The 56,380-nt window shown below is 37.8% G+C and carries 59 protein-coding genes; 36 read left to right on the top strand and 23 right to left on the bottom strand.

The window, feature by feature from the left end:
* Positions 1-148: 148 nt before the first annotated feature.
* The 11 genes from KKC91_06025 to pta form a co-directional block, all read right to left on the bottom strand.
* Positions 149-739 carry a hypothetical protein gene (locus tag KKC91_06025; GenBank protein ID MBU0478106.1) on the bottom strand — a complete coding sequence of 197 codons (591 nt, stop codon included), beginning with the start codon at positions 737-739 and terminating at the stop codon, positions 149-151.
* A gap of 76 nt (positions 740-815) precedes the next feature.
* The gene (proB, locus tag KKC91_06020; protein MBU0478105.1) at positions 816-1,934 is read right to left on the bottom strand and encodes a glutamate 5-kinase; all 1,119 of its coding nucleotides are present in this window, start codon (positions 1,932-1,934) and stop codon (positions 816-818) included.
* Positions 1,935-1,945: 11 nt separating this feature from the next.
* The gene (locus tag KKC91_06015) at positions 1,946-2,296 is read right to left on the bottom strand and encodes a DUF86 domain-containing protein (GenBank protein ID MBU0478104.1); all 351 of its coding nucleotides are present in this window, start codon (positions 2,294-2,296) and stop codon (positions 1,946-1,948) included.
* Positions 2,293-2,580, bottom strand: a complete 288-nt coding sequence (locus KKC91_06010) for a nucleotidyltransferase family protein (protein ID MBU0478103.1) — start codon at positions 2,578-2,580, stop codon at positions 2,293-2,295. Before KKC91_06010 ends, KKC91_06015 begins: the two co-directional genes overlap by 4 nt.
* 128 nt (positions 2,581-2,708) lie before the next feature.
* Positions 2,709-3,710 (bottom strand): GTPase ObgE, encoded by a 1,002-nt coding sequence (gene obgE / locus KKC91_06005; protein MBU0478102.1) that lies wholly within the window; start codon positions 3,708-3,710, stop codon positions 2,709-2,711.
* A gap of 1 nt (position 3,711) precedes the next feature.
* A complete protein-coding gene (gene rplI, locus KKC91_06000; GenBank protein MBU0478101.1) occupies positions 3,712-4,155 on the bottom strand; it encodes a 50S ribosomal protein L9 in 444 nt (147 codons plus the stop codon).
* A gap of 13 nt (positions 4,156-4,168) precedes the next feature.
* Positions 4,169-5,116 (bottom strand): ACP S-malonyltransferase, encoded by a 948-nt coding sequence (gene fabD, locus KKC91_05995; protein MBU0478100.1) that lies wholly within the window; start codon positions 5,114-5,116, stop codon positions 4,169-4,171.
* Position 5,117: 1 nt separating this feature from the next.
* Positions 5,118-6,098, bottom strand: coding sequence for a ketoacyl-ACP synthase III (locus KKC91_05990; protein MBU0478099.1), 981 nt, complete (start codon positions 6,096-6,098; stop codon positions 5,118-5,120).
* Positions 6,099-6,110: 12 nt separating this feature from the next.
* The gene (plsX, locus tag KKC91_05985; GenBank protein MBU0478098.1) at positions 6,111-7,097 is read right to left on the bottom strand and encodes a phosphate acyltransferase PlsX; all 987 of its coding nucleotides are present in this window, start codon (positions 7,095-7,097) and stop codon (positions 6,111-6,113) included.
* Position 7,098: 1 nt separating this feature from the next.
* Positions 7,099-7,284 carry a 50S ribosomal protein L32 gene (gene rpmF / locus KKC91_05980; GenBank protein MBU0478097.1) on the bottom strand — a complete coding sequence of 62 codons (186 nt, stop codon included), beginning with the start codon at positions 7,282-7,284 and terminating at the stop codon, positions 7,099-7,101.
* Between the two features lie 65 nt (positions 7,285-7,349).
* Positions 7,350-8,345: a phosphate acetyltransferase gene (gene pta, locus KKC91_05975; protein ID MBU0478096.1), complete on the bottom strand. Its 996-nt coding sequence runs from the start codon at positions 8,343-8,345 to the stop codon at positions 7,350-7,352.
* A gap of 458 nt (positions 8,346-8,803) precedes the next feature.
* Between pta and KKC91_05970 the strand changes: the two genes are divergently transcribed.
* Complete coding sequence (locus KKC91_05970) at positions 8,804-9,937, top strand: helix-turn-helix domain-containing protein (protein MBU0478095.1); 1,134 nt, start codon at positions 8,804-8,806, stop codon at positions 9,935-9,937.
* Here KKC91_05970 and KKC91_05965 read toward each other — a convergent pair.
* Positions 9,883-11,406: a glycosyltransferase family 39 protein gene (locus KKC91_05965; protein MBU0478094.1), complete on the bottom strand. Its 1,524-nt coding sequence runs from the start codon at positions 11,404-11,406 to the stop codon at positions 9,883-9,885. The two genes, KKC91_05970 and KKC91_05965, sit on opposite strands and share 55 nt — an antisense overlap.
* A 157-nt stretch (positions 11,407-11,563) precedes the next feature.
* On the opposite strand from KKC91_05965, the gene KKC91_05960 reads away from it, so the two are divergent.
* From KKC91_05960 to hisI, 18 genes are all read left to right on the top strand, one after another.
* Positions 11,564-12,361, top strand: coding sequence for a carbohydrate-binding family 9-like protein (locus KKC91_05960; GenBank protein MBU0478093.1), 798 nt, complete (start codon positions 11,564-11,566; stop codon positions 12,359-12,361).
* Positions 12,358-12,918, top strand: coding sequence for a bis(5'-nucleosyl)-tetraphosphatase (symmetrical) YqeK (gene yqeK, locus KKC91_05955; protein MBU0478092.1), 561 nt, complete (start codon positions 12,358-12,360; stop codon positions 12,916-12,918). The genes KKC91_05960 and yqeK overlap by 4 nt, the downstream gene beginning before the upstream one ends.
* Entirely contained in the window at positions 12,915-14,567 is a 1,653-nt protein-coding gene (locus KKC91_05950) for an arginine--tRNA ligase (protein ID MBU0478091.1), read from the top strand. The genes yqeK and KKC91_05950 overlap by 4 nt, the downstream gene beginning before the upstream one ends.
* A 15-nt stretch (positions 14,568-14,582) precedes the next feature.
* Complete coding sequence (gene lpdA / locus KKC91_05945) at positions 14,583-15,971, top strand: dihydrolipoyl dehydrogenase (protein ID MBU0478090.1); 1,389 nt, start codon at positions 14,583-14,585, stop codon at positions 15,969-15,971.
* Positions 15,972-16,040: 69 nt separating this feature from the next.
* Complete coding sequence (locus KKC91_05940; protein ID MBU0478089.1) at positions 16,041-16,283, top strand: AbrB/MazE/SpoVT family DNA-binding domain-containing protein; 243 nt, start codon at positions 16,041-16,043, stop codon at positions 16,281-16,283.
* Positions 16,283-16,621 carry an endoribonuclease MazF gene (mazF, locus tag KKC91_05935; GenBank protein MBU0478088.1) on the top strand — a complete coding sequence of 113 codons (339 nt, stop codon included), beginning with the start codon at positions 16,283-16,285 and terminating at the stop codon, positions 16,619-16,621. The genes KKC91_05940 and mazF overlap by 1 nt, the downstream gene beginning before the upstream one ends.
* Positions 16,622-16,768: 147 nt before the next feature.
* A complete protein-coding gene (locus KKC91_05930; protein ID MBU0478087.1) occupies positions 16,769-17,755 on the top strand; it encodes a uroporphyrinogen decarboxylase family protein in 987 nt (328 codons plus the stop codon).
* Between the two features lie 125 nt (positions 17,756-17,880).
* Positions 17,881-18,534 carry a lipoyl(octanoyl) transferase LipB gene (gene lipB / locus KKC91_05925; protein ID MBU0478086.1) on the top strand — a complete coding sequence of 218 codons (654 nt, stop codon included), beginning with the start codon at positions 17,881-17,883 and terminating at the stop codon, positions 18,532-18,534.
* On the top strand, positions 18,527-19,381 hold the full coding sequence (gene lipA, locus KKC91_05920) for a lipoyl synthase (protein MBU0478085.1): 855 nt from the start codon (positions 18,527-18,529) through the stop codon (positions 19,379-19,381). The genes lipB and lipA overlap by 8 nt, the downstream gene beginning before the upstream one ends.
* A gap of 87 nt (positions 19,382-19,468) precedes the next feature.
* Entirely contained in the window at positions 19,469-19,696 is a 228-nt protein-coding gene (locus tag KKC91_05915) for a biotin/lipoyl-binding protein (GenBank protein MBU0478084.1), read from the top strand.
* A 4-nt stretch (positions 19,697-19,700) separates the two neighbouring features.
* Positions 19,701-20,897 (top strand): pyridoxal phosphate-dependent aminotransferase, encoded by a 1,197-nt coding sequence (locus KKC91_05910; GenBank protein MBU0478083.1) that lies wholly within the window; start codon positions 19,701-19,703, stop codon positions 20,895-20,897.
* A 4-nt stretch (positions 20,898-20,901) separates the two neighbouring features.
* Positions 20,902-22,161 carry a homoserine dehydrogenase gene (locus KKC91_05905; GenBank protein MBU0478082.1) on the top strand — a complete coding sequence of 420 codons (1,260 nt, stop codon included), beginning with the start codon at positions 20,902-20,904 and terminating at the stop codon, positions 22,159-22,161.
* Complete coding sequence (locus KKC91_05900; protein ID MBU0478081.1) at positions 22,161-22,703, top strand: phosphatase PAP2 family protein; 543 nt, start codon at positions 22,161-22,163, stop codon at positions 22,701-22,703. The genes KKC91_05905 and KKC91_05900 overlap by 1 nt, the downstream gene beginning before the upstream one ends.
* Positions 22,704-22,706: 3 nt before the next feature.
* Complete coding sequence (locus KKC91_05895; protein MBU0478080.1) at positions 22,707-23,780, top strand: threonine synthase; 1,074 nt, start codon at positions 22,707-22,709, stop codon at positions 23,778-23,780.
* Between the two features lie 3 nt (positions 23,781-23,783).
* Positions 23,784-25,007, top strand: a complete 1,224-nt coding sequence (locus KKC91_05890; protein MBU0478079.1) for an aspartate kinase — start codon at positions 23,784-23,786, stop codon at positions 25,005-25,007.
* Positions 25,008-25,042: 35 nt separating this feature from the next.
* Positions 25,043-25,633, top strand: a complete 591-nt coding sequence (gene hisB, locus KKC91_05885) for an imidazoleglycerol-phosphate dehydratase HisB (GenBank protein ID MBU0478078.1) — start codon at positions 25,043-25,045, stop codon at positions 25,631-25,633.
* A complete protein-coding gene (gene hisA, locus KKC91_05880) occupies positions 25,633-26,352 on the top strand; it encodes a 1-(5-phosphoribosyl)-5-[(5-phosphoribosylamino)methylideneamino]imidazole-4-carboxamide isomerase (protein MBU0478077.1) in 720 nt (239 codons plus the stop codon). The genes hisB and hisA overlap by 1 nt, the downstream gene beginning before the upstream one ends.
* A complete protein-coding gene (gene hisI, locus KKC91_05875; GenBank protein ID MBU0478076.1) occupies positions 26,303-26,707 on the top strand; it encodes a phosphoribosyl-AMP cyclohydrolase in 405 nt (134 codons plus the stop codon). The genes hisA and hisI overlap by 50 nt, the downstream gene beginning before the upstream one ends.
* Here the strand turns inward: hisI and KKC91_05870 are convergent.
* The 6 genes from KKC91_05870 to KKC91_05845 are packed head-to-tail and all read right to left on the bottom strand — an operon-like array spanning position 26,704 to position 31,871.
* Entirely contained in the window at positions 26,704-27,990 is a 1,287-nt protein-coding gene (locus KKC91_05870; protein MBU0478075.1) for an amidohydrolase family protein, read from the bottom strand. The genes hisI and KKC91_05870 overlap by 4 nt on opposite strands.
* 2 nt (positions 27,991-27,992) lie before the next feature.
* On the bottom strand, positions 27,993-28,562 hold the full coding sequence (folE, locus tag KKC91_05865) for a GTP cyclohydrolase I FolE (GenBank protein ID MBU0478074.1): 570 nt from the start codon (positions 28,560-28,562) through the stop codon (positions 27,993-27,995).
* Between the two features lie 10 nt (positions 28,563-28,572).
* Positions 28,573-29,244: a TrkA family potassium uptake protein gene (locus tag KKC91_05860; protein ID MBU0478073.1), complete on the bottom strand. Its 672-nt coding sequence runs from the start codon at positions 29,242-29,244 to the stop codon at positions 28,573-28,575.
* Positions 29,245-29,260: 16 nt separating this feature from the next.
* Positions 29,261-30,622, bottom strand: coding sequence for a TrkH family potassium uptake protein (locus KKC91_05855; protein MBU0478072.1), 1,362 nt, complete (start codon positions 30,620-30,622; stop codon positions 29,261-29,263).
* A 12-nt stretch (positions 30,623-30,634) separates the two neighbouring features.
* On the bottom strand, positions 30,635-31,069 hold the full coding sequence (locus KKC91_05850) for a hypothetical protein (protein MBU0478071.1): 435 nt from the start codon (positions 31,067-31,069) through the stop codon (positions 30,635-30,637).
* 19 nt (positions 31,070-31,088) lie between these two features.
* A complete protein-coding gene (locus KKC91_05845; protein ID MBU0478070.1) occupies positions 31,089-31,871 on the bottom strand; it encodes a hypothetical protein in 783 nt (260 codons plus the stop codon).
* A 171-nt stretch (positions 31,872-32,042) separates the two neighbouring features.
* On the opposite strand from KKC91_05845, the gene mgtE reads away from it, so the two are divergent.
* From mgtE to KKC91_05760, 17 genes are all read left to right on the top strand, one after another.
* The gene (gene mgtE, locus KKC91_05840) at positions 32,043-33,395 is read left to right on the top strand and encodes a magnesium transporter (protein ID MBU0478069.1); all 1,353 of its coding nucleotides are present in this window, start codon (positions 32,043-32,045) and stop codon (positions 33,393-33,395) included.
* Between the two features lie 19 nt (positions 33,396-33,414).
* Entirely contained in the window at positions 33,415-34,713 is a 1,299-nt protein-coding gene (gene leuC / locus KKC91_05835) for a 3-isopropylmalate dehydratase large subunit (GenBank protein ID MBU0478068.1), read from the top strand.
* A complete protein-coding gene (gene leuD / locus KKC91_05830) occupies positions 34,710-35,198 on the top strand; it encodes a 3-isopropylmalate dehydratase small subunit (GenBank protein ID MBU0478067.1) in 489 nt (162 codons plus the stop codon). The genes leuC and leuD overlap by 4 nt, the downstream gene beginning before the upstream one ends.
* A 75-nt stretch (positions 35,199-35,273) precedes the next feature.
* Positions 35,274-35,579: a nucleotidyltransferase domain-containing protein gene (locus KKC91_05825; GenBank protein MBU0478066.1), complete on the top strand. Its 306-nt coding sequence runs from the start codon at positions 35,274-35,276 to the stop codon at positions 35,577-35,579.
* On the top strand, positions 35,566-35,901 hold the full coding sequence (locus KKC91_05820) for a DUF86 domain-containing protein (GenBank protein MBU0478065.1): 336 nt from the start codon (positions 35,566-35,568) through the stop codon (positions 35,899-35,901). The genes KKC91_05825 and KKC91_05820 overlap by 14 nt, the downstream gene beginning before the upstream one ends.
* A gap of 30 nt (positions 35,902-35,931) precedes the next feature.
* The gene (locus KKC91_05815) at positions 35,932-37,827 is read left to right on the top strand and encodes a site-specific DNA-methyltransferase (GenBank protein MBU0478064.1); all 1,896 of its coding nucleotides are present in this window, start codon (positions 35,932-35,934) and stop codon (positions 37,825-37,827) included.
* Positions 37,828-37,829: 2 nt separating this feature from the next.
* Positions 37,830-38,945 (top strand): Fic family protein, encoded by a 1,116-nt coding sequence (locus tag KKC91_05810; GenBank protein MBU0478063.1) that lies wholly within the window; start codon positions 37,830-37,832, stop codon positions 38,943-38,945.
* A gap of 121 nt (positions 38,946-39,066) precedes the next feature.
* Entirely contained in the window at positions 39,067-41,691 is a 2,625-nt protein-coding gene (locus tag KKC91_05805; GenBank protein ID MBU0478062.1) for a DEAD/DEAH box helicase family protein, read from the top strand.
* A 71-nt stretch (positions 41,692-41,762) separates the two neighbouring features.
* On the top strand, positions 41,763-42,296 hold the full coding sequence (locus KKC91_05800; GenBank protein ID MBU0478061.1) for a YkgJ family cysteine cluster protein: 534 nt from the start codon (positions 41,763-41,765) through the stop codon (positions 42,294-42,296).
* Between the two features lie 46 nt (positions 42,297-42,342).
* Complete coding sequence (locus KKC91_05795; protein ID MBU0478060.1) at positions 42,343-43,107, top strand: tetratricopeptide repeat protein; 765 nt, start codon at positions 42,343-42,345, stop codon at positions 43,105-43,107.
* Between the two features lie 6 nt (positions 43,108-43,113).
* A complete protein-coding gene (gene cobU, locus KKC91_05790) occupies positions 43,114-43,641 on the top strand; it encodes a bifunctional adenosylcobinamide kinase/adenosylcobinamide-phosphate guanylyltransferase (protein ID MBU0478059.1) in 528 nt (175 codons plus the stop codon).
* Between the two features lie 3 nt (positions 43,642-43,644).
* Positions 43,645-44,742, top strand: a complete 1,098-nt coding sequence (locus tag KKC91_05785) for a glycosyltransferase family 4 protein (protein ID MBU0478058.1) — start codon at positions 43,645-43,647, stop codon at positions 44,740-44,742.
* Positions 44,723-45,589 (top strand): carboxylating nicotinate-nucleotide diphosphorylase, encoded by an 867-nt coding sequence (gene nadC / locus KKC91_05780; GenBank protein MBU0478057.1) that lies wholly within the window; start codon positions 44,723-44,725, stop codon positions 45,587-45,589. Before KKC91_05785 ends, nadC begins: the two co-directional genes overlap by 20 nt.
* A 27-nt stretch (positions 45,590-45,616) precedes the next feature.
* A complete protein-coding gene (locus tag KKC91_05775) occupies positions 45,617-46,408 on the top strand; it encodes a biotin--[acetyl-CoA-carboxylase] ligase (GenBank protein ID MBU0478056.1) in 792 nt (263 codons plus the stop codon).
* Positions 46,386-47,156 carry a type III pantothenate kinase gene (locus tag KKC91_05770; protein ID MBU0478055.1) on the top strand — a complete coding sequence of 257 codons (771 nt, stop codon included), beginning with the start codon at positions 46,386-46,388 and terminating at the stop codon, positions 47,154-47,156. The genes KKC91_05775 and KKC91_05770 overlap by 23 nt, the downstream gene beginning before the upstream one ends.
* 118 nt (positions 47,157-47,274) lie before the next feature.
* Positions 47,275-48,333 carry a 3-isopropylmalate dehydrogenase gene (locus KKC91_05765; protein MBU0478054.1) on the top strand — a complete coding sequence of 353 codons (1,059 nt, stop codon included), beginning with the start codon at positions 47,275-47,277 and terminating at the stop codon, positions 48,331-48,333.
* Between the two features lie 2 nt (positions 48,334-48,335).
* Positions 48,336-49,352 (top strand): aspartate-semialdehyde dehydrogenase, encoded by a 1,017-nt coding sequence (locus tag KKC91_05760; GenBank protein ID MBU0478053.1) that lies wholly within the window; start codon positions 48,336-48,338, stop codon positions 49,350-49,352.
* A 3-nt stretch (positions 49,353-49,355) separates the two neighbouring features.
* Here the strand turns inward: KKC91_05760 and KKC91_05755 are convergent, their stop codons facing one another.
* The 5 genes from KKC91_05755 to KKC91_05735 all read right to left on the bottom strand — a co-directional run.
* Positions 49,356-49,697: a DUF4404 family protein gene (locus KKC91_05755; GenBank protein MBU0478052.1), complete on the bottom strand. Its 342-nt coding sequence runs from the start codon at positions 49,695-49,697 to the stop codon at positions 49,356-49,358.
* Positions 49,698-49,857: 160 nt separating this feature from the next.
* Complete coding sequence (locus KKC91_05750; GenBank protein ID MBU0478051.1) at positions 49,858-50,565, bottom strand: hypothetical protein; 708 nt, start codon at positions 50,563-50,565, stop codon at positions 49,858-49,860.
* A 262-nt stretch (positions 50,566-50,827) separates the two neighbouring features.
* Entirely contained in the window at positions 50,828-52,765 is a 1,938-nt protein-coding gene (locus tag KKC91_05745; protein MBU0478050.1) for an alpha-galactosidase, read from the bottom strand.
* Positions 52,766-52,917: 152 nt separating this feature from the next.
* Positions 52,918-56,034 (bottom strand): LamG domain-containing protein, encoded by a 3,117-nt coding sequence (locus tag KKC91_05740; protein MBU0478049.1) that lies wholly within the window; start codon positions 56,032-56,034, stop codon positions 52,918-52,920.
* Between the two features lie 74 nt (positions 56,035-56,108).
* Positions 56,109-56,380: hypothetical protein (locus KKC91_05735; protein ID MBU0478048.1), on the bottom strand; the 272-nt coding region annotated here is incomplete at its 5' end.

Here is a 56,380-nt window from a genome sequence, read left to right as displayed (position 1 = left end):
GTTATACACAGAACGGCAGTATCCACAAGGTGAAGAGAAGTAGCATAAACAATTTAGGAGATGACTGATAATTTACAGTCCTTAGGAGAGATTGATAGTATGAATTTGCATAAAACTTCTTGCATTACCAATCCAGTGCAGCGATTTGTTATGTTCTCGTTTCCTTCCTTTTATCTCTATCGAGTGAATATTTAAGATACATTGGATAGTGTGCAAGTGGCACAGCGATAACGATAATGAGTAGTGTGGTAATCCTTTGTGCCATACGAACATTATGAATCCCGACTAAGCCAAGAACATCCAGAAAGGATGGACCGCCGACGAGGGCCGATGTGATGATGATCCCTGCAAGACAATGCGCTGCTGTTGGAAGCCACAAGGCGAGCATGCCCGCCCAAACCAATTCATTCTTCATATGGTCACGACTGAAATTGAAGGCAAAGCCTTCTTTCAGGCGATCGGCAACAAAAGGGAAAAATGTTCTGTTTTGTTCTGGCCATATGGCTTTCTGTTTGCGCCATGCAAAGATAAACGAGATGATGAAGATGGTATGCGATATGACCATGAACATAAGAACTTGATTCCAATTCATGCCTCGAACCAAAGGATTACCATCTCGCGATAGATTGTGCCCCAGAGTCAGACAGGTACCCCCTGCATCCCAAAAGGTGCTTAGTATCAGCATGACAATCGCGAATGTTCGTGATGTAATGATTTTTTTTATTTTAAAACCTAACAATTAATATATGGAATCCATATATCCTGACTGTTTTGGACTGTTAGGGACAAAAATTATGAATTTGTGCCTGACACTATTATAATATTACCAGATTATCCCTGTGTACTACTTCATCATAGGACTTATAACCGAGTATATCTTCAATCTGGGAAGTCTTATTCCCTTTAATTTTTTCTACATCTTTGTCTGAATAGTTGACCAGCCCTCTTGCAAATTCCTTACCTCCGGCATCAGCAATTCCGACTACGTCTCCTATGTTATATTTTCCTTTTGAGGCAATAATGCCTGTGGATAAAAGGCTCTTGCCTTTGTTTATTAAAACTTGTTTTGCTCCTTTATCAACAATAATTGTCCCTCTTATATAATGAGCAAATGCTATCCATTTTTTTCGGCCTGTTTTTCTTTTATCAATTTTTGGAAGAAAGATTGTACCGACTTTTTCTCCATTCATTATTCTAGAGACAATATTTTTTTTAAGCCCATTAGCTATTATTACAGTCACTCCTGACTGTGTTCCCATTTTGGCTGCAGTTATTTTTGTCAACATGCCTCCAACCCCTGTTTTTGAGTCAGAAGCATACGACTCTATTTTAGATCGGATTTTATCGACTTCAGATATAAGAAAAGCTTGCTTACTTTTTTGGGGATCAACAGTAAACAGTCCATCAATATTAGAAAGCATAATTAAAAGGTCTGCATCTAAGAGATTAGCAACAAGTGCAGAAAGAGTATCATTATCTCCAAACTTAATTTCCTCAGTTGCAACAGTGTCGTTTTCGTTAACAATAGGAATAACATTCTCTTTAAATAGTTCCATTATTGTATTGCGTATATTGAGGTATCTAAGTCTGGACTTAAAGTCATCCCTTGTGAGCAGAATCTGCGCAGTATGATATCCTCTTTTTTTGAAGATCTCTTTATAAGTATGCATTAGCTCATTCTGCCCTACAGCAGCAACAGCTTGTTTTTTTGATATTGTCAATGAATGCTTCCTAATGCCCAAAGCCTTCATACCTGCGCCTATAGCACCTGAGGACACAATAATTATTTTAATATTTTGTTTTCGCAATTCCACTATTTCCTCGGCAATATTGGATATTCTTGTTCTATTTAACCCAGTGTCTGAGGTCAGTACATATGTGCCTATCTTAATAACAATGCACTTAGCGCTCTTGATTAGCTCTTTTCTATTCATAGTGATTCTATTTAAAAATTATTCTCCAAATCTTTTTTTACTTTCAATACCCTTTTTTTTAATTCAGTGACATCTTGTTTAGCAACTTTCCATGTTAGTTCTAAATCCACACCAAAATAATCATGTATAAGAATATCTCTCATTCCTGCTATCTCTTTCCAAGCAATATCGAGGTATCTATCCTTTATTTCAATAGGTATATTTTTAACAGCTCCTCCAATAATTTCAATTCTTCTAACAACAGCGTCTTGTAGTTGTACTGACTTGGAAAATTTATCTTTTGTTATTCCTTTTACGTATTCCTCAATTCGTTCTATACATTCCAATATATGCTCAATGAAAACTTTCGGATCTTTTTTCATAAAATCACCTCTTGTTCATTCAAAATTCTATCTCTAAGAAGAGGATGTAAGGAATTATAGGTAAGTACATCCACTCCTATTTTTAGCAATTCTTCCAATGTTATCTTAAGCCCTGAAAGGTCCAGAAGACTTTTATCTCCATTGAACTCTACCAAAACATCTATATCACTGCCTTCTTTATTTTCTCCTCTTGCAAAAGAGCCGAATATTGCTGCTTTCCTCACATCGTAACGTTGTAGAACAGGAAGAATCTTTCCCTTTATTTCCTCAATCTGTCTTCTCATATCGTTACCTTTACATCGTTTAACTTATTAAAACTATTCACATTATAACGAAATCTTGTATTTATTGCTATGTTTTTGTAAATGAAGTTCCTCAGGATTTTATCTTTTGCAATGACAGAAAGCGGATTTTAGGAGGTAAAATCCTGAATTGTATCTTTTTCAGTTTCAGTGTGTAATAGCTTATCAACATAGTAGATCAACTCTTTCACCCCTTCTCCATAGAGTGCAGAAATAGCAAATATCTCCTTTGAATGCAACTTTTTTTTAAAATCTTTAAGGTTGGTTTGTGCAGTAATTATGTCCATCTTATTAGCAACTATTATTTGGGCTCGATCGCCTAAATTATATAGAGATAACTCTTTATTAATAGCATTAAATTTTGAATACGAGTCTTCATCAGACATATCGATAAGATGCAGAATGATTTTTGTTCTGCTTATATGAGCCAAAAACTTATTTCCCATGCCTTTTCCCTTGTGTGCACCTTCTATTAATCCCGGGATATCAGCAGCTACAAAGGATGAGTCATGTACTTTTATAACTCCTAAAAGTGGCTCTATAGTGGTAAAGGGATAATCAGCTATTTTAGGCCTGGCATGTGATATACGGGAAAGCAAAGTGGATTTTCCTGAATTTGGATATCCAACCAGCCCAATATCAGCGATTAGGCGCAGCTCTAATCTAATATCCTTTTCTTCACCTTTTACCCCTTGTTCTGCGATTCGCGGAGCACGTTTAGTAGATGTGGCAAATTTGGCATTTCCCTTTCCTCCTCTTCCACCACGCGCAACTATGACCCTATCAGCATGATGACATAAATCTACAATAGTTCTGTTATGCTCTTTTATAATTGTTCCAACAGGTACCTCTAATATGATGTCAGGACTGTTTCTACCAAACATTTTTTTGCCTTTGCCATGTTGGCCATGTTTGGCTTTGATATGTTTTTTATGAAGAAAACTGATAAGAGTTCTTTGATGGGGGACAGCTTCAATAATGATGTCTCCGCCTTTTCCTCCGTCTCCTCCGTCAGGACCGCCTTTGGGAACATATTTTTCTCTGCGAAAGCTTACACATCCATTACCACCGTCTCCTGCTTTTACATGTATGACAACATTATCGATAAACAAATTATGCCTTTACTACCCATATTTTTACTTCTGCTGTCACTTCTGGATGAAGTTTGATCTGAATATTGAAAATACCCAGCTTTTTAATTGGCTCTTTTAATGAGATATTCTTCTTATCAATTTCTACTCCTTCTTGCTTTAGCATGTTTGCAATATCAATAGAAGTGACTGAGCCATACATTTTTTCGTCTTCTCCAACTTGAACAGGAATTGTTAAAGATAAACTAGAAAGTTTTTTTGCTATCTCTTCAAATCCTGCTTTTTCCTCCTGCGTTTTTCTCCCTTTAGCTTTTTTAATCTGTTCTGCAATTTTCTCAGCACCTGGAGTTGCTTTAAGGGCTAATCCGTGTGGTAATAGATAGTTTCTGCCATAGCCGTCTGCTACTATCACTATATCTCCTGTGCTTCCTAACTTGTCAATATCTTGTTTTAAAACAACCTTCATTTTTGTTCTCCTCTCACGTCATACTATTTAGGATGGTTTTTGTCTTATTCAGACTTTTCTCATCTTCTATATTGAGTATCTGAATGCTTTTATCAATCCTTGAGATAAGTCCTGATAATACTCTCTTTGGTCCTATTTCGATAAATGTACTAATTCCTGCTGATATCATATTTTTAATTGAGTCTTCCCATAGTACAGAACCTGTTATCTGTTTAGTCAATGCCTCTTTTATATCAGAGGGCTGTGTTATCGGTTTTGCAGAAACATTTGCATATATAGGAAGATTTGCATTTTTAATATTGTAATTTTGCAGTTCATCACATAATTTCTCCTCTGCGGATTGCATTAGACAGGAATGAAATGGACCGCTCACCGCTAGTTTGATTGTTTTTCGAGCTCCTGTAGAAATGGCTTCCTCTATTGCTTTATCAACAGCTTTATGTTCACCTGATATGACAATTTGTCCTGGACAATTGTAATTGGCAATCTGTACAATTCCATATTTATAGGAGATCTTGCAAATATTTTTTACTTGTTTTGCATCTAATCCGATAATCGCTGCCATTGTTCCCGGATATTGCTGAGATGCTTCCTGTATAAAAAGCCCTCTCTTTTTGACAAGCAGTAATGCGGATTCCAGATCCAATGCGTTTGCAGCTACCAAAGCAGAGTATTCCCCCAAACTGTGGCCTGCAACAGAAGAAACAGATTCTCTTTTAAGAAGTTCATCAAGCACAACCAAACAGGCAATACTCGCTGCAAGTATTGCTGGTTGACAATTCTCTGTAGCGCTCAGGTTTTCTATAGGGCCTTCAAAACATAATTCTGCAATATCATATTTGAGAATTTTATTTGCGCATTGGAAAATATTTCTGGCACACGAATAATTATGATAGAAGTCTTTTGCCATTCCAACATATTGGGAGCCTTGTCCGGGAAATACATATGCGATTTTCTTCATTCTACCACCTTATAATAGCTGATGCCCATGTAAGACCAGCGCCAAAAGCATCCATGAGTATTATCTGTCCATCTTTTAATTTTCCCGAAGCAGCTGCTTCAGCCATTGCTATTGGTACAGAAGCGCCTGAGACGTTTCCATATCTTGTAACATTTATCCATACTTTTTCCAGAGGAGCATTTAGCCTTTGTGCCAGAGCGTTTATAATTCTTAAGTTTGCCTGATGGGGAATAACAAGATCTACGTCCTCATTTTTTAGACTACATTTAGCAAGTACTGTTTCTGCAGCGTTTGTCATTGCTCTAACAGCAAGTTTAAAAACGGAATTTCCGTTCATTTTTAGAAAATGCAGTCTTTCATCTATCGTTTTATGCGTTGCAGGAAATTGTGCGCCTCCACCGGGCATATTCAATAAATCCCATGCTGAACCATCCGCTCCGAGATATGAGTCCAGAATAACTCTTTTATTATCTATAGCACGTCCAATAACAGCAGCACCTGCCCCGTCTCCAAATAACACACAGGTTGTACGATCTGTCCAATCTGTGATTCTAGAAAGTGTGTCTGCTGCAACAACTAAAACTTTTTTAAATGTATTATTTTCAACGAAATTTTTTGCCATTGTTAAGGCATAAATAAAACCACAGCATGCTGCATTCACATCAAATGCGCATACAGTTTTAGCTCCTATTTTATCCTGAAGAATGCATGCAGTGGAAGGAAATGGCATATCAGGGGTTATAGTGGCAACAATAATACAATCTATTTGTTTAACATCTAATCCTGCATTTTTAAGAGCTTCCTGAGAGGCAAACATAGCCAGGTCAGAGGTAGTGTGTTTATCATCAATTATATGCCTTTCTTTTATACCTGTTCTTGTTGTAATCCACTCATCAGACGTATCTACCATTTTTTCAAGGTCTGCATTCGTAAGAATTTTTTCTGGCACATAAAAACCGGTTCCCAAAATACCTGCTTTAATATTCTCCATTTTTTAGTTCTTTAACCTCTCTTTTATATGTTCATTAACACGGTTGTTTACGAATTTCTCAGCTACCAAAATGCTGTTTTTGATGGCCAGAGAAGAAGAGTTACCATGTGCTTTTATACATACACCGTTAATTCCAAGAAAAGGAGCCCCGCCATATTCCGCATAGTTCAGACTTTTTTTGAAGTTTTTATAAGCTCCTCTGCTTAACATAGCTCCAATTTTAGAGAGAAAACTACTTTTCAGCTCATTGCGTAGTTTAAGACATATATTTTCTCCTAGTCCTTCGGCAGCCTTAAGGATTATATTGCCAATAAAACCATCACAAACAATAACATCCACTTTACCATTAAAAATATCCCTTCCTTCTATATTGCCAACAAAGTTAATTGGTGCTTTTTTTAGTTCTTCATATGCTTTTTTTGTTAAGTCATTTCCCTTGTATTCCTCTTCTCCAATGTTTAGAAGGCCTACTTTCGGATTTCTTTTTTTAAAGATATACTTGCTGTATTCATTTCCCATTATTGCAAATTGGTAAAGATTCAAAGGACTACAGTCCACATTTGCACCTACATCAAGCAGTAGGGAAGCTTCACTTAGAGTAGGCATCAAGATAGCAATTGCCGGGCGCTCTATGCTTTCTATTGTCCTTATATAGATTGTAGCGGATGCCATGTATGCTCCTGTATTGCCAGCTGATACTACAGCATCTGCTTCTTTATTCTTAACCAAGGCTACAGCTTTGATCATAGATGAATCTTTCTTTCTCCTGATAGCTTGAGAAGGAGGTTCATGCATTGCTATGATTTCAGATGCATGTTTGATCTGGATACTAGAACCCGTATATCCATGCTGTATTAACTCTCTTTTTATTATTTTCTCGTCTCCAACCAGTATAAGGTCAAAGGTCTGTTTTTTAGCAGCATCTAACGCTCCTTGTATAACTACAGAAGGCCCTTTATCAGAGCCCATAACATCTACTGCTATTTTCATATTATGAAGCCTTCTTAATTTCGACTACTTTTTTACCATTATAGTACCCACAATGAGGACAAACTCTGTGTGGAGATTTGGTCTGACTGCAATGTGAACATGTAGCCATTGCAGGTAATGATAACTTTTTATGCGTGCGTTTTTTATCCCGTCTCGACTTTGAAAATTTCCTTTTTGGAAGTGCCACTGTTAATCTCCTTTTTTTCTAAGTTTCGGGTCGGATTTATCCGACCCCTACATTTATTCTTAATCCTAGGCAGAGTGGGCTTGTATAGCTGCAATGGCAGATATGTTAACAATATCTGCTACACTACATCCTCTAGATAAATCGTGTGCTGGTTTCTGAAGTCCCTGTAGCAGAGGACCTAATGCTTGTGCTTTTGCTAAGTACTGAGTTAATTTGTACGATATATTACCTGCTTCTAAATTTGGAAATATTAGTACATTTGCTTTTCCTGCAACATTGCTTTGAGAAGACTTTCTTTTTGCAATTTCAGGAACAATAGCAGCATCTGCTTGTAGCTCTCCGTCAATTTGCAAATCAGGACACATTTTTTTTGCAAGCTCAGTAGCTTTTATTACTTTATCAATAAGCTCATGAGATGCGCTTCCCTTTGTTGAGAATGAGAGCATAGCAACCTTTGGCTCAGATTTTATGAACATGCGGGCTGTTTTTGCAGATGCTATGGCAATACTAGCAAGCTCTTCAGATGTTGGATTTGGCACAATACCTGCATCAGCGTATATAAAAACACCATGCTCTCCATAAACGCAGTCCGGAACAATCATAACAAAGCAGCTTGAGACTACTTTTATACCATTTGCAGGGCCTATTAGCCATATTGCAGCGCGCAGTGTATTTGCAGTAGTATTTACTGCCCCTGCTACTGAACCATCAGCCATGTCTTTTCTCACCATCAAAGCAGCGTATAATAGAGGCTGCTTAATTAGTGTACAGGCATCTTCCTTACTTATGCCTTTATGTTTCCTCATATCATAAAACAATTCAATGTCTTCATCTGTTACTTTTTGTTCTGGATCAATTACTTTCACGTTTTCTATATTTATACCGGCATGTTTTGCTGCTTTAATTATATTCTCTCTTTTTCCTAATAGTATAGGGTCAGCAATCTTCTCCTTTTCCAGTATGGATGCAGCTTGTATTACTCTTATATCCTGTGACTCAGGCAAGACTATCCTTTTCCTGTCAGACTTTGCTTTATTTCTGATTTCTTCTATTAAATTCATATCAGATTTTCCTGTTTTAAGAGGCCTCATACTATACCAACTCACTCTAGTTTTGTCAAAAGGATTTGGGCAAAAGAATAGAAATGGTAAGATACATCCTTACCCCCTAGGTGGAGGATACAAGGGACCCCATCCCGAAAGCTTTCGGGATGGGGTCAGGAAAATATTAATAATATCTACGAGAATATTTAAGGAGATAAAGAAAGAAGCATCATGTTTCAAACGATTGTTTGACGGATTGGGGACAAGATTCTCGCTATCCAAACTAACGAAACCGAGCAATACGTTCCGGTTACTGTTTGGTCTGAGCGGGACAGTCTCTCCCAGAAATGGCGGAGGGTTAGAGAATGGGATGACTACATTAACGATCCTATGGATAAAATGGTAATAAAAAAGGGCACATAATATATTAAGATACCTTCCTTAAATTTTCCCCAAATAAAGAGGAGGATATCATTATGTGCCCAGTGCGATACTATCAAATTATGAGAAATTGTAAAGACAAAAGGGCTCACCGTTACCAGATGGTTCAGTTCGCCTTAAAGCATGGCCGTAAACCTGCTGCCAGAGCATACAATACAAGTCCCTGTGTCGTGCGTAAGTGGATAACACGCCTTACTGAAGAGAGTTATGCAGGTTTAGCAGACCGTTCGAGAAGACCCCATACTTCTCCAAGAGAAACACCGCAGGAAATTAAACAGCATGCTATAAAATTAAAAAAGAAATACAAACGGCTGGGGGCTGAACAAATAAAGGCGTTGGAAGATATCAGTCTGTCTCCTAAAACTATGCGTAAGATCTGGCGGGAAGCCAACGTCCATTCAAGAAGAAGGATTAAGAAGTATAAGACCAAGAATAACCTTCGCGAAGTTAAGAAACAGTTCGCTTTGTTTGGACACGCCATGGAAGATACTAAAGATTTAAACGATATCCCTGAATACTGGACTCGAATGACTCAGCTTAAACTGCCTAGAGTTCAGTATACTTATAGAGAAGTAAGCTGTGGTATCCAATTTTTAGGGTTTGCCGACGAAAGAAGCTTAACCCATTCCACCATATTCGCTAACTACATAAACTACTGGTTACGTAAATTTAACGTACTGCCTGCTAATTCCATAAGACAAACAGACAATGGATCGGAGTACTGCGGCAGCTGGCAGTCCAAATCTCCTTCTGCTTATACCTTGGCCATAGAATCTATGCCGGGACAAGTACACAGAACCATATTCCCCGGCGCTCATAGAATGCAGGCTGATGTTGAAACTGTCCATAATCTCATTGAAATAGAATTCTATGAGATAGAACCTGCCAAAAATCGGTTAAACTTTATGCAAAAAGCTTACTCTTACCAGCTATTCTTTAATCTCCATAGACCCAATACTTACAAAGAGAATAAAACGCCATGGCAGTTGGCTAGAGAGAAAGTGCCTGATTTGGATAAGCGCTTGCTTATGATTCCGCCTATTGACCTTGATGTAGCCATCAGATTAGATCAGTCCTTTTCTGCCCAGGGGGGTAATGATGTGTTGACCGTTCCCTATTTGGGCAAAAGAACATCTCTTTTGTATATCTTTAAGAAAGGTACTCCTTGATAAGACACTTCATATATTGGCTTCCCATGTTTATATATTTCCCACAGTTTGTCATTAAACATTCCCTGTCTTGATAAAAGAATCAGATAATCAAAATTCTCATCATTGATATCAGCTATTTCTATGTCTTTTCTCAACAGACCTGTTTCTTTATAGTATCTTGGTACAAAACTGCCAACCGGACAAAATATAACGCGTCCGTTTTTCGGAGTATTATTATTTATAAATTTTATGGTTTTCCCTGTAATGCAGTCTCCCCAGTAAGTAGTTTCCATTCCCAGTTTATGTGCTCCTCTAATTCCACCAATAAACATGTTGTAATAGGATGTTTGATACGGATGCATGCATGCCAGACTTATTAATGCAGGAAGCAATAATATGTAAAGTCCATTTGCTAAGAATTTATATGTTTTAGTAAATGTGCTTATTCTCTTATATAGTTCAAAGAATCCTACGCCTGCAAGCACAGCTAAAAAAGGGAATATAGGCATAAAAAGTCTTATACCGTCATATTTTTGAGCTATTGGTAATGACATTAGTATTAATAAAAATAGAATATTTATAATGACAATGCCTAAAATTTCATCTTTAAGATGTTTTTTGATATATGCGTGGATTCCGTATATTGATAATAAGAGCGTTGCAGAGGGAACGGTTGTTAGCAAAAGGAGGACTGGATAGTGCCAGGGAGCAGGTTGTGTGCCATAAATTTTTCCAAGATAAAAAACATTAACAGGATTATGTTTCACATGATACATATAAAACTTAATAATGTTAGAAAAAGGGTCGTACCATAGTCTTGGCCAAAGTGCTATAAGAACTAGTGGAGAGAGAAAAAAAATAAAGAACACATTGCTTGCATAGGATTTTCTTCTATATATTTGTCCCCACAATAAAAGAGGGATTATTAAAAATACTGCGTTCTCCTTTGTTAATAAAGCAAGTCCACATAGTAGGCCGACGAATACGCTCCATTTTGTAGAACTAGTTCCTTTGATAAATGCCCAGGTCACAATAAACCAGACTAGAGCAATAGGGACATCATATACTGCAAAATGTCCATGCGCAAAAACACGAGGCATTAAGAATAGTGATAAAGAGGAAAAAAGAGCAGTATGAATATTGTAGTATCTTAAACTAAAGAAATAAACAGAGGTTATAAGAAGAGAAAATAATAGGCACATAGGGATTCTACAAGCGTATAGAATGCCAATAAATTTGTGTAGCAACAATAAACCTCCACCCATAATATATTTTACAAGAGGTGGATGTGGTTCAAACTGCCAGAATTTTTCTATTGTGCTTTCTAAGAAAGGATGCGGGGAAATTAGCCAATCAATTTGATGAAGAATGTAGGAAATATAGATTGGTTCATCCCAGGTTATGCCATAATCAACAACAGTAAGCACACTTAAAATGAAGGTAAGAAGAAAGATACAAAGACCTATGTATATATAAGCTTTTTTCATTTCGATTATATTAACAGACTGTTAGTTCTATTTCAATGTAGAATGAGATATTTCAGAACATGTTATGCATTAAGGGATTATAAAATAATTGTTGCAAAGATAGACTTAATAATTTATTCTGAAATTGAATTATCAGTAAATAACAAGGGGAGTCGATATGGGAAATGCAAGCAAAAAAAATGTTTTTAAATTCGCATCTATTGTTACATCTGTTCTTATTCTTGCTTTAGGGCTTCTAGGGTTTTCGTGGAATTTTGGCAAATGGGATAAAAAAGCGCCTAAAGAGTATATATGCCAATATACGGAGGAAAAAGTAGCAATTGATGGTGTCTTTGATGAGCCCTGCTGGCAGAAAGCAAAAAAAATCACATTTTACCGTCTTGAGCGCTGGGTTACCAAGCAGCCTCATCGCAAGGCAATCTCAAAGACTACCGCTAGACTTCTCTGGGATAAAGATTATCTCTACATTGCCATGGAAGCAGAGGACAAAGATATATGGGCTACAATAGAAGAACATGACGCTGTTTTGTGCAGGGAGGACGTTCTTGAAATATTCCTAAAACCGAGAAAAAGCAAATGTTCATATTACGAGTTTGAGATAAGCCCTAAGAATGTAACATGGGATATATTTTATTCAAGCCGTGGAGTAAGTGATAATGATAAACATTGCACAGCTTATGAATCAAACCTGAAAAGTGCAACAAAGGTGTATGGCACACTGAATAACTGGAAAGATGAAGATGGGAAATGGACACTTGAGGTAGCAATACCTTTTTCTTCATTAAAAGACACTATTGACAGGACTCCTCAAAATGGTGAACAGTGGCGTTTTGCATTATGCAGATATGATTTTTCTTCTTATTTAGAGGACGTTGAACTCTCGAGCAGCGCATGTCTAGGACAGAGATGGTTTCACTTATACGAAGATTATGACATCTTGAAATTTCAAAGGTGATCAAAGAAAAACTCAAAAGAATGCTTAATGACCAAATATATGCTCATTCTCTTTCAACATGTGAAACTGCACTTGACTTAGCAAGAAGATTTGGTGCTTCAGAGAAGAAGGTCGAGCTTGCAGCTCTTCTTCACGATTGCGCAAAATCAATGCCGTATGATGAACTGATATATAGCGTTGGAAAATATAAGATTTCGGTTGATAAGCTTGAACTGGAGACAGAGTCCCTGCTTCATGCTCCAGTTGGCAGTAAGCTCGCTAATGAGTTTTTTGGAATAACAGACCCTCAAATATTAAACGCAATACGATATCATACAACAGCAGCTCCTGCGATGTCTGGTATCGCAAAGATTGTATATGTAGCAGATTTTATTGAATTAGCCAGAGGGCATAAAGGAGTAGTAGATGCAAGAAAAGCAGCAGAGAAAGATATAGATAGAGCAATGCTTTTTATTCTAAGAAAGAAGATTCCATATTTAGTAAAGAAAAAGGTGCTAATTCATCCAAGGTCAGTTAAGGCATTAAACTGGTTTCTGGAAAAAGAGAAAAAAAAGTGATTAATAAAGCTAAAGAACACATAGTAAAAATAGTTCAAGAAAGCATTAAAGAAATATATTCTATTAGAGGTCTATATATTTCAGTGGAAAGAACAAAAGATGAAAAATTTGGTGATTTTTCAACAAACGCAGCAATGATGCACTCGCATAAATTAAAAGAATCTCCAATTAGTATAGGTGAAAAGTTATGTAAAAATATTCAGCAGTCCTTGTCTAAAGATTTATTAATAGATAAAGTTCTGCTGGTTAAACCTGGATTTATAAATTTTTACATCAGCAAAAAGTTCTGGATAGATGTCTTTAAAGAAGTTGTTTTGGCAGGAGAGAATTATGGCAGAAGTAATACGGGAGAGGGTAAAAAGATCCTTGTGGAATTTGTAGGGTCAAATCCCACCGGGCCCCTTAATGTAGTGAGCGCAAGAGCTGCATCTATTGGCGATAGTTTGTGCAATATTCTCTCGTTTAATGGATACGATGTAAAAAGAGAATTCTATGTAAACGATGCAGGAGAACAGGTTTCAAGGTTTGTTGAATCACTTATTGCAAGATATAAACAGATATACGATCCCGATTTTCCATTTCCAGAAGAAGGCTATCATGGTGACTATGTAAAGGATATGGTGAAAGAGCTAGATAAAATATATGGCAGGAGTTTGCTGGATAAGATAGATGGTGATGTGTGGAATAGATGTAGATACTTTTATCTTTCAAGGATATTAGGCGACCAAAAGCGCGATGTGGAGGATTTTGGAGTTAAGTTTGATGTGTGGTTCAGCGAGAAAACACTTCATGATTCAGGCAAAGTTTCTAATACTTTGGAAGAATTAAAAAAGAACGATTTTGCGTATCCGAAGGATGGAGCGACGTGGTTTCGGTCCAAAGAGTTTGGTGACGACGAGGACAGAGTTCTGAGAAAGGCTAATGGAGCGCCAACTTATTTTCTGGCAGACATTGCATATCATCTTGATAAGTTTAAGAGGGGATTTGATAAAGCCATTGATTTTATGGGTCCTGACCACCACGGGCATATAAAAAGATTGAAAATGGCTATGAAAGCGTTAGGTATTGATGAGAAATGGCTGGATGTTTTTATAGTTCAGCAGGTTAATCTTATGCGTAGTGGAGAGAAAATTAAAATGTCTAAAAGAGCTGGCAGGTTTGAGACAATGAGAGATTTATTAGCGGAGGTCGGCAAGGATGCTGCAAGGTTTTTCTTTCTTATGCGCTCACAGAGCAGCCATCTTGACTTTGACCTGAATTTAGCAAGGGAGGAGTCTTCCAAAAACCCTGTTTATTATGTTCAGTATGCGTACGCAAGGATATGTAATATATTAAAACATGCCGGAGAGGAGAAAGTTGATAATCCCAATACAGAGCTTATAAATAAGCCAGAGGATATTGAATTAGCAAAGACATTGGCTGGATTTAAAGATATATGCGAAATTAGCGCTCTAACTTATGCGCCTCACAGAATAGCAGGATATTTACTAAAACTTGCTGGAATATTTCATAACTTTTACAATAAAAACCGTGTTGTTACCAAAAATAAAGAATTGACAGCTGCAAGACTATTGGTTATTAAATCTACCAGAATTGTGCTGGCAAATGGACTCAGACTTCTTGGTATATCTGCGCCTGAGAAAATGTGAAAGGGGAGAAGAACAATGGCGAAATATGATATTGGAATAATTGGTGGAGGCCCAGGCGGCTATGTAGCGGCGATAAGAGCAGCGCAGTTAGGAGCTAGGGTTTGTGTTGTTGAAAAGGATGGCGTGCTTGGAGGAACATGTCTTAACAGAGGATGTATTCCCACAAAGGCTATTCTTCATTCAGCAAAAATGTATAGAAATCTCATTAGCGCGGGAAAGTTTGGTATAAATACTTCTGGCATATCTCTGGATTATGGGAAAGTCATAAATAGGAAAAATCAGATCGTTAACAGGCTGACAAAGGGTATAGAATTTTTGTTCAAAAGCAACGGTATTGAAACAGTAAAAGGGAAAGCAGAGATTATGTCTCCCGGAGTAATAAGAATAACAAATAATTCCCAACAATCTGAAGTGGATGCAAGCAATGTAATAATAGCAACTGGTTCAGAACCTATGAAATTGGCTAATATTCCAACGGATGGAGAAATAATCCAGACAAGCAGAGAGGTTCTTTCTTGTGATAATCTACCTGGAAGTATTTTAATAATAGGGGCAGGCGCTATTGGTTGTGAATTTGCAGATATTTTCAATTCTTTTGGAGTCAAAGTAAGACTAGTTGAGATGATGGATCATATACTGCCAGAAGAGGATAATGAAATTGCAAGTCAGCTTGAGAACATTTTTAAAAAGAGAGGTATTGAAATTTTTACTCAAGCAAAAGTTGCTAGAGTCGAAAAGAGGAACTCTTCAGCAAATGTATATTTGTCAGAAGATAAGACATTTGAAGTGGATAGAGTGCTTGTTGCTGTTGGAAGGAATTCAAATATTTCTGGAATTGGATTAGAAGAGAATCAAATAAAACTGTATAAAAATAGAATTCTTGTAAATGAGTATATGCAGACAAATATTCCACATATTTATGCGGTAGGAGATATTACGCTAGGCCCTATGCTTGCGCATGTTGCTTCAAAGGAGGGAATTGTGGCTGTGGAGCATATAATGGGTATGGATTCAAAAATGGATTATAAGGCTATACCATCCTGTGTTTATACAGATCCTGAAGTAGCAGGAGTTGGTTTAACTGAGCAAAAAGCAAAAGAAACTCATGAGATAAAGATAGGCAGATTCCCTCTAATGGCAAGTGGGAAGGCAATGTGTATAGGAGAGACAGAAGGCTTGGTTAAAATTATAGCTGACAAGGATACGGATGAGATTTTGGGAGTGAGAATGATTGCTCCTCATGCAACAGAACTGATCGCTGAGTGTGTGCTAGCAATAAAGGCCGAATGTACATACAAGGAACTTGCGGAAACAATTCATGCACATCCGACCATATCTGAAGCAATTATGGAAGCAGCAGAGGATGTTGATAGTATTGCTATAAGTTTGCCTAAAAAAGCTTAAATTTATTTTTTTGTTGCAAAATATCCACAATTGTGTATACTCATTGTAGATACAAAAAGAGAGGTAATTATGAATATAAAAATTCAAAAGTGGGGAAATAGTTTGGCATTGCGAATTCCGCGAGTTTTTGCGATTGATACTCACTTAAAGCAGGGGACTATCGTGGATTTAACGACAATTGATGGTAAGCTGATTGTCAAGCCTGCTGATGAACGGAAGTATACTTTAGAATTTCTTCTTAAGGGTGTTTCAAAGAATAATCTCCATTCAGAGATTGATACGGGGCATTCTGTTGGTTTGGAGACATGGTAATGTCTCAGAGCTACTGTCCTGACTGTGGCGATGTGGTCTGGATTAGTTTTAGCCCTCAAGCAGGACATGAGCAGATGGGACGCAGGCCAGCTCTTGTTTTATCTCCAAAGTCTTATAATCAAAAGGTTGGGCTTGCTATCTTTTGCCCCATTACAAGCCAAGCAAAAGGCTATCCATTTGAAGTATCCATTCCAAAGGGATTGAAACTATCAGGAGTTATTCTATCTGATCAGGTGAAAAGTCTGGATTGGAAGGTCAGAAATGCTGAGTTTTGCTGCAAGGTTTCGTCATCCACACTTCATGGGGTGACAAGCAAGTTGAGCACGCTTTTATTTTAGTAATACAAATGACGATAAAAATGTCATTGCGAATGATAAAATCCTGAGGCAATCTCGTTTCCATTTTTTATTGAGGTTCTAAGTCGTTTTTAAGTATAGTAATTCTAAAGTAACAGCAAATTTCAACGATTAATATTGGGGGGCATAATGACATCAAGAGAGAGAGTAATTGCAGTTATTGAGCACCTGAAACCGGATCGGATTCCCATATATGCATGGGTTCGAGCGAATCTGGAGGAACAGATCTCTGCCACATTTGGGTCGGTAGATGCCTTTGAGGACCGATATGAATTCGATTTTGCCCATCTTTTCGGCGGTCCATCACCCTATGCCAAGGAAGACCTCAAGCGTCTTCGCGTACAAAATGGTGGTATCATCGAACCTTCAATCCTTCTCGAAATTCCATTGTCCGATTCTGACCGGAACGACACCTATGACACGCTCCGTGCGGACATTGATCACCACAAGTCCCAGCGAGGCCGATTCGTGTACGTCCAGACCCCCGGCATTTTTGAATGTCTCAATGGGCCGTTCGGAATCGAGAATCATCTCATGTATCTGGCGCTGTACGAATCCGACCTCCGACAGGTCTACCGGCGACAAGCCGAGTGGAACAGGAAGTTTGCAATGAACTGCCTTGATCTTGGTGTGGACATGATCCATGTATCCGACGATTGGGGATCTCAGCATACGCTCATGTTCAATCCAAAGACTTGGTGGAATTTGATATATCCATATCACAAATTCACCTGTGATGCCGTGAAGCAGCGGGGCGCATACCTCAGTCTTCACAGCGATGGAAACGTATCCCAAGTCTTGGACGGTATTGTCAAACTCGGATACAATGTGCTGCACCCCTACCAGGAATCAGCCGGGATGGACATACAGCGCTATATGGCAGAATACAAAGAGCATTTCGTCATCATGGGTGGGCTTGACGTTCAGACCACTATTGGATTCGGGAACCTCGACAGACTGAAACGTAACATTGAACGAATCGTCCGCATATTCAGAGACGGAGGTCTGCTTCTTTGTACAAGCCACTTTGTTCAAGATCATTGCTCAATTGAAGAACTTACATTCGCTTATGATTTAATATACGAACTGGTACGCACACAAAAGAGAGGGAAATAGATAGAAATAGGACTCTCAAACATTACGATTGGAGAGCGACCTTGAAAGCTGCCTCAATCATAACGTTATAAAAAAATAATTAAAATTTATGAATAGATTTTGTGGCAATGGAGAAAGGCATTTAGATGAAAGCGGTATGTAACGTTTTGGACGTTGGGCTTAAGGATTATATGGAAGCCTATAGTCTTCAGAAAAAAATACTGTCTGAAAGGATTAAGAATGAGATTCCAGACACACTTATATTAACAGAACATCCTCCAACATTTACAATAGGCAGAAAAGGCGGCAGGGAAAACATCCTTGTCAGTAATGAGGTTCTGGGAAAAAATGGAATAAAAGTTTACGAGGTAGATAGGGGAGGGGATATAACCTATCATGGGCCTGGTCAGATAGTAGGTTATCCAATTATAAATCTCGCGGAATGGAACAAGGATATACATCTTTATCTGAGGAGCTTAGAAGAAGTAATAATTAGATTCCTGTCGCGTTTCAAAATAACGGCTGGCAGAATAAATGATTACACTGGCGTTTGGATAGGAAATGAAAAGATTGCGGCAATAGGTATTGGAGTGAGTAAATGGACGACTTTTCACGGATTCTGTATAAACATTAATCCGAACAAGGAACATTTTAGGATGATAACTCCATGTGGTATAAAGGATAAAGCAGTAACATCTCTGGATGAATTAGCAGAAAAACAAACTGACGTGCAGAAAGCAAAACAGGTTCTTATAACTGAATTTGGGGATTGTTTCAGTAGAGATATGAGATATGCATAAAAAATTACCTGATTGGCTCAAAAAAAGAATACCGGATATAAAGGCTACGGAAGAAACAAGGCATATCCTTAAAAAACTAAGCTTAAATACAGTATGTGAAAGTGCAAAGTGTCCTAATATAGGAGAATGCTTTTCTCGTCATACTGCGACTTTTATGATACTCGGGGATGTTTGCACGCGAAACTGTAGGTTTTGTGCAGTAAAGCATGGCATTCCATTGTCAGTCGATAAAAATGAGCCGAAAAGATTGAGCAAGGCAGTTTCTGAATTAGAATTAAAATATGTTGTTATAACTTCGGTAACAAGAGATGATCTCAAAGATTATGGAGCGGGCCAATTTGTAAATGTTGTAACAGAGATTAGAAACAATATTCCAGATATTGTGATAGAGATTCTTACCCCTGACTTTAAAGGCAAAGAGTATTGTGTAGAACAGGTTGCGCGGAGCAAACCTGATGTATTTGGTCATAATCTCGAGACTGTTCCCAGTTTATATGAGAATGTGCGGCAGGAAGCAGATTATAGAACATCTCTTAATTTGCTTGGAATGATAAAAAAGTTTGATTCAAACATAGTTACTAAATCAGGTATAATGCTGGGGCTTGGAGAAACAAAAAAAGAGGTTTTAAAAGTTATGGACGATTTAAGCAGCGTTGGCTGTAATTTATTAACGCTCGGTCAATATTTATCTCCATCACAAAATCACTTTCCTGTTAAAGAATTTATTACGCCTGAAATGTTTGAGGAATATAAAAAACTTGCCGAAGATAAAGGGTTTTTTATTGCTTCAGGTCCTTTTGTTAGAAGTTCATATAAAGCAGATGAGCTGTTTGCATCTGCAAGCTGAGACGTTATTGTTATTGATTGGGGGAGTAGTTATGTTATATAATCCGTAGCAAGAAAATTTGGAATAATTTAAAGGATAAATAATAACGTGGATTTTATTTTACCGGAACTTGGAGAGGGGATTGAAGAAGCAACAGTTTCCTTTTGGATGTGCGAAAAAGGGGACGAAGTAAATGAAGGGGACGATGTAATTGAGATGCTTACGGATAAGGCTACGTTTAATGTTCCTGCACCAGTATCCGGTGTTTTGAAGGATATTCTTGTCAAAGAGGGAGATATGGTCAAGGTTGGACAGAAGATGGCAGAGATAGGATAATAAAATGCAAAAATTATCTGATAGAATAATAAATATAAAGCCATCGGCTACATTAGCTATAACTGCCAAAATAAAGACATTGCGTTCGCAAGGGATAGATGTAATTGGTTTTGGTGCTGGAGAGCCAGATTTTGATACTCCTGAATATATTAAGAATGCTGCTATCTCTTCAATAAAGAGTGGCTTCACAAAATATACACCTGCATCAGGAATCTTGGAACTTAAGAAGGCAGTTTGCGATAAGTTTAGAGATGATAATGGGCTGGATTATACGCCGGAACAAATTATTATTTCATGCGGAGCAAAGCATTCTCTTTATAACCTTATTCAGGTTATGTGTAATCCGGATGATGAGGTTATTATTCCAATACCTTATTGGGTTAGTTATCCTGATATGGCAAAGCTTGCTGGAGCAAAACCTGTTTTCATACAAGGTGTTGAAAAGAATGCCTTTAAAATCTCGCCTAGTGAATTGGAAAATGCTATAACAGGAAGAACAAAAATTCTAATTATTAACAGCCCTTCAAATCCATGTGGAACCGTATACTCAAGGGATGAGTTGACAGAGGTTGCAGATATTGCCTGCAAACAAGATATTTTTGTAATTTCAGATGAAATCTATGAGGAAATAATCTATGACGGCCTGCAACACATTAGTATAGCGTCTTTGAATAGTGATATTAAAAAGCGTACTATAGTAGTAAATGGAGTTTCAAAAACCTATTCCATGACAGGGTGGAGAATCGGATATGCGGCTGGAGATATAGATATAATAAAAGCAGCAGGCAAGCTTCAGAGCCAGAGCACATCCAATCCGACATCCATTTCTCAAAAAGCGGCTTTAACCGCTATACAGAAAAAAACAAATGATGTCGTTAAAATGGTAAGTGAGTTCAGTAAAAGACGTGATTATATCGTAGGAAGATTAAATGATATAGACAATGTCTCATGTCAGAAGCCAAAAGGGGCTTTTTATGTATTTCCGAATATATCTGCATATTACGGAAAAAAATATAACGACAAGAAGATAAATACAGATATTGATTTATGTAATTTCCTGTTGGACATTGCCAAAGTCGGCGTTATTCCCGGATCTGCCTTTGGCTCTGGAGAGCATATCAGGATGTCATACGCTACATCAATGGAGAACATAAAAGAAGGCATGAACAGAATGAAATCTGCACTGAAAAAATTGAGGTAAATAAATGAAAAAGGTTGGAGTTGGACTTATAGGGTTTGGGACAATAGGCACAGGTCTTATAAAAATAATTCAGCAGGAGAAACAGGTAGAGTTAAAACATATAGCGGATTTAGATATCACAACGCCTAGATCTGTGAAGGTTAATAAAGCTTTACTTACTACTGACGTGAACAGAGTGTTGAATGCCCCCTCAGTTGATATAATTGTAGAATTAATAGGAGGCATACAACCTGCAAAGAAGTTTATACTTGATGCATTGAAAAATAAAAAGCATGTTGTAACAGCTAATAAAGCTCTTCTTGCGACTCATGGCGATGAGATTTTTCAAACAGCAAAAGATAATAATGTGCATATAAATTTCGAAGCAAGTGTTGGCGGAAGCATTCCTATTATAAAAGCTATTAGAGATAGCTTCCGTTCATCAGATATAAGATCGGTTTTGGGAATAATTAATGGAACCTCTAATTTCATACTTAGCAGAATGTCTCTGGATGGGCAGACTTTTTGCTCTTCCTTAAAGGAGGCTCAAAGCTCCGGGTATGCAGAAGCTGATGCTTCTCTTGATATAGATGGTATTGATTCTGCTCATAAAATTGCGATTCTCAGCTCTATTATTTATGGAACAAGAGTTAATCTGGATCATATTTATGTGGAAGGGATTAAACATATAACGTTGGATGATATTCAATATGCTGAGGAATTAGGGTATGTAATTAAACCTCTGGCCATAGCAAACAGGGATGGAAACAGATTAGATGTTCGTGTGCATCCAGCATTGATTTCCAAGGAACATTTACTTTCTTCTGTATCTGATGTGTATAATGCAATATATCTACGTGGCGACAGTATTGGAGAAATGATGTTCTATGGACTTGGAGCAGGACAAATGCCAACAGCTAATGCTGTTTACTCAGATATTATTGATATTGTTGCAAAGACAAAGATCGAGAGCAAAATAACTGATAATTATTCTTTTGATAAACGTTTAAGCATGAAGAAAATAACAGAGAACAAGTTAAGGTGTTATATTAGATTTTCAGCAGTAGATGAGCCTGGAGTTCTTGCAAAAATTTCTGGCATATTGGGTAAGTGTAAGATCAGTATAACTTCAGTAATTCAGAAGGATAGAAAACAAAGAGGTGCTGTTCCAATTATCATGATGACTCACGAGGCAAAGGAAAAAGATATTTACTCAGCAATAAGAGAGATTGATAAATTGGATATTATTAAAAGTAAAAGCGTGATCATACGAGTTGAAGATTGATGCTTGACTATATTATATCAATAGACCAGTCAATTTTCCTATTTATTAATCAGCATCTCTGGAATTCATGTATGGGACTCGTAATGTTCGCATTGACGCAACTGGGAAATGGATTTTTCCTAATCCCGTTTATAGTAGTAAGCCTATTAATCTTTGACAGAAGAAATGCTTTATTAATACTCGTCATATCAATAATTGCTATTCTTTTTGGAGGGATAATCGTTCATATTCTAAAGGAGCTTATTCAGAGACCAAGGCCATTGTCTCAATTTATGAATATAAATATATGTGGACAAAAATTGTATGTGGGCTCATTTCCATCAGGTCATTCCCAGACTGCTTTTTCAACAGCGGCAGTGTTGTCTAGCTATTATAAAAAATGGCTATTATTTTATTTATTGGCTTTTCTAGTTGCCTTCTCCAGAGTCTATATAGGAGTGCATTATCCATTTGATGTAATTGCAGGCAGCATGATTGGTTATCTATCAGCAAAACTGGTTTTAGTAATAAGTCAAAGATTAGATTTTAAGAAAGCGAGTTAGCTTATGTGGAACGGTCTTATAAATAAATACAGAAAATATCTTCCTGTGTCTCAGGCTACTCCGATAGTAACACTTAATGAAGGCAATACTCCTTTGATCTTTTCTGAGAAGCTCTCAAATATAACAGAAACAAGAGTATTCCTAAAATTTGAAGGAGCAAATCCAACAGGTTCTTTTAAGGACCGTGGAATGACAATGGCAATTTCAAAAGCGTTAGAGGAGAAATCAAGAGCAGTAATGTGCGCATCAACAGGCAATACTTCAGCATCAGCCGCAGCATATTCTGCTAGAGCAGGGCTGAATTGCATTGTGCTAATTCCAGAAGGCGCAATTGCAATGGGCAAGCTTGCTCAAGCGCTTATCCATGGTGCAAAGGTTATTGCCATTAAAGGGAACTTTGACAATGCTCTCAAACTAGTCAGAGAGATAACAGATAATTATCCTATCACTCTGGTAAATTCAATAAATCCATACAGAATCGAAGGACAGAAGACAGGGGCTTTTGAAGTTTGTGACCAGCTTGATGGAAGAGCGCCGGACTTTCATGCAATTCCAGTCGGTAACGCGGGGAACATTACAGCGTACTGGATGGGATATAAGGAATATAAAAAAGCGGGTAAGATTGGAAATCTTCCTAGAATGCTGGGTTTCCAAGCAGCAGGAGCAGCACCCATTGTAAGAGGGGGGATTGTTCGTAATCCTGAGACTATTGCAACTGCAATAAGAATTGGTAATCCGGCAAGCTGGAAAAAGGCTGAGGAAGCAAGGGATGAGTCATCAGGACTAATATATGCAGTTACAGATGATGAGATTCTCGAAGCCTATAAATTACTAGCAAAGGAGGATGGGGTTTTTGTTGAACCAGCATCAGCAGCGAGTGTGGCAGGGGTAATTAAATTGGCAAAAGATGATTATTTTAAAAAACAGCAGAATTCAGCTAATCATTCAGAAAAGATAACGGTTTGTGTTCTTACTGGTCATGGTTTAAAGGATCCGGATCGCGCAATAGAGAGTGTTGAGAAACCTGTTGTAGCAGAAGCCAAAGTGGATAAAATACTAAAAATTATAGGAATGTGAGTTATGAGTCTTATTGTACAGAAGTATGGTGGAACGTCAGTAGCAAATGCAGAGAGAATCAAGCATGTAGCAAAACTGATTGTTAAAGCCAGAGGCAGGTATGACAATGTCGTCGTCGTCGTTTCTGCTATGGGTAAAACTACTGACAATTTGATAAAAATGGCAGCAGAAATAACAGATTCTCCATCAACACGTGAAATGGATATGCTTCTTTCTACAGGAGAACGAATCTCAATAGCATTAATCGCAATGGCTATACACTCTTTAGGATATGATGCAATATCTTTTACAGGGTCTCAAGTAGAAATAATTACGGACACATCCCATACAAAAGCTCGTATCCTGAGTATTGGAGCAAAGAGAGTAAGGGAAGAACTTAAAAGAGGGAAGATTGTAGTTATTGCAGGATTTCAGGGAATAAGCACTAATAACGATGTAACAACATTGGGGCGCGGAGCTTCAGACACGAGCGCTATTGCAATTGCTGCGGCTCTGGGCGCAGATGAGTGTGAGATATATACTGATGTAGAGGGAATTTTTACATCAGATCCAAGGGTAATTCCAGAGGCAAAGAAAATTAAAATCATCACCTATGAAGAAATGCTGGAAATGGCAAGTCTTGGAGCAAAGGTAATGGCGCCGCGTTCAATGCAGATAGCTCAGCGATTTAAAGTCCCGCTGCATATACGGTCCAGCTTTATTAACAAAACGGGTACGGTGGTTATATCAAAAGAGAGGGGGAAAATGGAAGAGGCATTGGTTAGAAGTGTTATATTAAACGAGGATGAGGCAAAGATATCAATTATTGGTATTCCGGATAAGCCGGGAATTGCAGGAACAATTTTCAGCAGGATAGCAGATGAAAATATAAACGTAGATATGATTATTCAGAATATAAGCGCAAAAGGAGTGGCTGACATATCTTTTACTGTTGCAAAAGAAGATATAAAGAGAACTCTGAATGTTACAGATAAATTAAAAAGAATTGTTGAGCCTAAGAAAATAGAGTGTGATGAAAATATAGCCAAGATTTCAATAGTAGGTATTGGTATGAGAACTAATGCAGGTGTTGCAGCAAAGATGTTTCAATCGCTTGGTGAAAATAAAATAAATATCAGAACAATAAGCACATCTGAAATAAAGATTTCATGTTTAGTAGATATGGAAGAAGGCAAAAAGGCCGCACGAGTCCTTCATAAAGCGTTTGGATTGGATAAGCCAAGGTAAATCTTGTTGTAGTGGATAAAAATATGGAGAAGAAGATGAAAAGAACAGGAGTTGTAAAACGTGATACAAAAGAGACCAATATTGATCTAAAACTTGTTCTAGACGGTAAAGGAAATGCAAACATAAGAACGAAGATCCCTTTTTTCGATCATATGCTTACATTAATGACAAAGCATGGTTTGTTTGATTTGAATCTAAAGGCACGTGGGGATATTGAAGTGGATGACCACCATACAGTTGAAGACATAGGAATATGCCTTGGTGAGGCGCTCAGAAAGGCTCTTGGAGACAAGAGGGGCATGAAACGCTTTGGATATGCAAAACTTCCAATGGATGAGGCACTTGGAGAAGTTAGTATCGATATTAGCGGCAGAGCTTTTTTGGTTTTTAATGTAAGCACTCCAGCAAAAAAGATAAAAAGGTTTGAGGTTCAGCTTGTAGAGGAGTTTATGCGTGCATTTGTGAACACTGCTTTGATTACGCTACATGTAAATCTTATATACGGGAAGAACACTCATCACATATATGAATCTATTTTTAAGGCACTGGGAAAAGCACTGGATGAGGCAACAGCAATAGATACCAGACAGAGTAGAGCTATCCCATCGACAAAAGGTATTCTTTAATGATTGTAATTCCTGCTATAGATATATATCAAGGAAAAGTAGTTCGTCTAAAGCAGGGGAATTTCGGCGATTTAAAGATTTATGGGAATAGTCCTCTGGAATATGCTCTCAAGTGGGAAAAAGAAGGGGCAGAGAGAATCCATATTGTTGATTTGGAAGGCGCAAAAACTGGCAGCATTAAGAATCTGGATATAATTGCCTCTATATGTAAAGCATTGAAAATCCCTGTTGAAGTAGGAGGGGGGATAAGGGATATTTCTACTGTAGATACATTGCTAAAAAATGGAGTAAGATGGGTAATTATTGGCACTCAGGCATGTGCTTCTTCTGATTTTTTAAAACAAGTTTACTCAAAATTTGGCGAAAGAATAATTGTTAGTATAGATGCAAAGGACGATAAGGTCGCAGTCCAAGGTTGGCAGAAGGCATCTGAGTTTACAGTTAAAGATATAATTGAAAAAGTTGAAGATATAGGAATTAAAACAATTGTTTATACAGACATAAGTAGAGACGGTATGTTAACAGGACCTAATTTGGAAAGGCTCAAACAGTTGGTTAATAGAAAAACGGTAAAAATTATAGCATCCGGAGGAATTTCCTGTCTGGATGACATTGAAAAACTAGCTTCCATAAAAGATTTGATGGGAGTAATAGTTGGGAAGGCACTATATGAAAAGAGATTTGATTTTAAAGAAGCTTGCAGAGCAAGTGAAGTTTGATAAAAAAGGATTGATTCCTGCAATAGTTCAGGATTTTAAGACCTCAAAGGTTTTAATGATGGGATATATGAATAAAGAGTCTCTGGAAACGACACTTAAAACAGGAAGAACATGTTTCTGGAGCAGGTCAAGAGAGAAGTTGTGGATAAAAGGGGAGACTTCAGGACATATTCAAAAAGTAAAAGATATCCTTATAGACTGCGATAATGACACACTTCTTATAAAAGTTGAGCAGATAGGTGGCGCGTGTCATACGGGCTATAGAACATGTTTTTATAGAAAGTACGGTAAAGATGGTTTTACAGTTGTAGAAAAGAGGCTTTTTGATCCAGAAAAGATCTATAAGAAGACTTAATCAGTTGAGAAAACGATTCTTCCGTTTACTAAGGTATGTTCTACTTTGAAGTCATAATCCCCTTGTTCTCCGGAAATAGATCCAATAGTCAAATCTGCCTGTTTGTTCTTCTCAATAACACCTCTGGAATCTAGCCCAAGCATATTGCAGTTATTTGTAGAAAAGATTTTAGCCATAGATACGAGAGCTCTTTCAAGGTCTAATGCAGGGTGCCTTCTTATCCATATCCCTTCCATTTTTCGTGTTAGCCATGACAATAAATTAGAGAATGCCTTATCTGTTGTGAGTACACTTCCGAAAAGAGTATTTTTTTCCCCCTTAACAGCCAAGTAATCTCTATTATCACTCACTGTGCCTTTAACTCCAAAAAATTCAAATTCTTTAACTTTGTTTTTACCGGTCAGAAACATAGAGTCTGTCACAGCAATAATTTTTGTATCAGTTTTTCTGCTTATTGCGTCTCTAATATAGGCCGGGCTAACATGATAGCCATCCAAAATAAGTTCTGCATAAATTTCATCATTTTTCAGAACGGCTTCGGCTGCTCCTCCTCCATTAAACGGTTTATAGGAAGTGTTTGTAGGGCCATTCATAAAGTGTACAAAGTATTTCAATCCTGCTTTTATAGCTTCTTCAATCTGGAGGCAAGTCGCTCTTGTATGACCTGTCCCAACAACAATGTTGTTGTTTACAAGGTGTTTTATAAGGTTAATAGAATCTTCTCCATATTCAGATACAACGTTTGCCAATTTAATTGCGCCTGATTCATTTATTTGGTTAAATATTTTTTTATTTGGTTTAAACACATAAGTAGGGGACTGAGCGCCTAAAAAATCAGAGCTTATAAAGGTGCCTTCAAGAAAAGATCCATACAAAAAAGCTCCATGCAATCCATTGCTTTTTCTCTCCATAAATTTTTTTAGGTATGCAAAGCAGGTTTGTAGATTTTTTATCGGAGCTGCAGCTGTTGTAGGAAATGCGTAAGTTACTCCTTGCTTTGCCTTTTCCATTGCAAGCATAGCAATGCCTTCGGAAAAAGCTTTCTCTGAGTCATCGAATGATCTTGTTTCAGGATTGTATTTGCCCAATGTAAAATCAAACAGATTACAGCCGTGAAAATGGATATCAAAGAAACCCGGGAATATATATTTTCCTTCAGCATCGATTATCCTATCAGGAGACTGATTTTGGGATTCAAAATATATCTTGCCATCTTGTATATATAAATCAGCCTTTTCTATTCTGTTTTTAAGAATTACACTTCCATTTTTTATCTTTATCATATTTAGTTGCTTTTAATAAGACTTAGAGCTTCTGCGCGTGTTTTGCTATTTTTCCTAAATATTCCTCTCACAGCAGAAGTAACTGCGATTGCACCATGTTTTTTAACGCCTCTCATTGTCATGCATAAATGCTCTGCTTCTATTAGAACAATAACACCTTGAGGCTTTAGCACTTCCATGAGCGCATCAGCAATATTTGTGGTTAATCTTTCCTGTAGTTGAGGCTTCTTGGCAAACAGATCAACAGCATGGACTAATGTATTGAGGCCTATAACTCTGTTACCTTTTGGAATATATGCAACGTGAGCTTTACCTGTGAAAGGGAGAAAATGATGTTCGCACATTGAAGCAAAGTAGATATCTTTCACAAGAACAATCTCATCATGGTCTTCTTGAATAGAGACTTTTAATTCTTTTTTGGGGTCTTTACGCAGTCCTGCAAATATTTCTTCATACATTTCTGCAATACGTTGTGGTGTTCTAATGAGTCCTTTTCTTTTTGGATCTTCTCCAACAGCTTCAAGGATCGCTTTTACTGCTTCAATAATCTTTCCATGATTTATTTTCACAATTAAGGGTTCCTTATTTTGCTATTTTTTCAATATCACGGTTACTTCCTACTACAACAAGCACATCATTTTCTACAAAGATATGATTTGGGTCTGGCACACTGTGAATTTCTTCTATAGTTTTTCCATCATGGTCTACACCCTGCTCTTTGATTGCTACAACATTTACTTTGTATTGGTCTCTTAGATGTAGATCACGCAACTTTTTATGTAGAAAACTTGGTGGGGTTTTGATTTGAACCAGGCTATGACCGTTTGTGAGAGGAATGTAATCCAGGATACTTGACATAAGCAGATTTTGTGCAATTTTTTTCCCCATGTCATCTTCAGGTGAGACAATTCTATCAGCCCCAACCAGTTTTAATATTTGGAATTGTATATCGTTCGCAGCTCTGGATATTATTTGCTTTACTCCGATCTTTTTTAATAGGACAGTTGTAAGTAGATTTGCCTCAAAATTCTCACCGATACAGACTAATACACTATCAACTCTATCTATTCCCTGTGAAACTAAGTTTTCTTCAATTGAGGAATCCATTCTTACAGCTAATGTCACTTTATCCTTTATAGCTTCTATCTTTCTAGGATCTTTATCAACAGCAATCACCTCTGCATTCCCCTCAGCAAGTGTAACTGCAACTCTATAGCCAAACATCCCAAGTCCTATTACTGCGAATTTTGTCATTGTTTTTCTCCTCTAATTATCCAATAATTACTTCTTCCTCTGGGTATGCATATATAGCCTTTCTTCTCTTTCTTGTAAGCGCCAGAGCTATAGCCAGAGGACCAATCCTACCAGTGAGCATTGTGATTGTAATTACTAATTTGCCTGATGTAGTTAAGTTAGGCGTTATTCCCCTTGAAAGACCTACTGTGCCGAAAGCAGATATTTCCTCAAACAAGATGTCCATAAAACTTGCTCTTTCTGTAAGTAGTAATATTACAATACATGTCGTAATAAATATAGCAGAAACAAAGATAATTCCGAATACTTTGTTTAAAGAATGCTTGGGTAGACTTCTCCCAAATATCTCTACCCTTTGTTGCCCTTGAATAAATGATCGCAAACTTACTACTGCGATTCCAAGTGTGCTTGTTTTAATTCCACCGCCTGTAGAGCCTGGAGAAGCCCCTATGAACATAAAAATCATGAGGACAAGACAAGACGCATTCGCTAACCCACAAACATTTATAGTATTAAATCCTGCAGTTCTTGCTGTTATAGATTGGAAATAGGATATCATCAACTTCTCCTTAATTGAATATGAACATAACAAATTCCTGTTTTCAATTAAGAAGAGAATAAGTGTGCCACTAATTATTAAGATAATACTGGTAATTAGAACTAATTTTGTATGGACTTTTAATCTGGCTGGTTTTTTTCTCAATTTAAGGTTAATAACTTTAATGATATCAGTAATTACTATAAAACCGAGTCCGCCTAGTATAATTAAAGAGGTGATTATAAGATTAAAAGCACTAGACTTACTATAATTTGCGAAACTATTCTGGAACAGTGAGAATCCAGCATTGCAAAATGCAGAAATTGCGTGAAATACAGAGAAATAAAGAGTTTTTTTAATGCTTATAAAATCTCCTATCCAAAATAGATATAGAGATATTGACCCTATAATCTCTATTGTGAATGTGATAAGGAGAATGGATACGAGCATATGACCTATTTTGTCAAGAGTTTCATAATTGAGAGCATCTCGCATAACTAAGCTTTCATTTAGACTCATATTTCTTAGAATAATAGAAAAGAAACCAACCATAGTCATAAGACCAAGTCCACCGATTTGAATGAGAGAGAGAATAATGAGTTGTCCAAAAAGTGTAAAAGTGTTTGATATATTAACCACAGTAAGTCCTGTAACACATGTTGCTGAAGCAGCTGTAAATAAAGTGTTCATAATACTGAGGTCTATGCCTGGCTTCCTGGATTGGGGCAGCAGTAATAAAAGCGTTCCCATGGCAATGATTGTGATAAAGCTTAAAGCAATTATTTGTACGGGTTTTAGACCAAGTTTGGCTATAGCTTTAAAGAGATTTTCTTTAACCACTGTTGGTTAATTTCACAGGTAATTTTGCGCAATTTTGTATAAGTAATCAATCGCTGGTTGAATAAACCGTGGTATTGCAGTGTCCTTTATGCAGAATAAAAGCAATATAATAGAACATGTTGATATAATAAGAGAAAGTATTACAACGGTTCCTATAAATTTTGATTTCTCTTTTTTATCCAACTTTTTAGGAGGATGTTTTAGAAATTCAGGCTTTTCTTCTTTCTCGCTTCTTTTTATATTAATGTCTTGTGTAGTTTCTGGAGGTTTTATTACATTAGTAGATCCACTGTCCCTAACTAATGCTTGACTCACTTTATTGCTTGGTTGGACTTGAACACTTTCTTGTTTAGGAGGTTCAATATTTATGCTGGAACTCTGTATTAGTTCAGGTCCCTTCTGCATATTTTTATCTTCATGGATTGGTTTTACTCTCTTATCTTCCATTATTTTGTTCTCCTTTTAGCTACTCTTCTGTTGGATCTCGATTCAAAAGTTGGACTGTGTCGCCATCTTTTATCTTTCTTATATTATCGAATGCATCTATTTTGGAAACCATTATTGTATTATATATTCCCTTGATTGTAATCTTGTCTATGAGACTATCATTGCGAAGGACAACAAGTTTCTTGCCTGTGTGTCTACTTATGTCACGCTCAAAGTCTATAGCAATTATTCCTGTTTTTCTATCAATTTTCAGGATCTTTCCTATCATATTTTCATTAAACAAAGGCACATCTTTTCTTTCTTGTTTCTCCCCAGGTACTTTCTTTTCAGAAATTTCCTTGCCAAGAAGCCTAGCAATACGCACTTCAATAGCTATCCTTTTTGCTGATTCTTTTTCTAACTCTTTATTAAGATTTTCTTTCTGGGATTTGAGAGAACTAATTTGTGAATCAGCTTTGTCTAACTGAGTCTTATAGTTATCCTTTATTTGAATTTCTTTTTTTATATCATCTGTTAATTGGGCTGTTTTTTGTTTTTCTGATGTTAGAGCTGTTTTGTATCTATCGCGTTCTATCTGTGTTTGTGCTAACTGTTTTTCGAGAGAAATTTTTGTTGCAGTCATGTTTTTCAGGTTTTCCTCTACCTCTGCCTTAGCTTCTTTTGTTCTGTTTAGATCATCAGTGAGATTTGCAATTTGCCCCTTTTGGTCCTGGTTCCGTCCTATTATAATCATAGTAGCAACTGCAAATAAGAGAGATACCATCAAAAACAGGATAACACTAGTCTTCATCAATTTACCCATATTCCCCTCCAACATTTGATTTCTTTTAAAACTTTAAAAAGCTTCAAATTCACAAGCAATCTATCATAGTTTAATTTAATGTGTCAAGTTCTAAATCCCTTTGACTTTATTGCTTTTCCGTTGCTATAATGCCTCAATGCCAAATAAACAGAGCGTGTGAAAATTGGTTTTATGGAAAAGAAGATAGAGAGATTTATAAACATTGTTCAGGATTATCTTAGTAGCAATGCTGCTGTCAAGCTTCAGAGGTTTTTAAATAAGCTTCATACTGCTGACGTGGCTGATGTTATAAGTCACTTAGAAGCTGAAGAAGGGCAGAAAATACTGAATATGCTTAAGCCAGAGGTTACTGCTGAAGTTCTAAATGAAGTAGATTCTGTGTTAGCAAAAAAACTTGTTCAAGCTATGAGTCCCATTAGACTTTCAAAAATGCTTGATACAATGCCTCCTGACAATGCTGCCGATATCCTTCAGTATCTTCCAGAAGGAGAGCATCTAAAAGTTCTGGCCCAAATGACAGAAGAAGAAGCAGCAGAAGAAGTAGCAGAATTAATTCAATATGATAAAGATACTGCAGGGGGAATAATGACAACTGAATTTGTATCTTTTCATGAGGATGCCACAGTCGCTGACACATTAGAGTATCTGCGAAAAGATATGGATGTGGAAGCCGGTTATTATATATATACAACAGACAGAGAAGACCATCTTCGCGGAGTGGTTACATTAAAAAAACTAATTATGGCAGATCCTGATAAAAAATTAAAAAGTGTAATGATTTCGGACATCATTAGTGTAAAGCCCGACAGTGATCAGGAATATGTTGCAAATCTAGTTGCAAAGTACGATCTTTTAGCTGTTCCTGTTACGGATGCTTCAAACAGGCTTCTGGGAATAATAACAGTTGATGATATTATTGACGTGATAAGAGAAGAAGCTACTGAGGATGCATATAAGTCTGTTGGAACGACAGAGGACGAACTCCTGACAAAGTCTGCTTTCAATGTTGCCAAGATACGTCTTCCATGGCTCATTACAACTCTTATCGGAGAGTTAATATGTGTGCTTGTTGTAAGCAGGTTTAAATTTGTTCTGGAACAAATCATAGCTCTTGCTTTTTTTATACCCATAATTGCTGCTATGGGAGGGAACATTGGGATTCAATCATCTACGATTGTAGTTAGAGGATTAGCAACCGGTGTAATAGATACCAAAAAGGTACGGAGAATGCTTCTCAGGGAGATAAGAATAGGCTCTATTATGGGACTTGCATGCGGCTCAGTCGTAGGATTGGTTGGAGTATTATGGCAGGGTCAGCTTGTTTTTGGACTTATTCTTTTTACTTCAATGTTTACGGCTATTATCGTAGCTGCAACAATAGGAGCAATTATACCGCTTATATTTAATAAGTTTAACGTTGACCCTGCTATTGCTACAGGTCCTTTTGTAACAACTGCTAATGATATTACAGGCATGCTCATATACTTCAGCCTAGCATTGGGATTAATGAAATATTTAGTTTAATTTAAAGGGGATATTTAAAATGGGAATGACTATAACAGAAAAGATATTAGCTGCTCATGCAGGAAAGAAAAAAGAGGCAATTCTTCAAGTTTCACCCGGAGAACTTATCGAAGCAGACCTTGATTTTATTCTGGGCAATGATATTACCGCTCCGATTGCAATCTCCGAATTTGAAGCTATAGAGAAAGAAAAAGATAGGGATTTACAAGTTTTCGATAAAGAGAGAGTTGCTCTTGTGCCTGACCATTTTACCCCAAACAAGGATGTGAAATCAGCAGAGCAGTGTAAAATACTCAGGGATTTTTCAAGAAAGAAGACAATTAAATATTACTTTGAGATAGGGAAAATGGGGGTAGAGCATGCACTGCTTCCTGAGCAGGGACTTGTTCTTCCCGGGGATTGTATCATTGGCGCAGATTCGCATACATGTACTTACGGAGCTTTAGGCGCATTTTCAACAGGCGTTGGAAGCACTGATCTTGCAGCAGCAATGATAAGAGGCAAAGCATGGTTTAAAGTTCCTGAAACCATAAAGTTTGTTTACAAAGGAATGCTTAATACGTGGGTTTGCGGTAAGGATCTTATTCTATATACGATAGGAGATATAGGGGTAGATGGAGCGCTTTATAAATCAATGGAGTTCTGCGGAGATGTTATATCAGGATTAACTATGCCTGATAGATTTACAATGTGTAATATGGCAATAGAGGCTGGAGGAAAGAATGGCATTATCGAACCTGATGAGAAGACATTAAATTATATTAAGAATACTGCAAAAAGAGATTATAGAGTATATAAAAGCGATTCAGATGCCAAATATGCTGATATCAGGGAATATGATGTGTCGAAAATTAAACCTCAGGTATCGTTCCCTCATCTGCCGTCAAACACAAAACCTGCAAGCGAGGCTGATAATATACAAATAGATCAGGTGGTTATAGGTTCGTGTACAAATGGAAGGCTACAGGACTTAGAAATTGCAGCAGGGATACTGAAGGGACATAAGATACATCCGTATGTAAGGCTTATAATTATTCCTGCAACTCAAAAGATATACGCTGATGCTATGAAAAAGGGGTTGTTTGATATATTTCTGGAGAGCGGAGGAGTTATAAGCACTCCTACCTGCGGACCGTGTCTTGGCGGGCATATGGGTGTGCTTGCAGAAGGAGAAAGATGTGTAAGCACAACGAACCGTAATTTTGTGGGAAGAATGGGGCACGTTAAGAGTGAAGTATATCTTGCAAGCCCTGCTGTTGCAGCCGCATCAGCAATTAAGGGAAGAATAACAGATCCGGAGGAGATAAAGATAAAATGAACTTTAAAGGAAAGACCTGGAAATACGGAGACAATGTAAATACAGATGAGATCATTCCTGCAAGATACCTTAATACTTCTGACCCAAAAGAACTGGCAAAACACTGCATGGAGGATATATACACCTCTTTTGCTAAGTGTGTTAAGAAAGGCGATATTATTGTTGCTCAGGAGAATTTTGGCTGCGGTTCATCAAGGGAACATGCGCCAATATCTATAAAGGAAGCAGGAGTTTCATGTATCATAGCAAATTCGTTCGCAAGGATATTCTACCGTAATGCAATAAATATTGGTCTGCCAATTCTTGAATGTAAGGAAGCAGTCAAGGATGCAGATAAGGGAGATATTCTGGAAGTTGACTTATCAGCAGGCACTATATCCAATCTTACAAAGAACAAGTTCTACAAATCCAGCCCGTTTCCCAAATTTATTCAGGACCTGATATCTGCAGGTGGTTTAATGAAGTGGGTCAGTAAGTCAATATAGTATTGGCGAAGGGGAATTGAAATATGGTATACTCTATCAGATTAAATTTTTGCCATATCAATATGAGGAATAAAAATGTTTAGTTTAACAGATTGTATATCAAGAGAAGAACTCAAAATTTTTTGTCATAAGAACCATATAAAAAAGTTGATGCTTTTTGGATCCGCTCTACGCGATGAACTGAAACCGAATAGTGATATTGATATTATTGTTGAATTTAATAAAAAACATACTCCAGGTTTAATGGGTTTTGCCGGAATGGAAATCGAATTAACAGAAATGATAGGCAGAAAGATTGATTTGCGAACCCCAGCAGAACTAAGTCGTTATTTCAGAGAAGATGTTTTATCAAAAGCGAGAGTAGAATATGCCTTGGCTTGAAGACAAAATCCGATTGCAACATATCCTTGAAGAAGCAAATGAAGTAAGAAAATTTTCTAAAGGCTATTCTTTTGATGATTTAGCAAATGACAGCAAAACAGTACATGCTATCATTCGTGCTATAGAAATTATCGGTGAGGCAGCATCCAAAATATCTGAAGAATACAAAGATAAACATCCTGAAATTCACTGGGGGCAAATTATAGGAATGCGTAATCACCTGATACATGTATACTTCGATATTGATTATGATACCGTTTGGAATACCGTTCAAAAAGACATTCCTGAATTAATAAAAATGGCAACTAAACTTCTTGCATAACCTTGTTCTTTTTCATAAGGATAAAGCATAATGGATGGAAAATCGCTGAATATTACTGAAGAAAAACTCAAAAAGCTAAAAAAACTAATCCCCGAAGCATTTACTGAAGGAAAAATTGACTGGGAAAAGCTCAAGGCTGCTTTAGGCGATGACATTGAATTTAAAAATGAGCGTTATGTGCTTAACTGGGCGGGCAAGTCCGACGCTTTTCGCGTTTTACAGTCGCCGACTACGGCAACCCTTGTGCCGGACGAAAAAGAATCAATTAATTTCAATAATACGGAAAATGTTTTTATTGAAGGTGAAAACCTTGAAGTCCTGAAAGTCCTGCAAAAATCTTATTTTGGTAAAATCAAGATGATCTATATTGACCCGCCGTATAACACAGGCAACGATAATTTTATCTATCCCGATAAATTCTCAGAAACCAGAGAGGAATATTTGGAAAGAATCGGGGATAAGGATGAAACAGGTTATATGACCCGTGAGGGATTGTTCAGAAAAAACAGCAAGGACAGCGGCCATTATCATTCCAATTGGCTTTCTATGATGTATCCGAGGCTGTTTTTGGCAAGAAATTTACTGCGGGATGACGGGGTGATATTTGTAAGTATTGACGATAACGAAGTGCATAATTTGCGAATGATGATGAACGAGGTTTTTGGAGAAGAGAATTTTGTTTCTGCTTTAAAATGGAAAAAGAAAAAGCAACCTTCTTATATGAGCACACATGTTGCTGAAATAGTAGAATACATTTTAATATTTGCGAAAAATAAAAATTCTTTAGAAAAATTATCAATAGAAACAAGAAGCGATTTTAATACAAGACTTGACAATGCTGGGAATAAAATTAGTGAACGTTGTATTAAGAAAGGAATAAGAGTTAAACTTCCTGATGATATAACTATAATTAAAGCAGGAGTGTATAAAATTCGGACAATGGAAATTAAATATTTAAATGACGTAAAAATTAAGAATGGTAGGACTATAAATGATATAAAAATTAAAGCAAGATTTAGAAACAATCAGGAACAAGTAAGTATGTTTGTTGAAAAAGATTGTTTATTTATAACATCAAATTATGGTCTAAGAAGAGATTTGTTACCTGAAGAAAAAGAAATGCGAAAATCTATAAAAGATTTATTACTAGATTGGGGAGATAATCAAGATAGTGATACAGAAATTAAATCAATATTTACTGAAGGTAATATATTTAATTACCCGAAACCTACCAAACTCATTAAGAATTTGATTGGCTCAATATTCACCGAAAACGATATTATTCTTGACTTTTTCTCCGGTTCAGCGACCACCGCTCACGCTGTTCTTGACCTCAATAAAGAAGACGGAGGTAACCGTAAGTTTATTCTCGTTCAGCTTCCTGAAAAATGCGACGAGAAGAGCGAAGCGTATAAAGCAGGATATAAAACAATTGCTGAAATCGGGAAGGAGCGAATACGCAGAGTTATAAAGAAGATTGAGAAAGAACAGAAAGGTGAACTGGATTTAGACGGCAAAGCAGGTAAACAGGATTTAGGATTCAAAGTATTCAAATTACAGAAGTCCAATTTCAAAATCTGGCGGCAGGATATTAAAACAGAAGAAGAACTGCAAAAACAGCTGCAAATTCATATTGACCCATTGGATGAGAATACAAAAATGGATAACATTTTATATGAGCTGCTTCTTAAATCAGGCGTTCCGCTTACCGCAAAGATAACCCGCACTAATGGGGTTTATCTTGTAAATAACGGTGAGATTGCTTTAATTCTTGAAAAGGTTGACAAAGCTATAATAAAAAAAGTTATTGCTGAAAAACCAAATAAAATTATAACTCTCGACCGTCTTTTCAAAAACAACGACCAGTTAAAAACCAATACCGCATTACAGATGAAAGATGCGGAGATTGGATTTAAGGTGGTGTAAATATGCAGCCATTTATTCCTCACGAATTGCCAATAGAAAATTTAAACTGGCGAGGACTAGTTCCGTTGATTGGAAAAGCCAATGCAGCCATAGCCCGTTATGATGGATTATTACAAAGTTTAATAAATCCTAGTGTTCTTCTATCTCCTCTTACAATTAATGAGGCGGTTTTATCATCACGAATTGAAGGGACGCAGGCTTCTTTAGAGGAAGTTCTTGAGCATGATGCAGGAATCGAGAAGGACAAATCTCCTTCAATGAATAAAGATATAAAAGAGATTGGTAATTATAGACGGGTTTTACGAATTGCAGAAGATGAATTAAAACACAGGAATATCAGTCTCAACTTCATTAAAAGCCTTCATGCTGCTTTATTGGACAGCGTTCGGGGAAAAGACAAAGAACCGGGCGAATTTAGAAAAGATCAAAACTGGATAGGTAAACGTGGTACTCCAATTGAGCAGGCTCGTTTTATCCCTCCTTCTCCAATCATTCTGCCTGAACACTTGGAAAAATGGGAGAGATTTCTTGCTCAGAATGGCTATGCAGACCCATTGGTTCAACTTGCCATTGTCCATGCCCAGTTTGAAATATTACATCCTTTTAAGGACGGAAACGGAAGAATTGGAAGACTGCTGATACCTCTCTTTCTTTATATAAAAAAATGTCTTGATAGACCCATGTTTTATCTAAGTGAATATCTGGAAACACACAGAGATGAATATTACGATGGTTTACTTGCGATCACCGAAGAAAACAGCTGGCAGAATTGGGTTGAGTATTTTCTGCAAGCTATTGTAATACAATCTGATACGAATATATCTAAGGCAAAAGAAATTCTGAGCCTATATGAAAAACAAAAAGTGAAATTTATAGATATAACTCATTCTCAGTATGCCGTCCCTGCTCTGGACGCGTTTTTTAATTCGCCTGTAATAAACTCAGCCTATTTCATTAAATCATCAGGCATTCCTAATAAAATTACAGGGAATAACTTATTAAGGAAATTGGTAAAATCAGGCTTAATCGGTATTTTGAGAAAAGGAAGAGGCAGAATGCCCACTGTTTATGTTTTGCCGGATTTAATCAATATTACGGAAGGAAAAAAGGTTTTATGATTTTGGGTAAAGCAGAATATATGCAAACTAATTTGTGTAAACTTTTTAAGAAAAGACTTTACGCAAAGAGCGTTTCTATTATCAGGCTTTACGCAAAATTGCAGGAAAAGAAGTAATCCCTATGAAACTCCACTTCGACCCCAACCAGCAGTTCCAGCTTGACGCTATCAATTCTACTGTCGGAATATTTGAGGGACAGCCGTTAAATACAGGCGATTTCAGCTTCAGCATTGAAAGCGAGAGGTTTTTATCGCCGGACGGCGGCATAGGTAACCGGCTTACAATCGCAGATGAGCAAATATTGAAAAATATTCGGGCGATGCAGGAGAAAAACGAAATTCCGGTATCAAATAAACTTGACGGAATGCATTTTTCCGTTGAAATGGAAACAGGGACAGGCAAAACCTATGTGTATCTCAGAACGATTTATGAATTAAACAGGAAATATGGTTTTAAAAAGTTTGTTATTGTTGTTCCTTCGATTGCAATCCGTGAAGGCGTACTGAAAAATCTTGAAATTACCTTTGAACATTTTCAAAGCTTATATGATAAGGTTCCCGTAAACTTCGTGGTGTATGATTCAAGACGGGTTTCAAGTTTAAGGAATTTTGCAATCAGCAATACAATTCAGATTCTCGTTATCAATATTGATTCCTTTGCGAAAGATGAAAATATAATCAACAAACCGAATGATAAATTGACGGGTAAGCGCCCGATTGAATTCATACAGGCGACAAACCCGTTTGTAATAGTGGATGAACCGCAGAATATGGAAACTGATATAAGAAAAAGAGCCATTGAAAATCTGAATCCGCTTTGCACATTGCGTTACTCAGCTACACACATAAACCGCTATAACATGGTTTACAGCCTTGACCCGGTAAAAGCTTACGACCTCGGGTTGGTTAAACAGATAGAGGTTGACTCAGTTGTTACTGAAAATGATTTTAATGAGGCTTATGTTTCTCTGAAAAAAACGAGCGCGACCAAAACAAAAACCTCCGCAAAAATAAGCATTGATGTGAATACAAAGGACGGCGTGAAAAGAAAAGCCGTTACTGCAAAAGTCGGCGACGATTTATACGAGCTTTCCTGTAAAAGGGAAATATATAAAGACGGGTATATCGTAAACGGAATTGACGTCGCAGAAGATTTTGTTGAACTTTCAAACGGCGAAACGATATTTACGGGCGATACTCTGGGAGGTTTTAGTGATGAGGTTATGAAAACTCAATTACGAAAGACTGTAGAGGAACATTTATTCAAAGGAAAAAGATTAAAGGACAGGGGTATAAAAGTACTCTCCTTAATTTTTATCGACAGAGTTGCCAATTACCGCGATTATGACAATGACGGGAAGCCCGTTAAAGGCAAATTTGCAAAATGGTTTGAAGAAATTTACAGGGAAATCTCAGGCAAACCGGTATTTAAAGGTGCAATTCCCTTTGATGTGGAAGAAATCCATAACGGATATTTCTCAGTTGATAAGAAAGGCAGATGGAAAGATACAATTGGTAATACTCTGGCTGATAACGATACTTTCAAACTTATTATGAAAAACAAAGAGCAGCTGCTGGATCTTAATGAGCCCCTGCAATTTATATTCAGCCATTCAGCTTTAAGGGAAGGGTGGGATAATCCGAATGTTTTTCAGATTTGCACTCTGAATGAAACGAAGTCCGAACTTAAAAAAAGGCAGGAAATAGGCAGAGGATTAAGACTTTCCGTCAATCAGGAAGGTGTTAGAATTCAAGATAGAAATATTAACCGTCTGACTGTTGTAGCAAATGAAGCTTATGAGGACTTTGCAAAGCAGCTTCAAACCGAGATTGAAGAAGATTGCGGAGTTTCGTTTAAAGGACGAATTAAGAATAAACAAAAAAGAGCAACGGTCAAATACCGCAAAGGTTTTGCTTTGGATGATAAATTTAAAGAAATCTGGGGCAGAATTAAAAATAAGACTACATACAGCGTACACTATGAAACGCAGGAATTAATTCGGGAAGCTGCAAAAGCCGTTAAGGAAATGCCCGCTGTAAAAAAAGCGATAATTAAAACATCAAAAACTGTATTGGAATTTGATGATGCCGGCATTGTGGCTGAACCAAAGGCATCTTATATTAGTTCGATTGACGGAATTTTCGAGATACCTGATTTATTGTCATATATCCAGGAAAGAACCGAGTTGACCCGTTCTACGATACTGGGAATTCTTGTCGGATCCGGAAGAATAGGCGATGTGTTAGTTAATCCGCAGTATTTTCTTGATAATTCAATCAGGGCTATAAGTGAGGTGCTTAAAAATTTAATGATTGACGGCATTAAATATGAAAAAATCGGCTCAAAAGAATATGAAATGAGGCTGTTTGAGGATTACGAAATACATATCAATGATTTAACCTTTAAAATATCAAAAGAAGATAAGACGATTTACAGTAAGCTGGTAGCGCTTGATTCAAATGTGGAATACGAGTTTGCAAAAGAGTGTGAAAACAGGGATGATATTGAATTCTATTTTAAACTGCCGTTCTGGTTTAAAATTAAAACACCTATCGGAAGTTATAACCCCGACTGGGCGTTAATAAAGAAGAATGAAAAAACGGTTTATTTTGTGGCTGAAACAAAATCGGCAGGGCAGGAATTAAGAATTACTGAAAAACAAAAAATAAAATGCGGTTATGCGCATTTTAATGAGTTTGAAGATGTAAAATACAGACAAGTAGCAACAGTAGGTGAGTTGGATTAGGAAAATTTCATGACTAAGATAATTCTAGCGGAGAAAACGGACAACTTTTAGGAAATGAACAGAGGATTACCATGGAAACCAATATTAATAAAATTAAGGAATTATCAAAGAAAAAAGAGGATGAAAATTGGGAATTTCGATCTTTTCTGAAAGGATGTGATATTTCATCTAAAAAGATAGACACAATTATGCATAAATTATATCGTAAAATATCTTCAGAGATAGATTGTAAAACTTGTGCAAATTGCTGCAAAGAAATATTGCCTACTCTAGACCATGAAGATATCGAAAAACTCTCGAAAGGTTTAGGAATTTCTGCTATCCAATTCAGTGACCAATATTTGGTTAAGGACGGAGAATCAGAGAAATTCGTATTTAACAAAAAACCGTGTCCTTTCCTAAAGGATAATTCATGTTCATGTCATGCTTATCGTCCTAAGGATTGCATATCCTATCCCCATCTGCATAAAAACGATTTTGTTTTTAGACTGATAAATGTGATAGATAATTGTTCATTTTGTCCAATTGTATTTAATGTCTATGAATGTCTGAAAGATGAAATTTGGCATTCCAGTGGCTTTGATGATTTTAATGATTTCATGTAACATTAGGCGAAGCACACAGTGAAATTTCATTATGGAGAGAAAACATATGTTAGAAAAATACAATATTATTGATTTTGCGTCTTTTAAAAATAGCAAGAATAATGCTCAAGAGCTTGTATATGACGCGTGGGAGACTCAATCTAGGAGAAAGAGGATATCTCTAGCAAAGAAAGCTCTTAAAATAGATCCATTGTGTACAGATGCATTTAATATATTAGCTGAAGATGAAGCAGATACAATTGAAGATGAATGTCAATATTTTAAGGCAGGAATAGAAGCCTTTGAGAAAAAATACGGGAAAGGATATTTCAATAAAAATAAAGGGTATTTTTGGGGGTTGATTGAAACAAGACCGTATATGCGTGCTTGTGCCGGACTTGCTGAATGTTTGTGGAAAATGAATAAGAAAGAAAAAGCGATTGAGCTTTATAAAAAAATGTTAAGGCTAAATCCTAATGATAATCAGGGAATTCGTTATAACTTATTATGCTGGCTATACTTAGAAGATAGGGATGATGAGTTGAAGAAACTATTGAAGAAATATGGAGAATATTCAACATTTTTTCTATATACTTCGGCATTATATTTATTTAAGACGAAGGATAAAAGAGCATTAAGGCAACTTAAGAGGGCATATAAAAGCAATCCTTTTATAGTATCGTATATTACAGGAGAAAACAAATTACCCAAAAGGATTCCAGGCTACTATTCGACAGGAAGTAAAGAAGAAGCAATTATTTATGTATCTGATAATAAAAAATGCTGGCAAAAAACATATAATGCAATAGTATGGATTAAAGAAAGCATATAATTCTACATGGCTAAAATAATCTTCATTACAGGCGGGGCAAGGAGTGGAAAAAGCTCTTTTGCAGAGAAATTAGCATCAGCACTTGGAAAGGATGTTCTTTTTCTGGCTACTGCAGAAGCACTGGATAAAGAGATGGCAGACAGAATCAAGAAGCATAAATCAAAGAGAAGCAGCACATGGAAGACAGTTGAAGAGACGATAAATATTAACATTTTAAACAAATTTAAAAACTTTGAGGGTGCTGTTATTCTGGATTGCATCACATTGTGGCTGTCTAATATGATGCATAAATTCGGTATTGAAGGGGCGGAAGCCCGCATTCTTGGGGATATTCGGACACTATTAAAAACAGTAAAAACTTCCAAATTTACACTTATTGTGGTGAGTAATGAGTTAGGACTGGGCATAGTTCCTGAAAGTAGATTAGGACGCGAATTCAGAGATATTGCTGGAAGATGCAACCAACTCATTGCAAGCATAGCAGATGAAGTTTATTTTATGATTTCAGGCATAGAACTAAAAATAAAAGGATAAACTTTGAATATTCTTCATATAAATACAGAATGTGGCTGGAGGGGCGGGGAAGTTCAGATGACGTATCTTATGAATGGCTTAAGAGACAGGAATCACGAAAATGTTGTATCTGTTCAACCAAATAGCGTGTTAGTAAGAAAGGTTATTAACAATAATTTCAGAGTGTGTCCTGTAGTAATGCGGGGAGAATTGGATTTTAAGGCTATTAGAGGTATCTGCAGAGTAATAACCGATGAACGAATAGATATTGTTCATGCGCATACATCTCATGCACACACAATTGGAGCAGTTGCTGCAAAGATAAAGAAGATTCCTTTTGTTGTCACGCGCAGGGTTGATTTTGGGGTTGCACGTAATGTTTTTTCAAACATAAAGTATAATTATCTCACAAATAAGATAATTGCAATATCCAATGCAATTAAAAATATACTGATAAATGCAGGTGTTCCTCAGGACAAAATAAATGTTGTTTACAGTGGAATAGATATAGGAAAATTCGACAGTATAAGTGATACTCAGTATTTATGCGAAGAGTTTAGTTTATCAGAGGATTCACCGATTGTTGGGACAATTGCGCATCTGACAGATCACAAGGGGCATAAATATCTACTTAATGCTGTTCCTGAGGTGTTAAAAATATTTCCAAATGCGCTTTTTCTCATTATTGGCAAAGGAGAGTTGGAAGAAGCCTTAAAAAAACAGGTTAAGGAATTAGATATCACAGAAAATGTAATCTTTACTGGGTTTCGAAAAGATATTGGTGAATTATTATCAATAATGGACCTTTTTGTTCTCCCTTCTCATCTTGAAGGATTATGCACTTCTCTTATGGATGCGATGCTAATGAAGCTGCCAGCTGTTGCGACAACAGCTGGCGGAATACCAGAAGTTGTTGTGGACAAAGAAACAGGTGTTCTTGTCCCGCCTAAGAATCCAAAAGCGCTGGCAGATGCTATTATACAGTTGCTATCTAATAAGGAAGAGGCAAAGGAAATGGGGGAGAGGGGACTGGAGCGAGTAAAAACAATGTTTAACGTGTCCAGAATGGTTGAAGAAACAGAGAAGGTATATATGAGGTTATATGAACATATCACGAAATAGAGTTAAGGAACTTGTTACTGCAGCCTTAAAAGAAGATATTGGAGAAGGGGATGTTACTACAGAAGCTTGTGCTTTTCAAAAGAGGAATGCTAAAGCTAAAATTATAGTAAAGCAGCGGGGAGTAATTGCCGGACTGGAAATAGCAAAGGCTGTATTTGAAACACTTGATAATAAGATTAACTTCCAATTCTTAGTTAAAGATGGAACAGAGGTTAAGAAGGGGGATGTAATAGCTGAATTATCAGGACATGTAACACCCATTTTGGCTGGAGAAAGAACAGCTCTTAATTTTTTGCAAAGGCTTTCAGGAATCGCAACATTAACAAGAGAGTATGTAGAAAAAGTCAAACCTTATAAAGCAAGAATATTTGACACAAGAAAAACTACTCCTGGACTGCGCGATATAGAAAAATATGCGGTAAGCGTTGGTGGAGGGCAGAATCATAGAATGGGGCTTTATGATATGGTATTAATAAAAGATAATCATCTAAAGATAGCGAATAGGAATATAGAGGAACTTGTGCAGACTATTAGAAGGAAAGTTCCCAAAAACATAAAGATTGAGATAGAAGCAGAGAATTTGTCTCAGGTTAGGGAAGCTCTTCAATCTCAAGCGGATATAATCATGCTGGACAACATGGATATACAGACTATAAAAAAGGCAGTTTCCTTAATTAAAAATTCAAAATTAAAAATTAAAAATTTGCCAGAGATAGAGGTCTCAGGAGACGTAACTCTTAATAGTGTTGAAAAGATAGCAGGATGCGGGGTTGAGAGAATTTCTGTTGGCAGGCTAACCCATTCTGCAAAAGCAATGGATATATCATTAAGAATTCTTAATTCTTAATTTTAAATTTTTAATTGGATATGGAATATGGAAGAATTTTCTGAAGATACAATCAAAGCTGGTCTAGAGACTCAAATAATAGGGCAAAAAATATATGTTTATAATAAAACGTCTTCTACAAATGATATAGCTTGGTCATTGGCTGAGAAGCACAATGCAGAAGGTGTTGTTATTCTAGCAGAAGGGCAAATAAAAGGGAGAGGCAGATTAGGCCGAGTGTGGTTTTCTCTGCCGCAAAAGTGCATTCTGTGCTCAATTATATTAAAATCAAATGTGCTTTCAGAAAGACTAAATCTGCTTACTATTGGAGCATCTGTTGCTATTTCTAAGGCAATAAGGGAGACAACATTTCTACCTGCTTATATTAAGTGGCCAAATGATGTGGTAATAAGAGGGAAAAAAGTTTGTGGAATTCTTGTAGAAAAAAGAAGAACGAAAACTGGTTTTATAGTTATAGGCTTTGGAATAAATGTGAATTTGGATGAAGATGATTTTCCACGTGATTTATATGGTAAAGCTACCTCGCTAAAAATGGAATGTGCTAAGAAAGTATCACGAGTGGAGCTTGTACGGAAAGTGTTATTTGAAATAGAGAAGGTTTATTTATATCTGAAAAAGGGAGAAGGAAGTCTGCTGTTTGAGGAATGGAAAGAAATGTCTTCTATTCTTGGCAAACAAGTCAGAGCGATTTTGCAAAATGAGGTTGTAGAAGGGCAAGCGCTTGGAATCGATCCTGATGGCGCGTTGATTCTCAGATTAGATTCCGGTATATCCAGACGCATTACAGAGGGAACAATTGAGTATGTTATTTGCCGTTGATGTAGGAAACACAAGTATTAGTGCAGGTATATTTGCTAGTGACCTGTTAGTATCTAAAATCAGCATAAAAACAAAAGTAAAGCAGGATGTTGAATATTATTTCAAAAAGTTAAACAATTTTCTAATTGAATCAAATCTTAAGAAAGATGAAATAACAGGTTTTGTAATATCTTCTGTTGTGCCTGACGTGACGAAATTATTCAGGAAGTTATCCAAAAAATATTTTGGCATTAATCCTCTGGTAGTTGACTATAAGACAAAAACAGGATTAAAGATAACATATGCCGCACCTTCTCAGGTTGGGAGTGATAGAATAGTCAATGCTGTAGCTGCATATAACCTGTATGGTGCTCCTGCAATAGTTGTGGATTGCGGGACGGCTACTACATTTGATCTGGTATCTAAAGAACGTGAATACTTGGGAGGGGTAATATTCCCAGGCATAGGAATGTCTCTTAATGCACTTTACAGAGATACTGCCTTACTGCCAAAGGTAGAGCTCCAAAAACCCACGTCAATTATTGGAAAGAACACTACTGAGAGCATACAAATAGGAATTGTGTACGGATTTAGCTCAATGATAGACGGCATAGTAGAAAGATTAAAGAAAGAATTTCTCACACCGCCAAAGGTTATTGGTACAGGCGGCTGGTCATCGCTGATAAGTCAATATTCAAAAAGCATACAAAAAACAGACCCGGACCTTACTTTACAAGGTCTCAGGCTGATTTTTGCTATGAAAAAATAAAGTTATGCTTTTCTTTGAAAAATATTGTTGTTATAATTCCGAACTAGGATTAAGAATTAAGCGGTAAGTATTAAGTAAAAATTCAAAAAAAGACTTAATACTAAAAAAAGGAGTTGCGATGTATAAAATAGGTGTGATAGGTGGAGACGGGACAGGGCCTGAAGTTATAAAAGAAGGCATGAAAGTGCTTAAAGCGATTTCGGGTAAATATGATATAAAGTTTGAGTTTACACATTATGATTTTGGAGGTGAGCGATATCTGAAAACAGGCGAAGTCCTGCCTGATTCCGCTATAGAAGAATTTAGAAAGCTGGATGCTATATATCTTGGCGCAGTAGGTCATCCTGATGTAAAACCCGGAATTCTGGAAAAAGGACTACTTCTCAAGCTCAGGTTTGCTCTGGATCAGTATATAAATCTGAGACCTGTTAAGCTTTATCCGGGAGTAGATACTCCTTTAAAGGATAAAGGTCCTAATGATATTGATTTTACTGTGGTGCGGGAGAATACAGAAGGACTTTATGTTGGTGCTGGTGGGAATTTAAAGAAGGGGACTGCTGACGAAGTTGCTATACAGGAATCAATAAATACTCGTAAGGGCGTGGAAAGATGTATCCGGTATGCTTTTGAATATTGCAGAAAGAGAAATAAAGGTAAAAAGCTGACTTTATGCGGCAAGACTAATGTCTTAACCTTTGCATTTGATCTCTGGGAAAGAGCCTTTAATGATGTTGCTAAAGAGTATTCTGACATAAAAACAGATTATGCTCATGTTGATGCTACCTGTATGTGGATGGTAAAGAATCCCGAGTGGTTTGATGTTATTGTAACAGATAACATGTTTGGGGATATAATAACTGACCTCGGAGCAATGATACAGGGAGGCATGGGTATTGCAGCAGGCGGAAACATTAATCCTGACGAAGGCGGAACATCCATGTTTGAACCAATAGGAGGTTCAGCTCCAAAATATACAGGCAAAAACGTGATAAATCCAATGGCTGCTATATGTGCAGGGGGTATGATGCTTGAACATCTCGGAGAGAGCAAAGCAGCAGATGATATTGAGAAAGCTGTAATAAAGATTGTTCAAAATGATATGAAAAGCCTTTCTGCAGGGAAAATGGGACATACAACTTCAGAAATAGGGGATATGGTAGCAAAAGAAGTGATGTAAAGATGAATAAAAAAGAGACCTACAATTTAGCTGTTGTCGGGGTTGGCACAGTTGGTATAGAGATGCTCAGGGTGTTGCGTCAGCGTAAGTTTCCTGTTGATAAACTTGTTGTTCTTGCCAGAAGCAAAAGAGATATTATTGTAGACAGCAACACATATAGTGTTAAAACAATATCCGAAGAATTGTTTGATGGAATGGACATAGCACTGTTTGCCGGCACAGAGGGGGAAAAAGGCGCTGCTGTAACGTTTGGAAAAGTCGCAGCCAGTAAAGGAGTTGTTGTAATCGACAATGGAGCGGATTTTCGAATGGATCCTGATGTGCCGCTTGTTATTCCAGAAGTTAATCCTGAAGACATAGAATGGCATAAGAATATTATTGCCAATCCGAATTGTTCCACCATTCAAATGGTGGTCGCACTAGCGCCAATACATAAATTGACAAAGATAAGAAGAATTATTGTCTCTACATATCAATCAGTTTCAGGGACAGGAAGAGAGGCAATAGGGGAGTTGAAAAAACAAGTTCAGGATTATACCAATGGAGAAGAAATAACAGATATTAAGGCTTATCCTTATCAAATAGCATTTAATGCAATTCCGCACATAGGCTCTTTTGGAGAATTGGGATACACAACAGAAGAATGGAAGATGGTTAAAGAAACACATAAGATTTTACATGATGATACAATAGAGATTACTGCGACTACAGTGCGAGTTCCTGTTTTTTATGCTCATTCAGAATCTATATATATTGAGACAGAAAGAGAAGTTTCTATTAAAGAAATCACCAGTGTCTTGAAGGATGCTCAAGGGATATCTGTTGTTGATGATATAAGCGCCGATCCGCCACAGTACCCAATGCCTATTTTTGCAGAAGGCAAGGATGATACCTATGTAGGCAGAATCCGCAAGGATCCTTTTAAGAAAAACGGAATCAATATGTGGGTAGTTTCAGACAACATCCGCAAAGGTGCGGCTCTTAATGCAGTTCAGATTGCAGAGGAATTGATCAGGTAGGTCCTATATGCCGAGATTTGACAGCGTGAGACATATAGAATTTACAATCTCTGCCAGTTTTGGATGCGATGTTTCAAATCCCTTAACCGATGAAGACAAGCCCTCTATAGAGACTTTTAGAAGTTCTGGGTTTTTGTTTTCACGTGTTGCTTCATGAGTTGAGATGTCAGTAAAACCTGTAATGCTTTTCGCGTGATCAGCCTGAGTCTTGGAAAGCTCCTCAATTTCGGATTTTAGAGTTGAAAGCAGGTCAAGCAGCTCGGATTTTTTTCCCTCTTTGATGGAATTGGCTTTCTGAATCCTGATTTTAATATCTGAAAGAGTTCGTTTAATCATTATGTCCATATACTAGATATATCCTTTTTGAATGTCAAGCACCATCTGAGTGCATAGCAAACGGAAAGGAGAAACCCAAAACTGGTACTGAAAAGGCCGGTCCTCCTGCCTTGTCAATGACATGTACTTGTTCAGTCGGTTAGCAGGAGACTGACCAAAGCGTGGGCAATTATCTCCCAATATACGTACGTCTTGCTTTTTGTTGTAGCACTTGATTTCTCTGGCAGTAATCCTGTGGATATGCGGGAAGATAGTAGTCTGTTTTTTTGATTGCCTCTTGCAAATCCTTTCTGTCTGGCCAAGTAGACGCAGCTAGTTGTGTGTCAGTAGCCAAATCTGCAACGGATATATTTGGAAGAAGCTTACCTGAAGACGGGTCAGCAACCCATTTCTTGTTTCCTTTTCTGATCTCGCAGATTGTGTGTGGTGAAGTCAACGTTTTGAGGTCCCGGAGATATACAATCTGGGTTTCATACCCAAGCTGATATGCCAACTCACACAAGACCCACGCCTGTTGGTCGCACAAGCCTTTCCTTAACTGCCATATTGTATAAGGCCATAGTATATTTCCATTGGGCGGTTCTGAAGACTTTATATGTTTACGAACTGCTGTGAAGAGTGCAAAGATGGGGGCGTCGTTATTCTTCCCTGCTTCACTCACTATACGATGACCAAGTTTTTTAAAGGCAAAAGCGTCTCTCCAATACCGAAAGTCCCATGCATCAAAACCAGCATCTAGGTACTTGGGATTTATATCATTCTCCTTGCATAACCTGTTGCATAATCTGAGATATGCTGGTTGCAAAGTGTAAGACGGCATATTGCCGCAGATCTTGGTCGCCAGTTGCATTGCGGTGCTGGTAGCTCCTGCTTTCACAGCCTCCTGCCACTCAGTTACCAGCCTACTGAACTCCTCGGTCTCTTTTCTTTCGTTAGGGGTATATCGGTACCGCAGCCGAGAATCAGCAGCAGAACGGCACACATTCCGATCCTGATAATTCCACAAGTAAGATGGTATACAAGAGTATGTTTAATCATTATGTTTATGCTAGATATATCCTTTTTGAATGTCAAGAATTAATCCACGAATTTTTTTTGCAATTATTTACTGCCAAAGACTGTTGTACTAAGAGAAAGTTTTATCCTGAATTTTTGCTTTCTTGTTGTATCAGATGCCTTTTAATTTTAAAAACTCTGGCATCTCTCGGTCCGAGTTTTACTGCATCCAGAGAGAGTATCTTTTTGCTCCATAATTCGTATGCTTTTTTTAGATGTATCCCCTTCTTCCTTAGAAAATTACCCGGCTTAATGACAGCTTTTCTGTCACTCCAGTTGAATATACCGATAAGATATTCAGATTTATTCTCAGAAAACCAGATACGAGACATTCCCTTATGAAGGAAATCAAGGGGATGTCCTGCTGTACCGGTTGCATTCTCAACAACAGTTTTTATCAAATTAATTCCCTTTCTGTTCAACATACTGAGTCTGTCTGAAAGCACCATAGACCCCCCTGCTACCAGTGTCAGGGATGCCCATACCCTTGCTTCATGCTCTGTCTTAAGTGTCGAGCCGCTTCTTACTGAATACGGCATGTACGCTTTTTCCGGAACAAAAAACTTCAGGTCCTCGAATACGTTTATCTTTTTTTCCTTAGATGTTTCAGCGCTTCTGACTATCAGGAAATCGTAATCATTCTGCCATGTTTTCCCGTTGAACATACTCTTCAAGGCTGCATCTCTTGAAAGGGCAAGTATATCCGACCAGTAAGAGCTTATATCCAGTGACATTCTGCATGCATCCCAGATACCCACTCCGGCCTCAGGAATAAAACCTGCACACCCGAGAAGCTTTGAATCATTCCCTATTGCCTTTCTGATGGTCTGAATACCCCTCTTAAATGCCTCCATAGGTGTTATATTTCTGTTATGGAACCTGCCTTCCCTGCCTGCAATCAGCACATGAGATAAATAGTCTGTCTTGAAATAGCGAAATCCATCTTTTTTCAGTCTTGTAAAAAGGTTATGCAAAAAACTTATACTATCCGGATGAGTCGTATCCAGACACATGGCTTTTTCAAATCCCCTGCCTATCCTGAGAGGTCCTCTCCCGTCGGGTTCTTTCACAATAAGTTCCGGATGTTCTATCGCAATCCGGCTATCGCGGTGTACCATGAAAGGGGCAACCCATATACCGGGTATAAATCCGGCTCGTCTGATCTTGCCTGCAATATTCTTCATACCTCCGGGAAAGGTGTGATCTGCCTTCCAGTCGCCGTGGCGGCTTGACCATCCGCAGTCAATGACTATATATTTAAGGCGCTTCTTCAGCCATGGGGTTTTCTTAATAAATCTCATATTCTCCATGATATCATCCGAGTTAACAGACCAGAGATAATAATCCCATGAATTCCATCCGATATTCTTTGCAAAATCCGGGCTGGTTCTCGGTCTGCCGAACAAGGAACTAAAACCTGAAAACGCCCCTTCAAGCTCTCCTCCTGCAACAACTAATCTGCCAATTCTGATTCTAGTTCGGGGCTTAATATGTATTCTCACTCTGGCTGTTCCCCTGAAAACATTCCCGGTGTTTGTAAATGAGTTATAAAATATACGGCCTCCTTCAGGTATAAGCCCGAGGAATATCCCATCCGCTGATCCCTGGTTATATACACATGTAAAGAGCCGGGAACAGTTATCATCTACATCAGAGTCCATGGAAGAGCTTCCCAGCAGAGGCCTGTTTCCGTTATTCAGCCATTTACCTGCTGTTGCATCATCGTTGTAGATTAACATGCGCAGGTTCTTTGCGGGAAAGTGCCGGATGTTTATCCTGCAGAATTCCACCTCCTCAATCCACACAGGAGACCTGCCCTTGTTCGTAATATCAACAGTTACCGAAGAAAAAACGTCCCTGTATGAAGAAAAGGAGGTTTCTATTTTTATGTTTTTTGTATCAGATTTTAGTGCTTTTTTATCCTTCAGAATTACTGACGGCATATCTGATATGAAATGCCATTTTTCTTCTAAAAACTCCCATGACTTGGATTTTATCCTGATTTTTGAATTAGTTCCCATTCACTTTTTACCCCTGTACGGTTGGATCTTCATATAGTTAAACATTAATTCCTGTCCTATTTGTCCAGAACCAGAACATATTGTCAAAATATTATTAGCGGTAATTTAAATATCTTACAAAGTTTCACTCGCCTTCCGTCTTGATGAGAAATCTACTGGAGCTTTTCTCCAATTCTGTACATAATCACATCACGTGGATTGAGTATTCCCTGGAGAATTAACTTTTGTTTGATGTTACTATACTCTAATTTCTTTTTTCCTTCGGATGTTATACTTTGAACATTAAAAATCTTACTGTCCGGTAAACCATATTCTATAAAATCAAGAGCCGTAGTAAAGGAGACTTCTTTCGGACTCATGTTGACAATGAAGACACCAAGTTCTCCATCCGGCGCCTGAAATACACCGGACTGTAAAGCTGGAAGTTTTACAATACCAGCCCGATATGTATAACCTCTTGGTTCCTTGTAGGACATAACCGGCATCTGGGACGGCTGTGAAAATTTCAAGGGCCGAAGCAAGCGACCATAACAAAGAAATTTCTTCGCCATGTCCTGACGATAGTACCCGATTAGCCGCTTTAGATAAGCCAGCTGTTCACCGTACTTTTCTTCACGAACATCGAGATGCTTTGTCCCTCCGCCAATCCTGAGTCTGCCGATCTGAGCCCCTTCAACAAAAAGTGACCCGGCTTGCATATAAAACCCCTCTCCTGCCTCCACACGGCAGCCCATGCCGTGGCGTGTAATATAATCCTGGTAGACAGTTGCAAATAGTGGGGCTGAAAAGTCCGCGCGAACAGTATACTGGTAAAGTATACCATCAATCACATCTATCATGATTTCATTGGGATTCTCACCGGTAGTGAACGTATTCGGGTCCACAGCTTTCATCGCATCTCGACAGATACGGGAAATTTCATGCATTCCCTTTGATCGGTAGGTTCCGCCGCCGTATGAATGACCGTGCTCAGTGGCGAAACACCAATGTGCTGCACCATGCATGGTATCCAGATAGGCGCCACCGGCGTGCTCTCTGCGGATCAGTTCGACGCAGGTCTCTTTCAGGCGTTCCTGCCACCACTTGGTGAAAGCGCACATTAACCAAGATGGTTCGCGGGGATAGTTGCGGAGTTTGCCGTCAATATGGCGCGAAACATAGGGTCGGGCATCCTTAACATATGGAGCATTTTCTGCCTGACCCTGGTCGTATATCTGCAGGCAAACGTATGGGGAGGGATAACCACCTGCTTCACGTATACTCTTGCAAGCTTCGCTAAAGCCAGGAAGCGCTGGTAATTTAGGATAGTTGCCGTCATGTACGTTACCGGGAGGATAAGGGTTCTTCGCGGAGACACGCCAAGGTGAATCTAGCTTGTCATAAGCGGTCAATTTTGTCTGGTAAAACTTCCAGCCATACCACACACACGGCAAAGGAACTTTAGCTATGTCAAGAAACGCGAGAAAGGCATCGTGTACATTGGCAATATTATCATCTTTACCGTATGTCTGTGCACAGAGCATCATAGGCGCTTCTTTGAACCACTTCGGTATGTCATTGCGCTCTATAAGAGGTCCCTTACTGCACCAGGATTGTTTAATTGCCCACTGACGATATATCTGGCATGCGTCATACCAATTTCCCGTGAATGGACCTATTACGAAATCATACGACATCGAATAATTCTCTTTGGGATAGCCCATATTATCCGGGTCATGTGCAATCAGGTAAAGAAGATTTGTCTTTCTATTGACGACGCGGAGATGTTTCATATATCCCTCACCATCATATGCCGCCAGGTATAATCCGGCACCGTTCTCAGCGTTGTATAAGGCTTGAAATTGCATGTCCATGTCGCCGGGCACTGACTGTCCTGGTCCTGTTGGTGGTTCCTCATAATCTGCGTTCAGACCATGACCGTATCCGGATTGTGTCTCAAAACAATTTTCGACTACACGACCCCGATCCTTTGGGAAAACAAAAACATTATCTTTGTGTTTCTCACCAATGGGAGCAAGAGAGAGGGTTGGAAAGTACACCTGCCAGACGCCCCATTTTTTACTGTTGTTGCGAACGTCAATACGCCAGTAGGAAAGGGGATCATCGCGCTTGAGGGTCACACTGATGCATACCTCAATCGCCGCCTTCTTATCTGGAAGGTCTATTCCGCCCCATGTTACCTGTAGCGTAGACTGCACCTCATTTTTATCTATGTGGTAAGAGGATGTGCGGGCATCGGTCACGCCAATTCTTTTTTCAGCTTTGTCCCTGCCATTGTCGGCTCTCAGTATCGCCTCCCAGAGATTGAAGGGGTGACCTCCAAAAGTCAAAGTAAGGAAATCTATGTCATGTTCGATGCCATAGAAACGCGACAGGCGGTATGTATCACCAACCTTAAAGAATTCTATGCCAATGTATTGATTGGCGAAATGAAGCTGTTTTTCTGTAGCGTGAAAATCTATTTGTTTCTTATCTTGTTTGAAAAACGAAGTTCCAGTCTCCCTTTCCGCCTTTTCAACTAAAAATACGGTTTTGCCCCGCGATTTTGCTTCTTGCCTGTATTGATTGACGATTTCGTCTTCGGACAGGGCTCTGTTGTAAATCTTCATGTTATCTATAAGTCCCTCAAAGGGTTGTGATTCATTGCTGATTGTTAGAGGAATCTCTGCAGGAGCGGGATTAGGGACCTCGAACTGAGTGTCAGGTATGCCATCTATAAAATAGGTTATGTTTTTACCATTTCTTACAATAGATAAATGATAGAAAATGTTCGCTTTTAGATACATCTCAGAATAAACATATAGAGGATCTCCATCATAACCTGGCCTGAAGAATAGCTTGGCAGTCCTGCCATCTATCCTCAAAATGAATCCCGACTTCTTATACTTTTCACAACTAAGGATTGTCCAGTTGGTTTTTGGATTGGGAAAGGTGGAAGGCATGAGCTTTACCCAAGCCATGATGGTCATATCACCGGTGATGTTCAGACTCGGATTTTCACCACAATTAACATAATGGGTATCCGACTCACCAAACTTGAGCGCGTGTCCATCCTCTGTTCTTGCCCAACTAGCATTAACTATGGTGCCATGGTTTTTATTACCGCTTAAATCATGAAGAACGCTACCTTTACCTTCATCAAAATTCCAGTAAGCTACTAGCCCTTCCTCTGCTGTGGCTGAAGAAGTAAAGTTGAAAACTGACAAAAGAAATAGTACCGAAAAACTCACAAGCAAACTCAAATTTAACTTTTTATTTATATGATACATGTCCAGTTTCCCTCCTATTTTGTGATAGTTTAGTTACCCTATTCTGTGATACATATTATGCTATTTACTTACAACTAATCCTGAGCTAATGTCCATTTGCTTAGAACTGCGGCGTTTTCTCCCAGCATCCATTCAACATGACCATCTACAAATACACAGTTTACTCCATCACTATGCCTGGTCCAGATGCGGCGAGTTGCGTCGCCTTCATCCCCTGCCGCTATGTGCGATGTGTTCACGATTCCAGTGTAGCCGTCACAAAAGGCAATTGTTCCACAGGGATCTTTAACCCTAGACTCACGACAGAAAGGATAATTGGCTGACTCAGCTTGTAACCCCATAAGGG

This window comes from bacterium (assembly GCA_018812485.1).
In the GTDB taxonomy this organism is placed as follows: Bacteria; JAHJDO01; JAHJDO01; order JAHJDO01; family JAHJDO01; genus JAHJDO01.
The sequence above is the reverse complement of the archived record's forward strand: the minus strand, read 5'-3'. Positions and strand labels throughout refer to the sequence as shown.

Excerpts from the sequence above, each read along its gene's own strand:
- proB (MBU0478105.1), bottom strand. The coding sequence starts at position 1,934 with ATGAATAGAAAAGAGCTAATCAAGAGCGCTAAGTGCATTGTTATTAAG.
- KKC91_06015 (MBU0478104.1), bottom strand. The coding sequence starts at position 2,296 with ATGAAAAAAGATCCGAAAGTTTTCATTGAGCATATATTGGAATGTATA.
- KKC91_06010 (MBU0478103.1), bottom strand. The coding sequence starts at position 2,580 with ATGAGAAGACAGATTGAGGAAATAAAGGGAAAGATTCTTCCTGTTCTA.
- rplI (MBU0478101.1), bottom strand. The coding sequence starts at position 4,155 with ATGAAGGTTGTTTTAAAACAAGATATTGACAAGTTAGGAAGCACAGGA.
- fabD (MBU0478100.1), bottom strand. The coding sequence starts at position 5,116 with ATGAAGAAAATCGCATATGTATTTCCCGGACAAGGCTCCCAATATGTT.
- plsX (MBU0478098.1), bottom strand. The coding sequence starts at position 7,097 with ATGAAAATAGCAGTAGATGTTATGGGCTCTGATAAAGGGCCTTCTGTA.
- pta (MBU0478096.1), bottom strand. The coding sequence starts at position 8,345 with ATGAATTTAATAGAAGAAATCAGAAATAAAGCAAAGTCTGACAGGAAA.
- KKC91_05970 (MBU0478095.1), top strand. The coding sequence starts at position 8,804 with ATGTGCCCAGTGCGATACTATCAAATTATGAGAAATTGTAAAGACAAA.
- KKC91_05965 (MBU0478094.1), bottom strand. The coding sequence starts at position 11,406 with ATGAAAAAAGCTTATATATACATAGGTCTTTGTATCTTTCTTCTTACC.
- KKC91_05960 (MBU0478093.1), top strand. The coding sequence starts at position 11,564 with ATGGGAAATGCAAGCAAAAAAAATGTTTTTAAATTCGCATCTATTGTT.
- lpdA (MBU0478090.1), top strand. The coding sequence starts at position 14,583 with ATGGCGAAATATGATATTGGAATAATTGGTGGAGGCCCAGGCGGCTAT.
- KKC91_05940 (MBU0478089.1), top strand. The coding sequence starts at position 16,041 with ATGAATATAAAAATTCAAAAGTGGGGAAATAGTTTGGCATTGCGAATT.
- mazF (MBU0478088.1), top strand. The coding sequence starts at position 16,283 with ATGTCTCAGAGCTACTGTCCTGACTGTGGCGATGTGGTCTGGATTAGT.
- KKC91_05930 (MBU0478087.1), top strand. The coding sequence starts at position 16,769 with ATGACATCAAGAGAGAGAGTAATTGCAGTTATTGAGCACCTGAAACCG.
- lipB (MBU0478086.1), top strand. The coding sequence starts at position 17,881 with ATGAAAGCGGTATGTAACGTTTTGGACGTTGGGCTTAAGGATTATATG.
- lipA (MBU0478085.1), top strand. The coding sequence starts at position 18,527 with ATGCATAAAAAATTACCTGATTGGCTCAAAAAAAGAATACCGGATATA.
- KKC91_05910 (MBU0478083.1), top strand. The coding sequence starts at position 19,701 with ATGCAAAAATTATCTGATAGAATAATAAATATAAAGCCATCGGCTACA.
- KKC91_05905 (MBU0478082.1), top strand. The coding sequence starts at position 20,902 with ATGAAAAAGGTTGGAGTTGGACTTATAGGGTTTGGGACAATAGGCACA.
- KKC91_05900 (MBU0478081.1), top strand. The coding sequence starts at position 22,161 with ATGCTTGACTATATTATATCAATAGACCAGTCAATTTTCCTATTTATT.
- KKC91_05895 (MBU0478080.1), top strand. The coding sequence starts at position 22,707 with ATGTGGAACGGTCTTATAAATAAATACAGAAAATATCTTCCTGTGTCT.
- KKC91_05890 (MBU0478079.1), top strand. The coding sequence starts at position 23,784 with ATGAGTCTTATTGTACAGAAGTATGGTGGAACGTCAGTAGCAAATGCA.
- hisB (MBU0478078.1), top strand. The coding sequence starts at position 25,043 with ATGAAAAGAACAGGAGTTGTAAAACGTGATACAAAAGAGACCAATATT.
- hisA (MBU0478077.1), top strand. The coding sequence starts at position 25,633 with ATGATTGTAATTCCTGCTATAGATATATATCAAGGAAAAGTAGTTCGT.
- hisI (MBU0478076.1), top strand. The coding sequence starts at position 26,303 with ATGAAAAGAGATTTGATTTTAAAGAAGCTTGCAGAGCAAGTGAAGTTT.
- KKC91_05870 (MBU0478075.1), bottom strand. The coding sequence starts at position 27,990 with ATGATAAAGATAAAAAATGGAAGTGTAATTCTTAAAAACAGAATAGAA.
- KKC91_05860 (MBU0478073.1), bottom strand. The coding sequence starts at position 29,244 with ATGACAAAATTCGCAGTAATAGGACTTGGGATGTTTGGCTATAGAGTT.
- KKC91_05850 (MBU0478071.1), bottom strand. The coding sequence starts at position 31,069 with ATGGAAGATAAGAGAGTAAAACCAATCCATGAAGATAAAAATATGCAG.
- KKC91_05845 (MBU0478070.1), bottom strand. The coding sequence starts at position 31,871 with ATGGGTAAATTGATGAAGACTAGTGTTATCCTGTTTTTGATGGTATCT.
- mgtE (MBU0478069.1), top strand. The coding sequence starts at position 32,043 with ATGGAAAAGAAGATAGAGAGATTTATAAACATTGTTCAGGATTATCTT.
- leuC (MBU0478068.1), top strand. The coding sequence starts at position 33,415 with ATGGGAATGACTATAACAGAAAAGATATTAGCTGCTCATGCAGGAAAG.
- leuD (MBU0478067.1), top strand. The coding sequence starts at position 34,710 with ATGAACTTTAAAGGAAAGACCTGGAAATACGGAGACAATGTAAATACA.
- KKC91_05825 (MBU0478066.1), top strand. The coding sequence starts at position 35,274 with ATGTTTAGTTTAACAGATTGTATATCAAGAGAAGAACTCAAAATTTTT.
- KKC91_05820 (MBU0478065.1), top strand. The coding sequence starts at position 35,566 with ATGCCTTGGCTTGAAGACAAAATCCGATTGCAACATATCCTTGAAGAA.
- KKC91_05815 (MBU0478064.1), top strand. The coding sequence starts at position 35,932 with ATGGATGGAAAATCGCTGAATATTACTGAAGAAAAACTCAAAAAGCTA.
- KKC91_05810 (MBU0478063.1), top strand. The coding sequence starts at position 37,830 with ATGCAGCCATTTATTCCTCACGAATTGCCAATAGAAAATTTAAACTGG.
- KKC91_05805 (MBU0478062.1), top strand. The coding sequence starts at position 39,067 with ATGAAACTCCACTTCGACCCCAACCAGCAGTTCCAGCTTGACGCTATC.
- KKC91_05800 (MBU0478061.1), top strand. The coding sequence starts at position 41,763 with ATGGAAACCAATATTAATAAAATTAAGGAATTATCAAAGAAAAAAGAG.
- KKC91_05795 (MBU0478060.1), top strand. The coding sequence starts at position 42,343 with ATGTTAGAAAAATACAATATTATTGATTTTGCGTCTTTTAAAAATAGC.
- cobU (MBU0478059.1), top strand. The coding sequence starts at position 43,114 with ATGGCTAAAATAATCTTCATTACAGGCGGGGCAAGGAGTGGAAAAAGC.
- nadC (MBU0478057.1), top strand. The coding sequence starts at position 44,723 with ATGAACATATCACGAAATAGAGTTAAGGAACTTGTTACTGCAGCCTTA.
- KKC91_05775 (MBU0478056.1), top strand. The coding sequence starts at position 45,617 with ATGGAAGAATTTTCTGAAGATACAATCAAAGCTGGTCTAGAGACTCAA.
- KKC91_05765 (MBU0478054.1), top strand. The coding sequence starts at position 47,275 with ATGTATAAAATAGGTGTGATAGGTGGAGACGGGACAGGGCCTGAAGTT.
- KKC91_05760 (MBU0478053.1), top strand. The coding sequence starts at position 48,336 with ATGAATAAAAAAGAGACCTACAATTTAGCTGTTGTCGGGGTTGGCACA.
- KKC91_05755 (MBU0478052.1), bottom strand. The coding sequence starts at position 49,697 with ATGGACATAATGATTAAACGAACTCTTTCAGATATTAAAATCAGGATT.
- KKC91_05745 (MBU0478050.1), bottom strand. The coding sequence starts at position 52,765 with ATGGGAACTAATTCAAAAATCAGGATAAAATCCAAGTCATGGGAGTTT.
- KKC91_05740 (MBU0478049.1), bottom strand. The coding sequence starts at position 56,034 with ATGTATCATATAAATAAAAAGTTAAATTTGAGTTTGCTTGTGAGTTTT.